Below are 44,171 nucleotides of genomic sequence, written 5' to 3' on the forward strand. Positions count from 1 at the left end.
CCCCCGGCCGACGCACACCAGTGCCTGCACAGCGCGCAGGGTGCCCTGCGCGGCGAGCACCCCGGCCGCGCGGCCCAGCCCATCATCAAGGTCACCGACCTGGCCTGGCTGGAGTTCGCCAAGCCCGACCTGGACCGCGCCGAGACCTTCGCCCACGACTTCGGCTTCACCACCGCCGCCCGCTCCGACGACGCGCTCCACCTGCGCGGCGCCCTGCCGGGTACCCACTGCCTGGTGATCCGCCGCGGCCCCCTCTCCCGCTTCCTCGGCCCCGCGTTCCAGGCCGCCGACGCCGCCGACCTCGACCGCCTGGCCCGCGCCACCGGACACCGAGTCCGCCCTCTCACCGAGTACGGCGGGGGCCTGTCGGTGGACCTGCTCGACCCCTCCGGGCTGCCCGTCCGCGTCGTACACGGCGTCACCGAGCAACCCGCACAACCACTGCAGCGCCCGCTCACGGTGAACGCCGGCCCCGCCGCCGCCCGCGTCAACGCCACCCAGCGCCCGCCCCGCAAAGCCGCCCAGGTAGAACGCCTGGGCCACCTGGTGCTCTCCACCCGCGTCTTCCGCCGGGCCCTGGACTGGTACCTGGAGCACCTGGGCCTGATCGTCAGCGACTTCCTCTACCTGGACGGACAGCGCGACCGCGGCCCCACCATGGCCTTCATCCGCTGCGACCGCGGCAACGACCCCGCCGACCACCACACCCTGGCCATGCACCTGGGCCCCGACACCGGCTACGTGCACTCGGCCTACCAGGTGGCCGACCTCGATGCCCTCGCGGCCGGCGGCGAGTACCTGCGCGAGCGCGGCTACCGCCGCTCCTGGGGCATCGGTCGCCACATCCAGGGCAGTCAGATCTTCGACTACTGGCGCGATCCCGACCGCTTCATGCTGGAGCACTTCACCGACGGCGACCTCTTCGACAACACCCTCGAACCCGGCTGGGCCGCCATGTCTGCCTCCGGCCTGGCCCAATGGGGGCCACCGGCCACCCGGGACTTCCTCGGCACCCGCCCCTCACCCGGCCTGCTGCGCCAGGCGCTGGCCGCCCTTCGCGAGGACAACGAGATCGACCGCGCCCGGCTGCTGGGCCTCATGAAGGCCCTCAACTCGTGACCGCCCACGCCCCCGAGCACGTGCCCGTCGCCGTGATCGGCGCCGGACCCACCGGCCTGACCGCCGCGACTCTCCTGGCCCACCACGGCGTGCCCGCCCTGATCCTGGAACGCCACCAGGCCCCCTACCCGCTCCCCCGTGCCGTCCACCTCGACGACGAGGTCCACCGCATCCTGCAGGCCACCGGCGTCCACACGGCGTTCGGCACGATCAGCCGCCCCGCCCGCGGCATGAGGTTGCTCAACGGCTCCCACAGGGTCCTGGCCGAGTTCCTGCGCGACAATCCGCGCGGCCACAACGGCTTCCCCCAGGCCAACATGTTCGACCAGCCCGAACTCGAACAACTGCTGCGGGACAACCTCGCCCACCACCCCCTGGTGACGCTTCGGGGCAACACCGAGGTGACCGCCGTCACCGCCTCCCCCGACGCCGGCCATCCGGTGGAGATCACGGTCCACGGCACGGACCTGGACCGGGGCTCCTCCCGAACGATCCTGGCCGACGCCGTCCTCGGCTGCGACGGCGCGAACAGCCTGGTCCGCGCGTCCATCGACGCCCGGATGCAGGACCTCGCCGCCGCCCAGCAGTGGCTGGTCGTGGACATCCGCTGCCGCCTGCCCCTGCCCGCCTGGGACGGCGTCCACCAGGTCTGCGACCCGGCCCGTCCCGCCACCTACATGCGCATCGGCGAGGACCGCTACCGCTGGGAATTCCGCCTGCGCCGCGGCGAGCAACCGGAGGAGCTCCGGGACCGCGCGCGCCTACTGCAACTGACAGCCCCCTGGACGACAGGTGTTCCGGACTGGGAACTGCACGTCCTTCGCACCGCCTCGTACACCTTCCGCGCCCAGGTCGCCGACCGCTGGCGGCACGAGCGGATCTTCCTGCTCGGCGACGCCGCCCACCTCACCCCGCCCTTCATCGGCCAGGGCCTGGGCGCGGGCCTGCGCGACGCCCGCAACCTGAGCTGGAAACTCGCCCGGGTCCTCACCGGCCGGGCCTCCGAGGCCCTCCTTGACACCTACCAGGCCGAACGCCGCCCCCACGCACGGCAACTGATCCGGACCGCCGTGGTGATCGGGGCCCTGATGACCGGCGGTGGAACCGGCACCGCACTGGCTCGCAACGCCGCCCTGCCCGCGATCTCCCGTCTGCCCGGCGCCTCCGACCGCGTACTGTCCGCGATCAGCCCAGCCCTGAAGCCGGGACCCCTGGTCGGCTCCCGCCGACGCGGCCACCCACGCCCCGGAACCCTGTGTCCCCAGCCCGAAGTCCACGACGCCGCCGGCAACCTCCGGCCGCTGGACGACCTGCTCGGCGAAGGCTTCGCACTCCTGGCCACAGCCCCACTCGGTCCAGCCGCCCTGGCGGTCGGCCGGGCACTGGACGCCCGCGTCATCCCACTGCGAAGCCCCCGGCACCCCCGGTCGGCCCCCCAGAGCGGCGACCGGCCGACCGCTGCCGGTGAGGCTGCCCTGATCGACTGGATGGGCAGCGCCACGGCCGTCCTGCTCCGCCCCGACCGGGTCGTCCTCGCCACCGCCGCCGCGGCCCCGACCGGTGGGCCGTGCGGAGACGACCTCGCGGCCTCCGCCGTGGCCTGGGCACCCCTGATGACCGGCCCCGGCTCTGCCGGAACCATCCCCGGCGACCTCGTGGGTGAGATGCGTCGCCCGACGTGACTCCGCCACCTCGCGTGGGACCAGCCAAGGTCGGGCCGACTCCCTCGACCAGCTGAGCGCCGTCACCGAGCATCAGAGCACCAGCGGTGATCGAAGGGAGAGTCGGCCTGTGTAGCTTCCTTCGTCCTGCCGAGTCAGGACTCGACGATGTCAGGCTCCTCGAACGTCAGTGGCCCGTACACCGCACGCCGTTGAGGGCGTACCAGGTGGGCTGGGCCGGGGCGCCCGTGTCCGAGGCGTTGAACCCGAACGGAAGAGTGGCTCCGGCCGCGATGGTCCTGTCGTAGCTCACGGGCTGGGCGGTGACGGTGGCGCCGCGCTGGCTGTGCGTGACGTTCCAGCTGGCGGTGACGTGCTCACGGGCCGGGAGCCCGAACGTGATCTTCCAGTCGCCGGCCGCGTTCGCCCCCGTGTTCGTGATCTTCACGTTCTCCGTGTAGCCGCCAGGCCAGGACACCGAGGTGCCGGCGGTCACGGTGCACGAGGCGGCGGGAGCGGGCGCGGTCCCGGAGCTGGAGAGCTTCAGGACCGTGATGGAGTAGGCGGGGAGGGTCAGGCCGTGCGCGCTCAGACCCCGGATCTGCTGGAGCTTCTTGTTCGCCTCGCTGAACTGCTCAGCCGAGGTGACGTTCGCCGCGTTGAACCCGGCGTAGGAGATGCTGACCGGCTCGCTGGTCTGGGAACTGTGGTTGACGAGCATGAGGTTCATGCCGGTCGAGGTCTTGACCGCGTAGGCCGTGACGGCGGAGTTCGAGCTGGTGGTGGCGACCATCTGCGCGCCAGGTGTGGCGAATCCGCCGACCGCCTTGAGGCCGTAGTAGGCGGGGAACGGCGTGTTCGCCGTCGGCTCGCACACTCCGCCGTTGCAGCCGCCGCTGGACAGGATGCCCCCGTCGCCGTATTCGGTGGAGCCGTCGGGCAGCCTGCCGCTGGTCGAGCCCGGGCCATTGTGCTCGTCCCACCAGTCGATGTTCTGGACCTTGTTCTGCAGGAAGGTCATGTAGCTGTCGGCGGCGTACAGGGCTGCCGGGACGGAGTCGTACTCGAAGCTCGAGTCCGTCTCGGTGACCATGATCTGGATCTTCGAGGCGTTGCTGCCCGCGTACTTGCTGATCTCGGCCCGCGTGGCCTTCACGATCGCCGCGATGTTCCGGTACTGCGTGAGCAGTTCAGCTTCGCTCTTCGAGGTCGGGTAGTAGTGCAGGATCACGAAGTCGAGCCTCGGCCCGTCCTTCTTCAGGACCGTGGTGTTCCAGTCCGCCGTGTCGCCGTAGTTGGAGGCCACCAGGCCGTCCGGCCAGCTGTTGTGCAGGTTCAGCACGGCGCCGACCTTGATGCCCGGGTCGGCGGCCTTCATCTGGGTGATGTAGTCCGCGATGTTGTTCGCGTAGGCGGTGGCGCCCTTGGGCTTGACGTTGTGCTCCCACATCGTGCCGTAGGTGCCGTCGCCGGAGACCTCGTTGCCGAGCTCCCAGTACTTCACGCCGTAGTGCTTGGTGACGTTGGCGTACCTCACCCACGCCGCCGCCTCGGCTGCGGTGCCGGAGCCGTAGTTCACCGTGATGATCGGGCTCGCGCCGGTCTTGCGCGCGATGCCCATGAAGTCGTCGAAGCCGTTGGCGGGGTTCGCGTAGCCCAGGCCGTCGACGGTCGTGTTCGTCTGCCAGCGGTAGGCGTCGGCCGTGGAACCACCCGGGTAGCGCAGGGCGTCGACGCCGGCGTCCGCGAGAGCGGCGGTGGCGGCGCCGTCGTTGAGGTGACCGTCGAAGGTCGCCGTGTTCACGCCGTTCGCCATGCTCGGCACGGTACCGAGGTTCTGGGACGCGTTGACGTTGATCGCGACGGTGTTGCTCGCGTCCGCGCCCTGGCTGACGAGGAGGCCGCCGACGGTCAGTGCCAGCACGGTGGGGACGCCAGCGGCCACGACGACGCGGCGACGGGATTTGCGATGCATAGTTCCGAGGAGCCTTCCGTCCGGATGGAGTTCATCGCGCGGGGGACGCGCACCCTCCAGTTGCCGCCGACCGCCGAAAGGTTGCCGCTCTCCTGACACACCTGGCGCGAGGTGCCCGAAAAAGATCTTCGCCGTTCGGAGCAACCTTTCTCGGGGCGGTGGCAACTCAGTGCTGTCCGGACAACCGGTCTGGTCAAAGGCAACAGCTGAAAGAGAGCACCGACATGCCCCCTCGCCCATCCATGTCGCCGGAGGCGTCGCCCGGTCCCAGGCGGCGGCAGACGCATCGCGGCCTGCGGCTGCACCAGCGTCGGAGCTTCTGGGCAGCCGTCAGCCTGGCGGTCGTGGGCGGCTCCGTGGTCGCGATCAACACGGCCTCAGCGGACACCGTGGACACGAACGCCTGGTACGTGCTGGTCAACCACAACACCGGCGAGGTCCTGGACGACCTCGGCTACGCCACGAACGACGGTGCCTCGGTGGTGCAGTGGAGCCGTACCGGCGGGATCAATCAGCAGTGGAAGTTCATCGACGCGGGTGACGGCAACTATCGCCTGGAGAACCGGAACTCCGGCAAGGTGCTGGACGACTACGGCTGGTCGAAGACCGAAGGCTCCCAGTTGGTGCAGTGGCGCGACCTGAACGGCGCCAACCAGCAGTTCCACCTGGAGAAGTCGCCGGACGGCTACGTGCGTCTGATCAACCAATTCAGCGGCAAGGCCGTCGAGGTCCCGCTCGGCTCCAAGGCCGACGGGGGCCACATAGCCCAGTACCACGACTGGAACGGCACCAACCAGCAGTGGCAGCTCGTCCCGGCCGACAGCGTCAGCGGCACTGGGAACCCGGGGAACTCCGGCAGCAGCGCCACGCCCACCACGCCCGCCACGCCGAGCGGTACCCGCCCGACGTCGGCGCCGCCGACCCCCGCGGGCGGCGGCAGCTCGGCGAAGCGTTTCATGGGCAGCAGCACGGTGCTCATCGGCGGCTCGATGTCCGACGCCTCGGCGGCCGCCGCGCCGTTCGACGTGCGGTACGCCTATGTGCACAGCCAGCCCGCGCCCTCGTCGGACTACTACTCGGCAGCGCGCTGCCACGACGGCTGGTCGGGCTGGTGGGGCTGCTGGAACGGCAGCACCACGGCGCCCGGCACCTACGTGACCTGGCGGGACAGCGTGGCGGCCCAGGCGACATACAAGGGCAGCCCGCGTCCGCAGAAGATGCTCTGGACGTGGTACTCGCTGCGCGATCTCGGCGATCTCGCGGGCGAGGGCGACGGTCCGGGCGAGGTCAAGGCCATCAACAGGGTCGACCTGCTCACCCGGTACCTGAACGACTACCGCTTCTTCCTCCAGAAGATCGGCACCTCGCACGACATGATCGACCTCGAGCCCGACTTCTGGGGCTACGTCCGGTCGCTCGGCGACCCGCGCCAGGTCGCCGCGCAGGTCACGGCCGCGGACCCGACGGACTGCGGATCGCAGCAGAACAGCGCCGCCGGACTGGCCCAGTGCCTGATCTCGATGGCGCACAAGTACGCGCCGAACACCGCCGTGGGAATGCACCTGTCCTGCTTCGACTGGCAGCAGAACACCTCGCAGTGCGTCAAGGACTACGCCGCTCTCGGCGCACAGAACGCCGACTTCCTGGCGACCGATGTTTCGGACCGTGACGCGGGATGGTACGCGCAGCCCGCCCACGGCGGCCTCGACAAGTTCTGGACCGACCAGAAGGCCGCCGCCCAACTGGCGTTCTACAAGACGATGGCCGAGTCCGTGGGCAAGCCGGTGGTCCTGTGGCAGATCCCGGTGGGCAACATGGCGCAGAACGACACCCTCAACCACTACAAGGACGACAAGGTGGACTGGTTCTTCGGGCACATGGCCCAGGTGGCGGCCGCGCACATCGCCGGTCTGCTGTTCGGTCCAGGGCAGCAGGAACAGACCTCGGTCGAGACCGACGGCGGAAACCTGATCAGCAAGACGATCGCTTACCACAACTCGGGTGGTGTGGCCCTCAAGTAGCCGGGAGGTGCGGACCCGGCCCCGCCCGCTGTGACGGAGTCGGGTCCGTTCTCCTCGTCAGGCCGAGGATGGCCCGGTCGGTGGCCTCACCGCCGCCGTCGATGGGCCAACGGCCGGGGCGGACGCGACGAACCAGACCACTGCGCGCGCCCCCTCTCCCAATCGACAAGGGATTTCTCCCAGAACACGGCAACCTTTCGGCCCCCGGCGGCAACTGACGGGTAACCGGGGCCGAGACCGAAGCCCGCTGAGCCAGAAGGACACGTCCTTGCCAGATCAGAACCGCTCTCATCGCCGCCGTCCGGCAACCCGCCGCGCGCTCACCGCCGCCGTGGTTCTCGCCGCGGCAGGTGCTGCCGTACCGCTGGTCGCCCAGGCCTCACGCACGCCGAACGCCGGCACGCTGGGTGCTGCGGCGGCCGGCAGCGACCGTTACTTCGGCACGGCCGTCGCGTCGGGCAGGCTCGGCGACTCGACGTACTCCACCATCCTCGACCGGGAATTCAACATGATCACCCCGGAAAACGAGATGAAGTGGGACACCACCGAACCCTCACCGGGATCGTTCAACTTCGCCCCCGCCGACGCAATCGTCAGCCACGCCGCCGCACACGGCCAGCGCATGCGCGGCCACACCCTGGTCTGGCACTCCCAACTCCCCAACTGGGTCAAGTCCATCACCGACCCCACCACTCTGCGCCGCGTGATGGACACCCACATCACCACGGAGATGACCCACTACAAGGGCAGGATCTACGCCTGGGACGTGGTCAACGAGGCCTTCGCGGACGACGGCAGCGGCCGGCACCGCAGCTCGCTGTTCCAGAACGTGCTGGGCGACGGCTTCATCGAGGAGGCCTTCCGCACCGCCCACAACGCCGACCCCGCGGCCAAGCTCTGCTACAACGACTACAACATCGAGAACTGGTCCGACCCCAAAACCCAGGGCGTCTACCGCATGGTCAAGGACTTCAAGGCCCGCGGCGTACCCATCGACTGCGTCGGCTTCCAGAGCCACTTCGGCGCCGGCGGCCCACCGGCCAGCTTCCAAACCACCTTGTCGAACCTCGCCGCGCTCGGCGTGGACGTCCAGATCACCGAACTCGACATCGCCCAGGCGTCCCCCACCACGTACGCCGACACCGTCCGGGACTGCCTGGGCGTGGCCCGCTGCACGGGCATCACCGTGTGGGGCATCCGCGACAGCGACTCCTGGCGCACCGGTGAGAACCCGCTGCTGTTCGACGGCAACGGCAACAAGAAGCCCGCCTACGACGCGGTGCTCAGCGCCTTGGGCAGCAGCAGCGGCAGCGGAGGCACGCCAGGCGGGGACATCACCTCCGGCACCGTCTACACGCTCTCCGACGTGGCCGCCGGACGCGTTCTCGACGAGTACGCGGGACAGAACGGCAACGGCACCCCGCTCCAGGTGTGGGACGCCAGCGGTGCCACCAACCAGCAGTGGCGGGCCACCAAGAACGGCGACGGCTCCTACACCCTCACCAACGTCGCCAGCGGGCGGGTCCTGGACGAGCCGGGCGGCCAGACGGGCAACGGCACCAGGATGGAGGTCTGGGACTCCAACGGAGGCGCCAACCAGCACTGGAAGGCCGCCCGGAACAGCGACGGCTCCTACACCCTGACCAACGTCGCCAGCGGCCGAGCTCTGGAGACCCCCGGCAACCAGACCGCCAACGGCACCACCGTCCAGGTCTGGGACACCGGGGGCGCTGCCAACCAGCACTGGACCTTCAGCCCGTCCGGGTCGTCCACCCCGCCGACGCCCGCGCCGACGGGCAGCACGTGCGCCCTGCCGTCGACGTACCACTGGTCCTCGACAGGTGCGTTGGCCCAACCGGCGAACGGATGGGCCTCGGTGAAGGACTTCACCGACGTCGTCGACAACGGCAGGCACCTCATCTACGCGTCGAACGTGTCGGGATCGTCGTACGGCTCGATGATGTTCAGCCCCTTCACGAACTGGTCGGACATGGCGTCCGCGCGTCAAACCGGGATGAGCCAGGCCGCGGTGGCGCCCACCCTGTTCTACTTCGCCCCCAAGCACCTCTGGGTGCTGGCGTCCCAGTGGGGCGCGTCGCCCTTCATCTACCGCACGTCGAGCGACCCCACCAACCCGAACGGCTGGTCCGCGCCGCAGCCCCTGTTCACCGGCAGCCTCCCCGGCTCCGGCACCGGCCCGATCGACCAGACCCTGATCGCCGACGGCCACAACATGTACCTGTTCTTCGCCGGCGACAACGGCCACATCTACCGGGCGAGCATGCCGATCGAGAACTTCCCGGGCAATTTCGGCACCTCGTACACCACGGTCCTGAGTGACTCCACGAAGAACCTTTTCGAGGCGCCCCAGGTCTACAAGGTCCAGGGCCAGAACCAGTACCTCATGATCGTCGAAGCCCGGGCGGTGAACGAGCAGCGCTACTTCCGCTCGTTCACCGCCACCAGCCTGAGCGGCTCATGGACCCCGCAGGCCGCCACCGAGAGCAACCCCTTCGCGGGCAAGGCCAACAGTGGCGCCACCTGGACCAACGACATCAGCCACGGCGACCTGGTCCGCAACAACCCCGACCAGACCATGACCGTGGACCCCTGCCAGCTGCAGTTCCTCTACCAAGGCAAGGCCCCCTCCGCGAGCGGCCCCTACGACCAGCTGCCGTGGCAGCCCGCAGTCCTGACCCTGCAGCACTGAACCTCCGAGAAAGCGTCGAGGACCCCGGCCGTGCTTCGGCCCGGGGTTCTATCTTTCGGCGGAACCCGGCAACCCTTTCGCCTGCGGCGGCCGGGCGAAACAGGGCGACCCTCATCAGGATTCCTCGCCCGTCTCCACCGCCGCCGGTGGAGGGGCATCGTCGGGCAGCAGGCCTTCGGTGCGCAGTCGGCGCCACAGCTGTGCGGGGATGTCCACCGCGGCCATCGCCGCGGCGTCGCGAGCCTCGGCGGCGCTGCGTGCGCCGACCACCACACCGGCGACGGCCGGGTGCCCGAGCGGGAACTGCAGGGCCGCGGCTCGAAGCGGCACGCCGTCGTCCTCGCACAGCTCCTTCAGCCGCAGGGCGCGTGCCAGGAACTCGGCGGAGACGGGGGCGTAGTCGAAGGTGGCGGCGGGCTTCGGGTCGGCCAGCAGACCGGAGTTGAAGACACCGCCGACCACCACGGAGACGCCGCGCGCGGCGGCCCCGGGAAGCAGCGAGGCGAGCCCGGTCTGGTCGAGCAGCGAGTAGCGTCCGGCCAGCAGTACCACGTCCACGTCGGTCTCCCGGACAAAGCGGTCCAGCATCCGGGTCTGGTTCATGCCCGCGCCGATCGCCCCGACGAGCCCCTCGGCACGCATCCGCTCCAGCTCCGGGTATGCGGAACCGAACGCCTCCTGCTCGTGCCGGTCGGGATCGTGCAGGTAGACGATGTCGATCCGGTCCAGGCCCAGCCGGCCCAGGCTCTCCTCGACGCTTCGGCGCACGCCGGAGGCGCTGAAGTCCCATACCCGTTCGTGCGTGTCCGGGACGTCGAAGCCCTCGGCGAGGTCGCTGCTGACCGGTCCGTCCTTGGGGAGCAGCAGGCGGCCCACCTTCGTGGAGACCGTGAACTGCTCGCGCGGGCGACTGCGCAGCGCGGCTCCCAGACGCCGCTCGGACAGACCCAGTCCGTAGTGGGGCGCGGTGTCGAAGTACCGGACGCCAGAGTCCCAGGCGGCGTCCACCGCGGCCTGGGCCTCCTCCTCGCCGACGACCGTGAAGAGGTTGCCGATCGCGGCGGCGCCGAAGCCGAGCCGGCTCACTGCGACGTCGCTGCGCCCGAGCCTGGTGGTCCGCATGGGTGGGGTGCCTTTCGTGAGTGGGGCCGACCGGCGCGGGGGCTCGGGCCGGTCGGTGAGGCGTCAGGCCGGGACGCGGCCGGGGTGCTCCGGACGGTGGTCGCCCGAGGCCCGGAGCGCGCAGGCGCAGTCCGGCCATGCCGCCGTCCACGGAGAGCGAGATGCCGGTGGTCGGCGTGGTCGCGGTAGTTGAGCCCGATGCAGATGACCTTGCCGGGCCTGGCCACCGGAGCTCCGATCCGCCAACTCCCGGGCGGCGGGAGAAGCTCGGGGAGCGAACGGCCGCCAGCGCCTCGCGCACCCGCCCGGGCCCGTCCGATGCGAGGAAGGCGCCGTCGATCTCCTCGGTGATGCCATCCAGACCGAAGGAGCGTTCCCGTCCGTCGGGGGCCGGATCCAGAACGGCGGGCTGTTCGGCCACAAGGGGCCCCAGGCGCTGGAGTCTCATCGGCAGTTCCTTTTCTCACGAGTTCTCACGAGTTGCGGGGCGGGTGGCCGGGCGGGTCACCGGCGGACGGCGCCCGAGGCGTCGGCGAGGAGCGCCTCAACATCGGCGCGGGAGGCCATGGAGCTGTCGCCGGGCGTGGTCATCGCCAGGGCGCCGTGCGCGGTGCCATAGGCGAGTGCCGTGCTGAGCCCGGCGCCGGTGATCAGACCGTAGATCAGTCCGGCCGCGAATCCGTCGCCCGAGCCGACCCGGTCGAGGACCTGGACGCCGCGCAGGTCCGGTCCGGTGAGGTAGCCGGTCTGCGCCGACCAGGCCGCGGCCGACCAGTCGTTGACGCCCGCCGACCGAACGGTGCGCAGCGTGGTGGCCAGGATCCGGGTCCCGGGGAGCAGCGCGGCGATCTCGGCGAAGGCGTCGGGGGCCTCGGCGGCGGTGATCCGCGGCCCGTCGGCACCCGGTCCGGCCAGTCCGAGCGCGCCGATGACGATGTCGGCGTGCCGGGCCAGGCGCAGGTCGGTCTCCCTCGCCCGGGCCGCCCCGCCGCGGCCTTCCCAGAGGCTCGGTCGGTAGTTGGGGTCGTAGGAGACGGTCGCCCCGCAGCGCCTGGCGGCGGTCATCGCCTCCACCGCCACCTCGGCCGTGGAGTCGGACAGGGCGGCGAAGACGCCGCCGGTGTGCAGCCAGCGCGCTCCGGCGGCGAAGACGGAGTCCCAGTCGATCTGTCCGGGACGCAGCTGGGAGACGGCGGTGTTGGCCCGGTCGCTGACACCGAGGGCGCCACGCAGACCGAAGCCGCGCTCGACGAAGTTCAGGCCATTGCGCACGTGGCGGCCGATGCCGTCGGCCGGCTCCCAGCGGATGAGCGCGGTGTTCACCCCGCCCTGCAGGATCAGGTCCTCGACCAGACGGCCGATCTCGTTGTCGGCCAGCGCGGTAACCACCGCGGTCTCCAGACCGAAGCAGCGGCGCAGGCCCCGGACCACGTTGTACTCGCCGCCGCCCTCCCACACCCGGAAGCCGCGGGCGGTCCGGATGCGCCCCTCCCCCGGATCCAGACGGAGCATCACCTCGCCCAGCGCGACCACTTCTCCGACCGGCCGGGTGGCGACGGTGCGCGCGGTCACGGCCGGCTCCGTGCCATCGCCTGCGCGGCGAGGCGTGCGATGCGCTCGTGGTCGCCGCTGTCGAGCAGTTCGGGCGGCGCGATCCAGCTGCCGCCGACGGCGAGCACCGACGGGTGGGCGAGGTAGTGGGGCATCCGTTCGAGGCCGATCCCGCCGGTGGGGACGAAACGGACCTGCGGGAAGGGCGCGGCCAGCGCCTTGAGCAGGTCCAGCCCGCCGAGCTGTTCGGCCGGGAAGAGCTTGACGACGTTCAGCCCCAGCTTGAGCGCGGCCATCAGCTCACCGGCTGTGGCGCAGCCCGGCAGGTACGGGACCCCGAGGCCCCGGCAGCGGGCGGCGACGTCGGCGTCCAGGCCGGGCGAGACGACGAAGCGGGCCCCGGCCGCCACGGCGCGCTCGGCCTGGGCCGCGTCCATGACGGTGCCGGCGCCGACCACCAGACCGGGGTGGCCGGCCATGGCGCGCAGCGCGTCCTCGGCCGCGGGGGTGCGCAGGGTGACCTCGGCGCAGCCGACGCCCGCCTGTGACAGGGCCTCGGCGAGCGGCTGAACCTGGTCGGCCGAGTGCAGGGTGATCACCGGGATGATGCGCGTGCCGGCCAGCAGGTCGGTCAGGTCCCCGCTCATCGGCCCAGCCATCCGCCGTCGACCGGCAGGACGGTGCCGTGGACGTAGTCCGACGCGGGTGAGGCGAGGAAGACGGTGGTGCCGCCGAGGTCGTCGGCCCGGCCCCAGCGCCCGGCCGGGATGCGGTCGAGGATGGCGGCACTGCGGGCCGGATCGTCCTGCAGCGCCTGGGTGTTGTCGGTGGCGATGTAGCCGGGGGCGATGGCGTTGACGTTCACGCCGTGCGCGGCCCACTCGTTGGCGAGCGCCTTGGTGAGACCCGCGACGCCGTGCTTGGCGGTGGTGTAGCCGGGCACGGTGATGCCGCCCTGGAAGCTGAGCAGCGAGGCCGTGAAAATGATCTTTCCTTGACCGCGCCGGACCATCGCCCCGCCGACCACTTGGGCGAGGGCGAACTGGGCGGTGAGGTTGACCTGGAGCACCAGGTCCCAGTCCGCGGCGGGATGGTCCGCGGCGGGGGCACGGCGGATGGTGCCCGCATTGTTGACCAGGATGTCGACCGGCCGCTCCCGCTCGGTCAGCGCGCGGCCCAGAGCTGCGACGGCCGCCGGGTCGGCGAAGTCGGCCCGGATCGCCTCGAAGGCGCGTCCGGCGGCGGTGACGTCCTTCTCGACCTCGCTGCCGCTCTCCTCCAGGTTGGCGCTGATGCCGATCACGTCGGCTCCGGCCTCGGCCAGGGCCCGGGCCATCGCCCGGCCGATGCCGCGCCGGGCGCCGGTGACCACCGCGTGCTTGCCGGTGAGGTCGAAGGGGTTCACCGCGCACCTCCGGTTGCCGCGTCGGAGCAGTCCAGCAGGGTCTTCATGACGTCGCCGCCGGCTTCCAGCGCCTCGAAGGCCGTGGCCGCCTCGGCCAGCGGCACGACCGAGGAGATGAGCGCCTTGGCCGGAACGGTGCCGCCGGCCACCAGGGCCACGGCCCGCTCGAAGTCGCCGCGGTCGTAGAGGCGTGCGCCGACCAGGGTGATCTCGCGCCAGAAGAAGCGGTGCAGGTTCACCTCCCGGGGCGCGGGGTGGATGGCCACCTGGCAGAGCCGCCCACGCACCGCGAGTACGTCGACCGCGGTGGTGACGCCGGCCGCCGCGCCGGAGACCTCGAACGCGACGTCCGCTCCGGCGCCCTCGGTCCAGTCGGACACCAGCGCGGGGATGTCGTCCTGGGCGGGATCCCAGGCGGCCAGGCCGAGTTCACCGGCCATCCGCCTCCTGCTCGCCGACAGTTCGACCACTCGCACCTCGGCCCCCGCGGACCGGGCGACGAGCGCGATCAGGATGCCGACCGGGCCGCCGCCGACGACCACCACGCGCTCCCCTGCGGCCACCTGGGCACGCGCGACGTCGTGGACGGCGACGGCAGTCGGTTCGACCAGCGCGGCCTCGTCCAGCGGGAGGCCGGACGGCAGGGGGACCAGCGTCCCGGCCGGGACGACCCAGCGCTGCTGCATGGCGCCCGGCGCGTCGATGCCGATGAAGTCCAGGTTCTGGCAAACGTGCTGATGGCCGCGACGGCACGCCGGGCAGGTGCCGTCCCAGCGCAGTGGCATCACCGTGACCGGCTCGCCCGGCTGCCAGCCCTCGACGCCGGGACCGACCCGCAGGATGCGGCCGGACATCTCGTGGCCGAGCACAGCGGGCGTCTTGACCCTCGCGTCCATGTCGCCGTGGAAGATGTGCAGGTCGGTTCCACAGATCCCGACATAGGCGGGTTCGATCTCGACCTCGCCCGGGCCGGGCGGGGCAGTGTCGGCCGGCCCGACTGTCAGGGTCCGGGCCGCGGCGTAGGAGACCGCGATAGTACTCATGGGGACTCAAGGTCCTCTCTGTGTGCGTGCGGTGCTGGGCGGATGCCGTGGTGGCGAGGCCGGAGCAAGGCATGCGGGCATGCCGCAGCTCGCCGGTGTGCGGTGAGCCGGTTCGGTTCAAGGCCGGGGCGCCCCGCGCAGGGCAGGGCGGAGCTACCTCACTGGTGCTCCGGCGGCCACCCGGATCAGATGAACGTGGGGCTGAGGATGTGCAGGCGGGCTGAGGACGTGCCCTAGGGCTGGCCCGCGCCGAAGACGCGGCGCTGGATCTCGCGCCGATACTCCTCGAGGGTCTGGTCCAGGTGAACGCGGGTCGCCTCCGCGGCGGCCTCCGGGTCGCCGTCGCGGATGGCACCGTAGATGGCGGCGTGCTCGGCGACCGCGTCCCTGGCGTGGTCGCCGACCGCCCCGTGCATGCCGATGGTGTTGGCCTGCCGCTGCAGCCGCCGGGCCTCGCGGACGGAGGCGACCAGGAAGGGGTTGTGCGAGGCCTCGGCGATGCCGAGGTGGAAGGCGTCGTCGCCCTGGTCGAAGAGCGGGTCCCGGCCGGTCTCGTGCCCCTCGCGGCACAGCTCCATGGCGTCCTTGATCGCCTTCAGTTGCGCCGGGGTCGCGCGGGCCGCGGCGAGGCGACTGGCGGCCGTCTCCTGCACCCGGCGGAACTCGAAGAGCATGAAGATCTGGTCGAGGTCGGTCGGCATGAAGAACCCGCCCCAGCGCGAGGCGCCGAGCATGCCCTCGTCGTCCGCGACGTAGAGGCCGCGGCCCTTCTGGGCACGGACCCGGCCGATGGCCGAGAGGATCTTCACCGCCTCGCGGACGACAGTCCGACTGGTCCCGAGCGACGAGGCCAGCTCGTTCTCGGTGGGCATCCGGTCCCCCGGCTGCAGCTGGCGCTCGGCGATGAGCTTGAGGATCTGCTCCGAGACGACCTCGTATCCGGGCCGGTAGGGAGCGCCGTTCGCCACCGTCTCCCCGGGTCGCGGATCCGATGTCGTCTCTGCTGGCGCGCCGTCCACCGGATGCTCCTCCTCTGTCTGGGCCACCTTCAGCATGACCGCATTCCCTTCGCCGCGGAAGAGCGTACCCTCTCCCCGGCCACTGACCATATATAAGTACGACTCATTTCACCAGGGGGCTTCGCCGATGGCTTCCTACCTCGCCTGATGCCGTCAGGCGAGGACACAAGCTCGCAACCTTCCGGAAATAGGCCCGCTCATCCTCTTGACGCACGGCTCGCGTTCCGGGTCTCATGTCACATCACGGTGACCCGCTGGCCTGGCGGTCGGTCGGAACCGCCCCCGCGGCAGCACCAGCGGGCGCACGTTAAGTCATACACATTCTGTTTGCCCACGGCCCGCCACCCCGGTCGGAGACGTGCGCAGCTATGACGCAGTGGAGTCCCCTATGAGACGCATAGCCCTTGCCGCCGCGGTCACCGCTCTTACGCTCGGCGCCCTCACCGCCTGCGGCGGGGGCACCGCGACGACGGCGGGCGGCTCGGCCAGCTTCTCCCCCGCGGCACAGGGTGACGGCCCGATCACCGTGTGGGTCGACGCGACCCGGCTCGCCGCGGCAAAGCTGTACCAGCAGCAGAACCCCCAGGTGAAGATGAAGATCGTCACCTACGACGGGGACGCCAACGGCTCCAACTACCTGCAGACCAAGGTCAGCCTGTTCAACCGCACCGGCAACGGCTGGCCGGACGTGGTCTTCAGCTCGCAGAACAACGAGACCACCTGGGCGGTCCAGTCCGGCTTCACCGCCCCGCTCAACAAGGGCCTGATTCCGCAGTCCACCCTGGACGGCTGGGCGACCGGCGCCAACGCGCCGTGCACCGTCGACGGGACGCTCTACTGTCTGCGCAACGACCTCTCGCAGACGGTGCTCTGGTACAACGCGACGCTGATGAAGCAGTGGGGCTACCAGGTCCCGACAACCTGGGAGCAGTACCAGGCGCTCGGCCTGAAGGTCGCCACCGAGCACCCCGGCTACCTGGTCGGCTCCGCCGGCGACACCTTCACGCCGGAGATCTACCTGTGGGCGAGCAAGTGCGGCGCCAACCAGGTGACCGGGCCCAAGGCGGTCACGGTGAACACCTCCGGACCCGGCTGCACCAAGATGGCGACGCTGCTGGACAGCCTGGTCAAGGCCAAAACCATGGCCACCAGCAGCGTGTTCAGCACGGACTTCAACAAGAACGACGCCCGCAAGGTCCTGATGCTGCCCGGCCCGTCCTGGTTCGGCGGCGCGCTGTTCCAGGGCGGCTTCAAGACCCCCAAGGGCCAGATCGCGGCCGCGCCGATGCCGCAGTGGACCGGTGACAACACCCCCTCGGTCGGCAACGTCGGCGGCGGGACCTGGCTACTCTCCGCGCACAGCAAGAACCTGAAGGCCGCCACCGCCTTCCTGACCTGGGCGACGACCTCCGACGACTACCAGGGCAAGCTGGCCCCCGGCTACCCGGCCTACGCCGCCGCGGCCAAGACCTGGCTGGCGGCTCAGAGCAGTTCCGGGTACTACGCGAGCGACGTCTCGCCGACCCTGCAGGCCGCCGCGAACCAGGTCTGGCCGGGCTGGGGCTACGGCCAGTTCAGCCAGGAGGCGATCTGGGCCCAGACGGTCACCCCCGGTATGACGGCGGGCAAGAGCATCACCTCGCTGCTCCCGGCCTGGCAGACCCAGATCGCGAACTACGCGCAGTCCGACGGATACAAGGTCAGCCAGTGAGCATCTCCGCGCGCAACCGGGCCGGGTCGGAGCGCACCACGCGGCGCGCCCTCTGGCCCGGCCGGGCCGGGCACGGCTTCGTCGCCCTGTACGTGGTGCTGCTGATCGCCTTCGGGGTCGTGCCGACCATCTACGCGATCTACTTCGCCTTCACCACCGCCGGCGACACCTTCGCCGGGTTCTCGAACTTCACCGACGCGGGCGGCGACTTCCGCTTCCTGCCGGCCGTCGGGCACGTGGCGCTCTACCTGGTCTGCTGGCTGGTCTCCCTGGTTGTCTTCGTCGTCGGCCTGGCACTGCTGCTGCACCGGCTCGCGTCCCGGGGCGTCAGCAAGACCCTGCGGTTCCTGTTCTACATCCCCGGGGCACTGGCCGGGGCGGCGAGCGTCATGGTGTGGCTGTTCGTCCTGGACCCGACGGTCAGTCCGGTGGCCTTCCTGCTCAAGGCACTGGGCTTCACCACCTTCGACCAGGTGGTCGCCCCCGGAGGGCTGCCGATCCTGTTCACCCTCATCGCGTTCTGGACCGGCGCAGGCGGCTGGATCCTGGTGATGTACGGGGCGCTCAACAACATCTCGCCGGACATCCTGGAGGCCGCGCGGATCGACGGCGCCGGCCCCTGGCAGATCGCCCGGCGGATCCAGATCCCCATGCTGCGCAAGTGGATCGTCTACATGTGTATCCTCGCCTTCGCCGGCGGCACGCAGCTGTTCGTCGAACCGGAGCTGCTCTCGCAGGCGAGCAACGGAGTGGCCGGGCGGGACTACTCGCTCAACCAGCTCTCCTACGACTTCGCCTTCCAGAACAACAACGTCAACACCGCCGCAGCCGTCTCGGTCGAACTGCTCCTGCTCGGACTGGTCGCCGCCGCGGTGTTCGTCGCCCGATCGGGGTTCTTCGATGCCGACTGACTTCCGCAGCCCCGAACCGTCCGCCTCCGCCCCCGCCACGGCACCGGTCGTGACCCGCCTCGCGCGATCCCGCCGGGCGCGGCCCGGCCTGAAGAACCCGCTGCCCGCCTTCGTGCTGCTGCTCTTCGCGGTCTTCTTCGTCCTGCCGGTCGTCTGGCTGCTGCTGGCCGCCACCAAGACCGACGACCAGCTGGTGCACGCCAACCCGCTCTCCTTCGGCTCCTGGCACGCCCTGCGCGCCAACTGGGACGCGCTGACGGGCTACCAGGGCGACACCGTCATGCTGTGGCTGCGCAACTCGGCCCTCTACACCTTCCTGGCACTGGTGATGACCCTCGTCGTGGTCATCCCCGCCGGCTACGCGCTGGCCCTGACCGAGTTCCGGGGTCGGCACACGCTGCTGGTGGCGACGCTGGTGGTCATGCTGATGCCCAGCGCGACGCTGGTGGTGCCGCTGTTCCTGGAGATGAACGCGGTGCACCTGATCGGCTCGATGTGGTCGGTCATCTTGCCCTACTCGTTCTACCCCTTCGGGGTCTACCTGGCCTACATCTACTTCAGTACGGCCATCCCCCGGTGCCTGCTGGAAGCCGCGCGGCTCGACGGCTGCTCAGAGTTCGGCGCATTCCGCCGCGTCGCGCTGCCCCTGGCCACCCCCGTGGTGGCGCTCGTCGGCTTCTTCAGCCTCGTCGCCAACTGGACCAACTACTTCCTGCCATACGTGCTACTGCCGCAGGACGACCAGTTCCCCGTCCAGGTGGGGCTCGGCACCCTGCTGGACGCCGTGCCGCAGTTCAACCCCACGGTGGGCACGCTCTCCGTCGAGCGGCCTGAGCTGGCCCTCGCCACTCTGCTGGCCATCACGCCCGTGCTCGTGGTGTTCCTCTTCTCGCAGCGCTTCCTGGTCGCGGGCATGCTCGCCGGCGCGACCAAGGACTAAGAGCCTGCGTCCCCCACGACACCTGCCACCGCGCCACCACGCCCGCCCGCGCCTCCGCCGGGCGCGGGCGCCGTACTGCCCGAAACGGAGAACCGTCCCATGGACCCCGACATCACGGCCTCGATGCCGCTGCTCGAACCGCCCGGCTGGGCGACGGCACAGCGACAGCTGTTCGACCTGCTCGACCAGGTCTGGCGGTGCTTCGCCCGCGACTTCACCGGGCCGGACGGACGACTGAAGTACGAGGGCCGGCTGACCACGCGTGACGGCGTGGACGACTTCTACGAGACCTTCTTCAACTGGCCGCAGCTCTACCTCCTCGGCGGCGCCGACGACCTGCTGGCCGAGTCGGAGCGGCACTGGGAGGGGACAACCCGGCAGCTCACCGAGCTGGGCATGCTCAAGGACGAGTACGAGCGCGGCTACGACTGGTTCCACCAGAGCGAGAGCCTGCTGCTGTTCTACTTCCTGTGCATGGCCGCCCCGGAGCGCTGGACCGAGCGGGCGCTGCGGTTCGCCGAGCTCTACGTCGACCCGGCCAAGGGCAACTACGACCCCGAGCACCGCATCATCACCCGCGCGCACAACGGCAGCGACCCGGAGCGCACCGGCCTGTCCGACGGCGAGTACTACCCCTGGCTGCCGCAGGAAGCGGCGATGTACGGGTTCCCTCTGAACTGGATCCTGGCCGACGGAGAGACGCCGCCGCTGGAGAGCGATCCGCGGCTCGGCGAGGAGATGCGCCGCCGGATGGGGCAGGGCGACACGGCAGTGAACCTCGCCGCCAGCGGTCTCGTGCTCAACGCGCTGATCCTCTCGGGCGACGCCCGCTACCGGGACTGGATCGCCGAGTATGTCGGCGCTTGGCGCGAGCGCGCGGAGGCGGCCGGCGGGGTGCTGCCGGACAATGTCGCCCCGGACGGCACGGTCGGCGGGCTGCACGAGGGCCGACCCTACGGCGGCCACTACGGCTGGTCATGGCCGCACGGCTGGCACAGCGTCGGCCACGCGGCCACGGTCGCGGCCCTGGCCGCCGCCGAGGCGACCGGTGACGACTCCTACCTGGACCTCGTCCGGCCCACGATGGACGAGATGTTCGCCCACGGCAAGACGATGCCGTTCACCGAGGCCGACTCCAGTCTGCGCTCCAAGTGGATCGCGCAGCTGCGCGAGGACGTGAACACGCCCACCTTCCACGTCCCGTTCCGCCGAGGCGACGAGGGCTGGTTCGACTACAACCCGATGACCCTGCCGGTGCCCGTCGCCCTGTGGCACCACAGCGCCGGGGACGCCGACCGCGAGCGGATCGAGCGGCTGCGGGAGGCCAGCGGCATCGACTGGCGCACGCTGCGGCCCTTCCGCAGCAAGGAGGAGGCGCACCACGAGGAGGCCTGGTTCGCCTTCCTCTCCGGCGACGACCCGGACTACCCCGAGCGCATCCTCGCGACCGCCCAGGCGCAGGTGCGGCACCGGTTGCAGCGGATGGAGCGCTACCGCGGTCTGGAGGTCGACGAGGCCGACATCCACCTGTGGCAGCTGTCCAACCCGGTGGTCACCGAGGCGCTGGTGCAGCTGACCTGGGGCGGTCCGCAGGTGCTCTACAACGGCGGCCTGCAGCAGGCGCGGGTGCGCTACTACGACGCCGACGCCCGCCGCCCCGGCCTGCCGCCGTCCGTCGCCGCCCTGGTCTCCAGCATCGACCCGCAGGCGACGGTGGTGGACCTGGTGAACCTCCACCCCACCGAGGACCGCACACTGATCGTCCAGGCCGGCGCCTTCGCGGAGCACACCATCCGCAGCGTCCGCCACACCCACAACCGCGACGACGCCTGGGTCGGCGACCTCTACGACTACGGACACACGGAGCCGGTCGAGGAGACCTCCGCGGCCCACGCCGTGGACGGGCCCTGGCTGCGGGTACACCTGCCGCACTCGACCCGGATCCGGCTCACCCTCGAACTCGAACTGCGCACCCGGCCCGCGTCCTACCGGACCCCCTTCGACGAGCCGTCGGACCAGGCGCATGACGGCGGTGTCCAGTGAACGCCGCCGCCGCGCCGGCGGTCCTCGACTGCCACGTCCATCTCTGGGACCCGCTCCGCCTTGCCTACCCCTGGCTGGCGGGGGTACCCGAGCTCAACCGCCCGTTCACCGCCGACGAGTTCGCGGAGCTCCGCCCGGCTAACGTCGACGTCCTCTTCATGGAGGCAGGCCGGGAGGAGCGCCACGCCGCGGACGAGATCACGTGGGTGCGCGAGCAGGCCGAACGCCACCCGTGGATCCGCGGCGCCGTCGCCCACATCCCGCTCGAACGCCCCGCCGAGGCACTCGACGCGATCCGGCGCTACGCGGCCGACCCCTTCGTGGTCGGGGTGCGCCGCAACGTGCAGGACGAGGCGCCCGGCTTCACCGAGGACGCGGCGCTGCGCGCGAGCCTGCGGCTGCTCGGCGAGGCGGGGCTCCCCTTCGACGCCTGTGTCCGCCACCACCAACTGCCCGAGCTGGCACGGCTGGCCGCCGCCTGCCCGCAGACCACCTTCGTCCTCGACCACCTGGGCAAGCCGAAGGAGGAAGCCGTCACCACCTGGTCGCAGGCGCTGCGCGGGGTGGCGGAGCAGCCGAACACCGTCTGCAAGCTCTCCGGCCTGGCCACCGAACTGGCTCCCGACGCACCGCCCGGGCTCGCCCTTGCGCTGCTGCGCGAGGCGCTGGAGGTGTTCGGCCCCGACCGCTGCCTCTTCGGCAGCGACTGGCCGCTGCTGCAGCTCGCCACCGACTACCAGGCCTGGCTCGACCTGGTCCAGGCAGCGCTCGCCGACCACTCGCCCACCGCCGCTGACGCGGTGCTGCGCGGCAACGCGGAGCGCGTCCACCGACTGGCCCCCTCCCGAAAGGGCGCCCGATGAAGCGCATCGCCCAGACCACCCGGCTGGTCCCGGAGCGCCGCGAGGAGTACCTCGCCCTGCACAGCGCCGTCTGGCCGGCCGTCGAGGCCGCCCTGCACGTCGCGCAGATCCGCAACTACAGCATCTTCCTGCACGGCGACACCCTGTTCGCCTACTACGAGTACCACGGCGAGGACTGGGACGCGGACCTCGCCACGATCAAGGCCGACCCGGAGACGCAGCGGTGGTGGACCTTCACCGACCCCTGCCAGGAGCCGTGGCCGGACGCCCCGCCCGGCAGCCGCTGGACGGACCTGCCGGAGATCTGGCACCTCGGCGAGCCGCCGCGGTCCTGAGTCACCCGGCAGGGCCCCACGAAACCCCGTCGACCGCGCCAGCCGCCGACGGTGCCCCACCACACCACCCTGTACGGCCCACGCACCGCCACCAGAGGACCATCCTCGAGCGAAAGGGCACCAGACAGTGACATCGCAGCTCCCAGGACGGGGAAGCCAGCGCCGACCCGCCCGCATCACGGCGACGGCCACGATCGCGCTCGCCGCCGCACTCGCCGTGCCGACAGCGGCCCACGCCGCCGTCTCCACCACGATCTACGTCTCCCCCACCGGCTCCGGCACGGCGTGCAGCGCGACCGCGCCCTGCTCGCTGACCCAGGCGAAGACCTCCGTCGAGGCCGTCAACGGAAACATGAGCGGCGACATCGTCGTCCAACTCGCCGGCGGCACCTACCGTCTGACCGCGCCGCTCAGCCTCGGCAGCGCCGATTCCGGCACCAACGGCCACACCGTGTACTGGCAGGCCGCCCCGGGCCAGACGCCGGTGATCTCCGGCGGCCGGCAGGTCACCGGCTGGACCCTGCACGACTCGACCAACAACATCTACGCCGCGTCGGTCCCCACCGGGGTCGACTCACGGCAGTTGTACGTCGACGGCTCGCTCGCACCGCGCGCCGCGCTCACCATCGCCCGCAGCGACGTCGCCTTCACCAGCACCGGCATGACGATCCAGAACGCGAACCTGAACTGGATCGCCAACCTGCCGGAGCAGAACCGGATCGAGCTGGAGGCCCAGAACTCCTTCACCGACCGCTTCGCCCCCGTTCAGAGCATCAGCGGCTCGAACGTCACCATGCAGGAACCGGCCTGGCAGAACAACGCCTGGGGCTACGACACTCTGGAGCACCCCTTCGCCGGGGGTGGCCTGCAGTTGGAGAACTCATACTCGTTCCTGAACACGGCCGGGCAGTGGTTCCTCGACCCGACCGCCGGCGAGCTGTACTACAAGGCGCCGTCCGGCTGGAACCCCTCCGCGCACGACGTGGAACTGCCCAAGCTGACCTCGCTCGTGGACATCAGCGGCAGCTACAGCAACCCCGTCCAGAACCTCGCCTTCCAGGGCATCAGCTTCGAGGACACCACCTGGCTGGCCCCCAGCAGCGACATCGGCTACGCCGACCAGCAGACCGGTACGTTCCTCAACCAGACCTACTCCAACGAGCCCTCGAACTTCCTGTCGGCCTGCAACACCGGCTGCCAGGCCTTCGAGTCCACGCGCAACAGCTGGGGTGAGGCGCCCGCCGCGGTCCAGGTCTCCGCCGCAAGCGGGATCAGCTTCAGCGGCGACACCTTCAGCGACCTCGGCCAGGTCGGCCTGGGCATCGGCCAGGACAGCGACGCCGTCGCCTCCGGCACCGGCCTCGGCGCCTCGAACATCACCGCCAACGGCAACACGTTCACCAACGACTCCGGAAGCGGCGTGGTAGTCGGCGGGGTCCAGCCGAACGCGCACCACCCGTCCAACTCCGCGATGACCGACCAGAACATCACGATCAGCAACAACACCGTGAGCGGCGTGGCGCAGGACTACAAGGACATGCCCGGCATCCTGTCCACGTACGTGACGCACGCCATCATCACGCACAACGAGGTCTCGAACCTCGCCTACGACGGCATCGACATCGGCTGGGGCTGGGGCATCAACGACCCGGGCGGCAGCCAGGACTACGTCAACCGCGGCACGTACAACTACCAGCAGATCTACACCACCCCGACCACCCTGAAGAACACCGTCGTGACCTACAACAAGGTCCACGGCACCAAGAAGGTCTTCCACGACGGCGGCAGCATCTACAACCTGTCCGCCGACCCCGGCGCCGTGATCGACTACAACTACGTCTACGACAACAACCACACCATCGGCCTCTACATGGACGAGGGGTCCCGCTACGTCACGTTGCAGAACAACGTCCTTCAGGACAACGGAACGTGGGCCTTCACCAACGCCAGCGCCAGTAACAACACGGACAACAACTCGTTCGTCGGCAACTGGTACAACAGCGGCGGCGCCAGCGTCGCGACCGGTTCTCCGCACAACAACGTGCTCAGCGGAAACGTCCAGGTCAGTGGTACGAATTGGCCCGCAGGCGCTCAGCAGGTGATTTCGCAAGCCGGCGTGAACTACGGCACGACAACAGACGACAACACGACGGCGGGAACCAACCACTTCGCCTACTCCGGCTCGTGGGGCTTGGCGACCGGCGTGTCCGACCTCTACGGCGGGACTGCGCACTACAGCCTCACGGCCAATTCCACCGCGACGTTCACCTTCACCGGTACGCAGATCGCCATCCAGGGCGTGAAGGATGTCGATCAGGGTATCGTCGGGTTCTCCATCGACGGCGGACCGGTGACGTCCGTCGACGACTACAGCCCCACGCGCCTGCCGCAGACCACGCTGTGGAGCACTACCGGGCTTGCTCTCGGAACGCACACCGTCACGGCCACCGTCACCGGTACGAAGAACTCGGCCAGCTCGAACGACATCGTCGCCCTGGACGATGCCGTGGCGAGCACGATCATCGATGATGCGACCACCAGCGGCACGGACTCTTTCGCGTACGGCTCGAACTGGGGCCTGGCCACCGGGGTGTCCGACCTCTACGGCGGTACCGCGCACTACAACCTCACGGCCGGCTCCACCGCAACCTTCACGTTCGCCGGCACCGGCGCTACGATCCACGGCGTCAAAGACGTGGACCAGGGCATCTCGACGTACTCGGTGGACGGCGGTCCTGCTCAGTCCGTGGACGCCTACAGCAGCGCGCGCCTGCCCGGCATCCCACTGTTCACCGTCTCCGGCCTCCCGCAAGGCACGCACACGATCACGATCGGCGTGACCGGAACGAAGAACCCAGCGAGCGCCAATGACATCGTCGCGCTCGACTACGCGACCGTCCCGTAGCCAAACGGGTCACGGCCCGACGCAGCGTGGTCGCGGGCGACCGACCCGCCATATCAGCCAGCGGTGAAACCTCGGCCGAGCCGTGGAACCTGCTGGAGGGACGCTTGCATCGTGGCCGACGGCACCCGCCGTCGGCCACGTACACGTGTCCGACAGCCGCGCCGAGCGCGGCACGAAGCTCGGATCCAGCCTGGAAGCTGACGCTGGAATCCAGATCTGGCATGCGCGGCTGCCCGGACGGAGGCGTGGCGCGTGGTGACCGACAGCAAACAGGACGCACCCACGGCCGTGGTCCAGGTGGACCCGGACGGCGTGGTGACCAGCTGGGGCAGGGGTGGGCGGCGGCTGGGCTGGACGGCGCAGGAGACCGTCGGACGCCGTGCACCGACCTGCTGGCGAACCCCGTCCCGGGTTCTCGCGAGGCTGCGAGGGGCGCATCGGCCTGCGCCACCGGGACGGCTCGACCGTGGACGCAGTGGTGTCGGCCCACCCGCTGCAGGGCGGCGACGGCCGTTTCCAGGGCCGGGTCATGGCCGTGCAGCGCTGGGACCGCCGCCCTGTGATCGCCGACCGGGTCTTCGAGCAGCGCCGCTTCGCCCTCGGCGTCTACGACCCCGACCTGCGCTTTCTCTGGGTGAACGAGTCCGCCTGCCGCGTGATGGCGCACTCCGAGCAGCAGCTGCTTGGCGAGAAGTACCGCGAAGCGTCTCCCGAGCTCGACGACGCCGCGTACACCAACCAGCTCTCCAAGGTCGCCCGGACGGGTGAGCCCGCACGTCTGATCACGGTTTCTTCCGCCCGCTCGGCAGCAACTACGCCAACGCCCGGGCCACCAACATGTGGCCCGTCCGGGACGAGCAGGGCACGATCCGCGTGGTGGCCAACTGGGGCTTCGACATGAGCGCCGAGTTCGACCAACTGCCGTGGCAGCCCGCGATCCTGAACCCGCAGCGCTGACCGGTTCGGGCACCTGCCAACCGTCACCGCCCCCGAGAACCTACGGCCGTGCGTCGGCCCGGGCCCTCTACAGCAAACGCGGCAACCTTTTCGGCCCCGGCGGCAACGGGGAGGTGGAACAACGACTCGACCGGACCGACCGAACGGATGGGCATGAGGGGAACGAAGCGCGCCTCGCAGTCGCGGCGCAGGCGTCGACACGATCTGACCAGAGCATTCCAGCGGCGCTCCTGGGCATCGGGGTCCTGACGTGCCTGATCCTGGCCTTCCTGCCCGGCGGGGGTCCGGCCGATGCGGGGCGTGCCGTTGCGGCGGCCCAGGCGGGCGCCGCGCCCGGCGCCGGAGCAGCGGCGGCCTCGTCCGGTTCTGCGCGGGCCGTGACTGCGTCGGCGCGGCCGTCCCACGCCGGCACCGCGTCGGCGTCCAGCGGCGCCGCTCCCACGGGATCCGCCGTGTCGCCGTTGGCCGGGCGGATCAACCCCCACGTCACCTACCACGGCGTCGCGACCGCCTACGCCGCGGCGGACGGCAACGGGGCGTGCCTGTTCGGGCCGACCAGCGACCTGACGGTCGCGGCGATGAACTACACGGACTACGAGTCGTCCAAGGCGTGCGGGGCCTACGTGCTCGTGCACGCCGCCAACGGCGCGTCCCTGACGGTGCGGATCGTCAACGAGTGCCCCCTGCCGTGCGCGCCGGGCCACCTCGACCTGAGTCAGCAGGCGTTCGCGCGGCTCGCCGACCTCAGGGTCGGCCGTCTGACCATCACCTGGACGCTGCTCAGCCCCGCCTCGATCGGCTCCCTCTCTCGCTGCGCTACCAGACCGGCTCCAGCCGCTGGTGGTGCGGCATCCAGGTGATCGGCCACCGCAATCCCGTCGCGCTGCTGGAAGTCCGCGCCGCGGGCGGCTGGCTCCGGCTTGCGCGCACCGACTACGACTACTTCCTCTCCCCGCACGGCGGCGGGTGCGGCGGGCCGATCAGGATCACCGACATCTACGGTCAGCAGCTGACCGTCAACGGGATCGCGCTACGGTCGAACGTCGCCCAGGTGACCAGTGTCCGGTCCGCCCGGCATTGACCGGGCAGCCAGCCAGCCGCCCGGACCCGTTGACGACCGCTGCTACCCTCATGGGTCGTTGTTAACGCGCTCATGCAAGAAAGGGCGACCGAGGGAGATGCTCCCCGATGACGCGTCCGAAGAGTTCCACGACTTCTTCGAACGCCACTACGCCGAACTGGCGCGCTTCGCCCACCTCCTGATCGGGGAGGCGGACGCGGCCGACGACCTGGCCGCCGACGCCCTGGTCACGATCTGGCAGCGCTGGGACCGGTTCCGCAGGGCCGACCACCCGCGGGCCTACGCGCGCGGCGTGCTGGCCAACATGGCCCGTGAACGGCTCCGGAGCACGGTCCGGGAGCGCCGCCGGATCACCCTGTTCTGGTCCCGCGTCCCGGAGCGGACGGACGGCCCCGATGTGGCCGCCGTGCTCGACGTGCGCACGGCGCTGACCAGGCTGCCGTTCCGCAGGCGGGCGTGCGTGGTGCTGCGCCATGCCTTCGACCTGTCGGAGAAGGACACCGCGATGGCCCTGGGCATATCGGTCGGTACAGTCAAGAGCCAGACCTCGAAGGGGCTGGCCGAGCTGGAACGCATACTCGGCGTACGATCCGCCGAGGCACTGGTGGCAGGGAGGAGGAATCCGTGAGCGAGGAGATCAAGCGGCAGCTGCGCGAATCCGCCCAGGGCTACCAGCCTGACCGCGCCAGGATGCTGGCCCGCGCGGAGCGCGCTCTCGCGGGCCCAGCAGTCCGTCATCGGACCCGCACGTTCACCAGGTCGGGCCGACGGACCGTCCTCGCCGCGGTGGCCACGGCAGGTCTGCTGGCGACCGGCGGCTTCGCCGTCGCCGACATCGTCCGCGGACCGGCTCCCACGACCACCGTCACGACACCGGGCGGAACGCCGTCGGCCGCTCCACGTCCGACACCGTCGGTCACCGTCACCTCCACCGGCCCCTCGCCGACCCCCACGGCGGCCGGATCGCACCCGACCCAGCCGACCGGCGCACGGCCCCAGGCCGGGCCCTTGTGGTCGGCAGGTTCCGTGGACGCGCACAGCAGCGTCTACTGGGCGCAGGGCGACCTCCAGCTGAAGACCGCTCAGCCGCTCACCTCGCTCGTCGTGGAGCTGCGCGTCGCGCAGACCGGCGACGTAAAGACCACAGGCAGTTGGAGCACCCTGCCGAGCAGCGACTTCACCGTCGCCGTGCGGGAGGTCGGCAACGCGCTGGTCTACCGCTGGGTACTCAAGCCCGGCCTGACCGTGCCGGTCGGACAGTTCCTGTTCGCCGCGCAGTTCAACCACACCACCGGGACCCGCGACGCAGCCGGCGACAGCTACCGCGTCGACGCGCGGACCCAGGCCGGTTCTCCAGTGTCGGTGTGGGGAGGCTTCGCCCCGGCGGGGTAGTACCTCCCGCAACCCGAGGATCCGGTGCGCCTGCCGCCGTGGCGTGGAAGCCCCCGGTCGTGGTCTGCCACGAGCGGGCGGAGGCCCACGTCTGCTTGGACAGCACGCTTACACCGATGCTGAGATCGTCCTGCTCGATGTCCTGGACACCGAGCTCCCGGCCGTGGCGTACGGCGCGTTCGCCGGACTGCTGGGCCGTGGTCGTCCTACCGGGCGCCGACCGGCCGGGAACAGGGCCGCCGAGGGCCGGGGCAGGGATCCGGGGAGGAGACGGCCACGGCCGTCTCGGCCGGCCCTGCGCCCAGCAGACCCGGAGCGCAGGGAGGAGCGCGAGGTCGTGGGCGCGGCCGAAGGCGCGGACCCGCTGGTCCTCGCCCGCGCAGGAGACCCGACCCACTTGTGCCCCCTCAGCCTCAGCCACGCCACCCGCTTCGTCGTCGACCACTCTCCCTGCCCGATCCTGCTCGTCCGGCCCGAGCCGGCGCCCGACGTGACCGCTCTGCCGCCGCCCCCGTCGCCGTTAGGGGCCGGGCGCGACGTCCTACCGGACCGTTGCCGCCCGCAGTGCAGCGTCACACCACGGTGAAGGTCCACCGCAGGTTGGTGCTGCCGTTCCCGGACCACTGCTTCGTCGGAGAGCCGGAGGAGACGTTGCCGCCGCCGTCCAGGACGAGTCCGGTGGTGCGGTTGGCGATGCTGTACCTGCCGTCACCTTGGTGGGTGATCCGCCACTGCTGGTTGTTGCCGCCGTTCCAAGGCGCCTCCATGGCCGCGGCACCGTTGCTCGTGGCGCCCCACCCGTCGACGACCATGCCGTTGGTGCGGTTCACCAGCTTGTAGTAGCCGTTGCCGAGTTCGACAGCCTGCCATTGCAGGTTGGTGCTGCCGTTCCAGGTCCATTGCTTGAGGTTGGACCCGGAGGCGACGTTCCCGCCGCTGTCCAGTACCAACCCGTCGGTGACGTTGGCGATCCGGAACCAGGTGGCCGGGTTGAACTGCACTTTCAGCGAGGCGACCGCGTCATTGTTGCCGGTCGTCCGCAGGTCGGCGTTGTCCCCGGTGAAGGTCCAGACGGTGCCGGTGAAGTTGTCCCCGGAGTAGCCGATGATCTGGTGGCCGGGAGCCAGCCGCAGCGAGGACAGGCTCAGGCTGGGCAGGCCGGCGAGTCCCAGCTGGTCGGCGGTGTAGTCGCCGAGGGCGAGCACGGCGCTGGATCCCGAGTAGTCGACGTCCTGGTAGAGCACGGCGCCGGCGAGGGGCTGCAGGGAGGGGATCTGTCCGGAGAAGGTCAGCTTCAGCACGTACGCCAGGGCGGAGAACGGCGCGGAGACGGTCGGCAGGGTCACGTGCAGCCCGGCGGAGTCCTGCGTCGGTGTCGGCAGACCGATGTAGGTGCCGGCGGTGGAGTTGAGCAGTTGCACGGAGGTGAGTGAGCCGAGGTTGATCCGGGAGGAGCTGAGCGTCGACACTGTCAACGAGCTGCCCGGCCAGCCCAGGACGGTCGCGTACAGGACGGTGTTGTCCTTGCTCCGGGTGAAGCGGATGTCCTGGGCGGTGCCGGCCTGCGGGCCGGTGAACGCACCGCCGCCCATCTTCGTCGGGCCTTCCCCGTAGGCGGTCCAGGCTCGTGTCGCGTAGACGGACTCCCCGAAGCGGCCCAGGTAGTCGCCGATCCCGAGCAGGATGTCCTTCTGGGCCTGGGGGATGGTGCCGTCGGCCATCGGGGCGATGTTGAGCAGCATGTTGCCGTTCTTGCTGACCCGGTCGATGAGCGAGTGCAGCATCTGCTGCGTGGTGTAGTACCCGATGCCGGTGGTGTAGCACCAGCTGGAGCTGGAGATGCTGTCGTCGGTGAGCCAGTAGGGCGCGGTGATGTCGGCCGGCCCGCCCCGTTCGAAGTCGAAGACCTCGCCGTGGCTGTCGAAGCCGTCCTTGTAGGTCGCCACGACCTCGCGGCCCCAGGAGTCGGCCTGGTTGTAGTAGTAGGACAGGAAGTTCAGCCGCTGCGTCTCGTCGACTTTGCTCAGGTCGAAGTCCTCCCACAGGATGTCGGGCTGGGCGAGGTCGACGACCTCCTTCAGCTTGTCGTACCACAGCTGGTTCTCCGCTGTGCTGCCCAGCTGACCGTAGAGCTTCTGCAGGCTCGGGTCCGACTGCGGTGGCACGTGGTCGTAGTAGCCGTTGAAGTTGTAGGCGTGGTGCATGGCCACCAGCAGCTTCAGTCCCTTGGCCCGGATGGCGTCCCTGAACAGCTGAAGCAGGTTGAGCTGGGGGCCCTTGGCGGCCGAGTTCCACTCGTTGACCGTGCTGTTCCACATGGAGAAGCCGTCGTGGTGCTCGCTGACCGGGCCGGCGAACCGGGCTCCGGCGTCGACGAAGAGCTGCGCCCACTCATCGGGGTCGAAGTTCCCTCCGGCCGACTTGAGCTTCGGCGCGAACTTCGTGAAGTTGCCGCTCAGATCGTTCGCACCGTTGATGAAGTTCTGGTACGGCCACACCGACGGGTTGCCGTACGTGGCGATGTGGTGCTGGTTGGCGTTGCTCCCGCTGATGTACATGTTGCGCGGGTACCACTCGCTGTCGTAGGCCGGGACGCTGAAGACACCCCAGTGGTGGTAAATGCCGAACTTGGCGTCCTGGAACCACTCCGGGGCCGCCGGGTGCTGGTCCACCGAGGTCCAGGACGGCGTGTACGAGGATGGTGCGGCTTGGGCATCCCCGGCACTGAGCGTGCTGCTCGCGACCGCGGCCACGACGACACCTGTGGCACTCAGCAGGAACTGCCGTCTGTCCAACATAGAGAACCTCCATCAGCTGCCTGACTGGCGTTCGGCTCGCCAGGCGGCTGGACGGCCTGGCGACGGCGAGGCTCGGAACATTGCGAGCACGGGGTGGGGTGCACGCGTCCGCCGATGCGGCAGGGGCCATTCCTGGTGTCGCCGTATCGAACGTTACGCACGAATCTCGGGCACATGACTTCCTCGCGTCAACAGGCGTGAAGGGATGAAAAGCACTTCCAGCCGGGGCTATTTGACCGGTATATGCGCTATTCAGGCAGTACATCCATGGCGAGACATAGAATGTCTTCGGGCGCCTACGGGCCGTCAGATCCCTTGACAGGTGCACAAAGGGTCGGGCACCGTCTCCCAACGAGAGCCCGACACCCCTCCCCCTCCCCGCCGTTCGTGGAGTGGTGCGCACCGGGATGTTAGCGCTAACAGAGAACGTGCCCTACGCAGAGCAGGGAGACGGCATGAAGGCAGGCGCACTCGGCGGCCGACGCAAATTCGGCAGTCTCGGCGCCGGGATGGTGATCATCCTCGGCGCGTTGGCCGGCACCGCCACCTCGACCGGTGCGGCGCACGCCGCATCGCAGGGTCCGTGTGACATTTACGCTGCCGGCGGCACGCCGTGCGTGGCGGCGCACTCGACGACGCGTGCGCTGTACGCGTCGTACGACGGTCCGCTGTACCAGGTCCGGCGTTCCTCCGACGGCGCGACCACGAACATCGGTCTGCTCTCCGCGGGAGGGGTCGCCGACGCCGCCGCGCAGGACTCGTTCTGCGCCGGCACGAGCTGTGTGATCACGGTCATCTACGACCAGTCCGGGCGAGGCAACAACCTGACTCCGGCGCCCGCCGGCGGGTATGTGACCACCCCCGACAGCCCCGCCGACGCGACCGCGGCGCCGATCACCATCGGCGGACGGAAGGCCTACGGCGTCTACACCTCGACCGGTATCGGGTACCGCGACGACAGCACCAACGGCGTCGCCACCGACGACAGCCCCGAGGGTGAGTACGACATCGTGGACGGCACGCACTACGACAACGGGTGCTGCTTCGACTACGGCAACGCCGAGACCACCAACCACAACGACGGCAACGGCACCATGGAGGCGATCTACTTCGGCAACGCCAAGTACTGGGACACCGGCGCCGGCAACGGCCCCTGGATCATGGCCGACCTGGAGAACGGCCTGTTCTCCGGCTCCAACATCAACAGCCAGAATCCCGGCGACCCGACGGTCGACTACCGGTTCACCACCGCCATGGTCAAGGGCGAGTCGAACCAGTGGGCCATCCGCGGCGGCGACGCCCAGTCGGGAGGCCTGTCCACCTTCTACAGCGGACCGCGCCCGGCGGGCTACAACCCGATGCACAAGGAAGGCGCGATCCTCCTGGGCATCGGCGGCGACAACAGCGACGGCGGCGCCGGCACCTTCTACGAGGGCGCGATGACGGCGGGCTACCCCTCCGACGCCACCGAGAACACGGTGCAGACCAACATCAACGCCGCCGGATACGGACCCGGCGGTGGCGGCACCGGCACCGGGGCGCTGCACGCGGACGGCGCGGGCCAGTGCCTGGACGACCCGCACGGCAGCACCACCGGTGGCACGCAGATGCAGATCTGGGGCTGCAACGGTCAGGCCAACCAGACCTGGACCCACACGTCCTCGAACCAGTCGACCGTCACCAACAACGGTACGACCGACTGTCTGGATGCCAGCGGTCAGGGCACCAGCCCCGGCACCAAAGTGATCATCTGGCCCTGCGACGGCGCGAGTAACCAGCAGTGGCAGTTCAACTCCAACGGCTCGATCACCGGGGTGCAGTCGGGGCTCTGCCTGGACGTGACCGGAGGGGCCACCACCGCTGGCACTCTGGTCGAGCTTTGGAACTGCACCGGCGCCGGCAACCAACGGTGGAACCTCGGGTGACCGAGTAGACGCGTCCCCGCGGCGGAACCAGACCCGTGCGACGTGCGGTTGGCCGAGTTGTCGGCCAACCGCACAGCGCTGCTGTGCCTGCAGCTCTGCATGCAGCGGCTGCTCAGCCCCGCCAGGCCGGCGTGCCGATGGCGGTCTTCGACGCGGCCTGGACCCTGATGGAGCACAACAACCTGTGGGCGGCGCTGCACGGCGAGACGCGACGCCGCGCCGGCCGCCGAGACCAACCTGGTCTGGCTCACCTTCCACAACGACCCGGGCCGGGTCCGGCACCCCTTGCCGGAAGAACACCGGGCCTCCCTGGTCGCCGACCTGCGCGACGTCGCCTCGCGCTACCCGGCCGACCGCCGGCCGGCCGCCATGATCAGCGACCTGCCCCGGTCGAACATCGAGTGCGCCCGATGACCGCGCCGACCCCCAGCCCACCCGCCAACGCGAAGCCCGGGGACCGCCTGAATCGGCGCGACATCCACCCGCCCGTGCACCACGCCTGACGACACGACCGATATATCCATCCTCGCTCTGGCTTTGTTCATGAGTTGCGGTTCTGGCCCAGGTTGTGTGGTGTGCATACTCTCTGTGACTGTTGCCCTCGCCCTGGGTCACGCCAGATCGTCCGAAAACTGACGGTGTTGACCGTGTTCGGGGTCATGGTTCTGGTTGTGCGCGAGGTACTGCTCCGGCTGGAAGAGCTGCTCTTCCTGTCGGATCCGGGAATCAGGGTGGAGTCTGTGCAGGACGACGGTCTGCTGATCCGAGTCGGTGTCAGATGCAGTACAGCTGGCGCTCGGTGCCCAAGCTGCGGAAGCTGGTCCGGGCGCGTGCATGGCTCCTACCTGCGGTTTCCCGCCGACCTCCCCGTGGCGGGACGCCGGGTGGTGCTGCAACTTCGTGTCCGACGCTTCACCTGCGAAGACGTCTCCTGCGGGCGGCGGACATTCGTCGAGCAGGTCGCCGGCCTGACCCGGCGAAACAGCCAACGGACCGAACGAATGCGGTCGGTGCTGGCCGAGGTCGGCCTCGCTCTGGCCGGTCGCGCCGGTGCCCGGCTTTCCGACGTCATCGGGGCGAGGGTCAGTCGGAACACGGTCCTGCGGCTGGTGGACGCCCTTCCGGAACCCCAGCCACAGGACCCGCGTGTAGTCGGCGTCGACGAGTACGCGATGCGCAAGGGCCGCGTCTACGGAACCGTGCTGGTTGACGTCGAGACGCGCAGGCCGGTGGACCTCCTGCCGGATCGCGAGGCAGGCACCATCGCGGCTTGGCTGGCTGAGCACCCGGGGATTGAGGTCGTCTGCCGCGATCGCGCCCCCTTCTTCGCCGAGGGCGCCAGCATCGGGGCGCCCACCGCGGTCCAGGTCGCCGACCGGTTTCACCTCTGGCGCGTGCGCCGTGAGGCGCTGATTGATCGAGTGGAGGTGGGAGACCTTCGCCGCTGTCCTGTCGCAGCAGGGCGGTGAAGCTGGGGGCAGCCTGACCCGGGAGGTGCCGGGGAGGGCGGCAAGCAGCCCCGACAAAGCCGGGACGTGTCAGCACTGCCAGATGGTGCGGGTCCGGCGAGCGAGACGGAGAGGTATACGAGAGGAACCGGTGTTTGAAGCCTCCTAAGGTGACATCAGCTCGAACCTGGCGGATCTGGGCTGGTTGCGGTGCGTGCTCGCCAATTTGCAGGCGGCGGGCAACTTCCGGGTCGTGCATGCCAGATGATCCGGAAGGCCACGGTGAATGTCTGCGGCGTAGCCGTGGCGATGCCGCGGGGGTATAGCTGGGTGCCTACTCCGACGATCGATCATCAGTGAACACGGGAACCTCTCCGGTCCCGCCCGGTGTCCGCGCGGCCAGCGCGGACGGCGGGCTGGGTCCACCGTCGGCCGACCGGGCCGGGGAGGGGCGGAGCCGCCGTAGTACTCCGAGCCGGGGAAAGCCCGGTGCATGGGGAAGGGCGGCAGCGAGATCGCAAGGGAGGGACTGCAATGTCCGAAGACACCGGGGTGGATGCCCTGGTCGCGTGGCCCTCGGTGCTGGTTGCTGAGGCACGGGTACGGAAGATGCAGACCAAGCTGCACCGTTGGGCGAAAGCCGACTATGGCTTCCGGTTCGACGATGTGTTCAACTTCGTCTGCGACCCGGCCATCTTGGTGATGGCGTTCGTGCGGGTCGCGGGCAACACCGGAGCCCGGACGGCTGGCGTGGACGGCGTTCGCGCCGCCGACGTCGTCGCCTCCGGGGTGACAGCGCACCTGAACCACGTCCGCGCCGAGCTTCGGGCCGGGGTCTTTCGGCCTCTGCCGGTGCGCGAGCGGATGATTCCCAAGGCCGGCGGCAAACTGCGCCGGCTCGGGATCCCGACCGTCACGGACCGGGTGGTGCAGGCGGCGCTGAAGCTGGTCCTGGAGCCCATCTTCGAGGCGGACTTCCGTCCGTACTCTTACGGGTTCCGGCCCAACCGGCGTGCGCACGACGCGATTGCCGAGATCCACCTGTTCGGCTCCCAGGGATACCGCTGGGTGTTGGACGCGGACATCGAGGCGTGCTTCGACCGTATCGACCACGGGGCCCTGATGGGCCGCGTCCGGATGCGGGTGAAGGACAAGCGCGTGCTGACACTGGTGAAGGCGTTCCTCAAGGCCGGGATCATGACCGAGCTCGGCGAGCGGAACGAGACCACCTCCGGAACACCGCAGGGCGGGATCCTCTCGCCCCTGCTGGCCAACATCGCGCTGTCCGTGCTCGACGACTTCGCCGCCGAGCAGTGGACCAATGCGATGGGAAGTCGGCGGGATCGCGAGCGGCGACGGCGGCGGGGTCTGCCGACCTGGCGACTGGTCCGCTACGCGGACGACTTCGTCGTCATGGTCCACGGCTCCCGCGAGCACGTCGAGGAGCTTCGTGAGCAGGTGAGTCAGGTCCTGGCCCCGATGGGCCTGGTCCAGTCACCGGCGAAGACCCGGATCGTCCACCTCGCGGACGGGTTCGACTTCCTCGGCTTCCGCATCGTCTGGATGCGGAAACGGGGAACGGACAAGTGGCACGTCTACACGTTCATCGCCGACAAGCCGGTCGCGTCGCTGAAACGGAAGATCAAGTCGCTGACCCAGAGGTTGTCGCATCTCGATTACAAGATCGCGCTGATCCGGATCAACCAGATCCTGCGCGGCTGGGCCAACTACTTCAAGCACGCGGTCGCCAAGCACACCCTGCAGACCCTGCACACCTTCGTCTGGTGGCGCATCGTCCGCTGGGTCATGCACCGGCACCGCATGACGTGGACGGCCATCCGTCGATGGCTCCGCGGCCCGCAAGGGAAGTGGAAGCCGATCTCGATGGACGGGATCCAGCTGTTCGACCTTGGCAGAGTGCCGATCACTCGGTATCGCTACCGGGGCAGCGACGGAATCCCGAGCCCTTGGCCGGACGCCCTGGAAGGCCCGCTTCCAACGGCATGATCTCGTGGAGAGCCCGGTGCGGTGAGAGCCGCACGCCGGGTTCGGAGGGCGGGTCGGGGAAACCCACCGGGAGCAATCCCGGCAGGGCGCCCCGGCCCGACCCAACAACCTCGGCGAGGCAGCAGAGCGATGCGTCTCCCGCCACCGCCCGTGTCTCCGCGTGATCTTCACCGATTCAGTGCCGGAGAAGGCTCCGACTCCGGCATCAGCCGAATGCGGGTCGCCGTGGCCGACCGGGCACCGGTTCGCCGACCGTACCCGCACCAAGCACGCCACCGTCCACGCGCTGCTGGCCGCCGGCCACAGCCGGCGCTCCATCCAGCGACAGCTCGGCATGACCTACCGCACCGTCCAACGGCTGGCCGACGCCGCGACGCCGGAAGAGCTATTCCAGGGGCAGTGGCAGAACCGCAGGACCAAGCTCGACGACTTCAGGCCCTACCTGCACGAGCGATGGGCCGAGGGCTGCACGAACGCCTGGACCCTCTGGGAAGAGATCAAGACGCACGGCTACACCGGCGGATACGGAGCGATCCGCGCCTACCTCCGGCCGTTCCGCACATCCCCGACCGCACCTGCAGCCCGCCCGCCGTCCCCGCGCACGGTCACCGGCTGGATCCTGACTCACCCCGACATCCTGCCGGAAGGCGAGCAGTTGAAGCTCAAAGCCGTCCTCGCCGGCTGCCCCGAACTGCGGGCCCTCACCGGGCACGTCAGCACGTTCGGGAAGATGCTCACCCAACTGCAGGGCGACCAGCTCCCGCAATGGATCAAAGCAGTCCGCGCCGATGACCTGCCAAGCCTCCGTACCTTCGTCAACGGCCTCGAACGCGATCTCGCCGCCGTCACCGCGGGCCTGACACTGCCGTGGAGTTCTGGAGTCGTCGAAGGCCACGTCAACCGGATCAAAATGATCAAGCGCCAGATGTACGGCCGGGCCGGCTTAGGCCTCTTGCGGAAGCGAGTCCTGCTGGCCTCCTGACGGGAACGGTCACGACCCCTGCCGGAGTCGCTCCGCAGCCTGAGCAGGGGTGTCGTAATAGCCGGGCCGCGCCAAGAGGACCGAGCTGAAGTAGTAGCCCTGCTCTTCCTCGGGCTCGTCGTCAGCTGCGAACGGGCGCCAGAAGCTCAGCAGCAGGTCAGAGGCAACGAAAGACGCCGGGTCGTCGGGGTCTGCCTCGATCGTGGTGTGCTCGCCCATGCGCTGCACCAGCTCCTGGGCCGGGAGCGCGAACACGTCCAGGCCCCGGAAGATGACGCGGTCTGTCTGAGTCGACGGTCTCCCGAGCTCAATCGCTTCCAGCATGTCTCGCGTGCAGTGGATGCTGATCATCAGCCCGCTGGGACGGAAAACATGCTGCCCAGGCCGGTCTGATTCCGAGACCGCAGAGAGGTCGCGGAGCGAGTCCAGCGCGGCGTTGGCGGCTTGGCGAGTCATGCCGATCTGCAACGGCCCAACGCCGTTCGGCGGGGCGAGGTCGAAGTCCATGCGGGCATGATCCCAAACAGGTCTGTCAACGAGTTACGTAGCGCCATCCAGCTGATTCATTACAGATCGTGACGGCTCCACAGAAGTTGGACCAGAACCGCGACTCGTGAGCAGAGCCATCGCTCAGAGGCTCCAGCTCCGGTGGGCACCGCCCATGGATGGCAAGCCTGTCGATTCCCCTCCTCGAACGACATGGGGTCCGTAGAAAGACGCACTTGCGCCACCGCCGGTGAAGCGGTGGCGCAGCCGAGGTGCTGTTGTGACGCCCTGATTCTCAGGTCCAGGGCTGGTCCACCAGCCAGCTGGTGTCCTGGGCCCAGAACGCCGTGGCATCCCAGGCGTTGGAACCTCCGTCACCGGCGAGGTAGACGGTGTAGTCGTAGTGGCGGAGGTACTTCGTGGGGTAGTTGACGGACCTGAAGGAGTGGCCGACCCCGCTGTTGCCCGCGGTGGGGCAGAAGGTGGCGTCCTGCGCGAACGTGCTGCTGCCGTCGTCCGCGCTCAAGTAGAGCTCGAAGTTCGAGTGCCGCAGGAAGCGTCCGGGGTCGTTGGCAGACTCGAAGGTCAGGCAGGAGGTGTCGGCCAGACCGGCTCGCACGATCCAGGTGGCGTCGGCCTTGGTGGTGGCCGGGCTGGAGGAGTTGACGGCGGAGATGACGGCCTTGTTGTCGGCGTCGTCGTGGCGGATGTAGTCGGTGGTGCAGCAGGTGGTGGTCGCCTGGAGGGAGATCCGGGAGCCGGGGGTCAGAGCGCCGGTGCTGGTCGAGCCGCTGCCGTAGCCGACCGCGGTGATGTTGGCCTGGACCGCGTTCTCGGTGGCGTCGGAGGGGTAGCCGGAGGTCATGACGCCTTCGTAGAAGGTGCCCGCGGAGCCCTTACTGTTGTCGCCGCCGATGCCGAGGATGATCGCGCCCTCCTTGTGCATCGGGTTGTAGCCAGAGACGTTGGGGCGTACGCCGTTGTAGAAGGTGGACAGACCTCCCGACTGGGCGTTGCCGCCACGGATGGCCCACTGGTTCGGGCCGCCCTTGACCATGGCGGTCAGGAACCGGTCGTTGACTGTGGGGTCCCCCGCGTTGAGGCGCTGGTTCGCCCCGGAGAACAAGCCGTTTTCCAGGTCGGCCATGATCCAGGGGCCGTTGCCGCTGCCGGAACCCCAGTAGTTGCTGTCGCCGAAGTAGATGGCCTCCATGTGGCCGTTGCCGGTGTCGTGGTTGCTGGTCTCGGCGTTGCCGTAGTCGAAGCAGCAGCCGCCGTTGAAGTGGGTGCCGTCGAAGATCGCGTACTCGCCCTCGGGCTGGTCTCCGGTGGCGATGCCGGAGGTGTTGTCGTCGCGGTAGCCGGTGCCGGGAGCGACGTAGACGCCGTACGCCTCGTGCCCGCCGACGGTGACCGGGGCTTCGAAGGCGTTGGCAAGGTTGTCCGGTCCACCGGCCGCTCCGCCCGCAGGGGCGTCGGTGAGGTTGTTGCCCTTGCCGGACTGGTCGTAGATGACGGTGATGACGCAGCTGGTCCCGGCACAGAAAGAGTCCTGCGCGGCGGCGTTCGCGTAGCCGCCGGCACTCAGCAGCCCGATGTCCTTCGTCGCCCCGTCCGAGGCACGTCGCACCTGGTACAGCGCCCCATTGTAAGTGCTGTACAGCGCCCGGGTGGTGCTGTGGGCGGCCACGCACGGCGTGCCGCCCGCGGCGTAGATGTCACAGGGGCCCTGGGTGGCAGCCTGGGAGGTCGTCGCCGTGCCGGTGAGCACGCCGGCGGCGAGCACGGCGGTCGTCCCCGCCGCCAGCAGCGCTCGCCGGGCGCGGCGGATCCAAGGTCGTAGGGTCATGAACGTCGAACTCCTTCACGGGTGGGGTGAGGTGTGAACATCGAGGCATTCCTCAGTGTCCGGCTGTGCGGGCGGGCGGGTCGCGTTGACGCCCTTGGAGCCGCTGCGATCCGGCCGGATGGGGGGCCACCGGACTCGGGCGGGCTGCTCGTCAGCTCCAGCGGGTGGTGGGCAGCCAGCTGGTGTCCTCGGCCCACAGCGAGGACGTGTCCCAGGCGTTGGTGCCGCCGTTGCTTGCGATGTAGGCGGTGAAGTCGTAGTGGCGGATGTACTTGGCGGGGTAGTTGAAGGACTGGAGGGAGTAGCCGGTGCCGCTGTTTCCCGGCTGCGGGCAGAAGGTGGCGTCGGCGGCGAACTGGGCGGACCCGTCGTTGGGCTCGAGGTAGAGCTCGAAGGCGAAGTGCCTGAGGTAACTGCCGGAGGCGTTGGCCGACTCCAGGGAGATGCAGTTGCTGTCGGCCAGGCCGGGCTTGACGATCCAGGTGGCGTCGGCCTTTACGGTGGCCGAACTCGAGGAGTTGATCGGGGAGATGACGACCTTGGAGTCGGCTTCGTCGTGGCGCAGGTAGTCCGAGGTGCAGCACGCGGTGGTGGCCTGCAGGGAGACCCGGGAGCCGGGCGTCAGTGAGCCGGTGCTGTAGCCGGCCGCGGCGATGTCGGCCTGGACCGCGGTGTCGGTGGCCTCGGAGGGATAGCCCTGAACCATGACGCCTTCGTAGAAGGTGCCCGCGCTGGCGTTGTGGTTGGTCTGGCAGCAGTCGCCGCCGCTACCCAGGATGATGGCGCCTTGCTTGTGCATGGGGTCGTACCCGCTGGGCAGCGAGCCGCTGTAGAGCGTGGCAAGGCTCTCGGACTGCGCGTCGGCGCCCTTGAGCGCCATCTGTGTGGTCCCGTTGTTCTTCAGCATCGCCGTGACGAAGTGGCTGGTCTCGGAGACCTGGTGGGGATTCCACGCCGTGCCGCCGCCGGAGAACAGGCCGTTCTCCAGGTCCGCCTGGACCCATGGCCCGGTTCCGCTGCAGCCGCCGAACCAGCACTCCGTGCTGAAGTTGATCGCGTCCATCGCGCCGTTGCCGTCAGCCTTGTGGTTCGTCTCGGTGTTGCCGTAGTCGAAGCAGCAGCCGTTGTCGGCGTGTGTGCCGCTGGTGACCATGTACTCGCCCTCCGGCGAGCTGCCGGTCGGCACGCCTCCCGTGGGGTTGTAGGCGAAGTCGCTGTTGCCGGGGTTGATGTACAGGGCATAGGCCTTGTGGCCGTCGACCGTCACCGCCTCGGTGGTCGCGGTGGCCGCGGTGTCTGCTCCGCCCGTTCCGCCGGGGCCCTGGTAGACCAGGGTGTTGCCGTGGCCTGTCTGGTCGTAGACGCGAGTGATGGTGCACGTGCTGCCGGCGCAGAACGAGTCCTGCGCCGCGGCGTCGGCGACTCCTCCGGCTGAGAGCACCGCAATGTCCTGCACGGCGCTGTCCGAGGCTCGCTGCACCTGGTAGAGCGGGCCGTTGTAAGAGCCGGACAGCGCCCGGGTGGTGCTATGCGCGGCCACGCAGGGGGTGCCGCCAGCGGCGTAGATGTCACAGGGGCCCTGGGTGGCGGCCTGGGACGTGGTGGCGGCGCCGGTGAGCACATCGGCGGCGAGCACGGCGGTCGTCCCCGCCGCCAGCAGCGCTCGCCAGGCGCGGCGCAGCCGTGATCGTACGGTCATGAACGAACTCCTTCGCGGGTGGGAAGGAAGGGCCCGGTTGTTAGCGCTAACAATTGCGGCCAGGAAGGAGCGGTGTGTACATGCATTTTTGGGGGGCCGCAATGGCCATCACTATGGCTACACGCGGGAAGGCCGTCAAGGCATCGCGCAGGGGCACTTTGTTAGCGTGCACAATCTCTGGTTCATTGCCCGTTGTCCGGCTCCTCTGCTGCGCCGCAAGCGTCCGCCGACGGCGAGGTGAGGCAGCTCGTCCCACGGCGGCCACTGGCCACTCAGCACATCGCCGATGCGGGCTCATTGATGGGATGGATCGAGCCGCGACGAGTCAGACTGGGCTCGCGACTGGATCACCAGTTCGCTTTGTTCGGGGAATTACCGCATCGGCTCCGGAGACGCATTCACGGCCGGGCTGATCTACGGGCTGCTGACCGGGGACGGCGAGGGGCACAGCGCGGCGGGCCGCGCCAGGCCCGCGGAGAACCTTGCTGCCGCGGACCTGCAACGCGCCCTGGCCTACGGCACCGCCCACAGCGCCCTGGCCATGACCACACCCGGTGACGCCTCCACGGCCTCGCTAGTGCTCTGACCGGGAAGGTTCGCCGGGTCGGAGTTCGTGGCGGTTGGATGTGCGGGGACGTCCGATCCGACCGTTGGGGGTGTGGTGGCTGAGCCTGTCCGTGTGCGCAGGTTGACCGACCAGGAGGGGCAGAAGCTGCAGCAGATCGTGCGCCGGGGCAGCACCAGTTCGGTGCGGTACCGGCGCGGATGATGCTGCTGGCCTCGGCCGGCGGGAACCGGGTCCCGGTGATCGCCCAACTGGTCCAGGCCGACGAGGACACCGTTCGCGACGTGATCCACAAGTTCAACGAGATCGGCCTAGCCTGCCTGGACCCTCAGTGGGCGGGAGGCCGTCCCCGCCTGCTCAGTCCTGACGACGAGGACTTCGTCGTCGCGACGGCCACCACCCGCCCGACCAAGCTCGGCCAGCCCTTCACTCGCTGGTCCATCCGCAAACTCGCCGCCTACCTGCGGAAAGTCCACGGCCGCGTGATCCGAATCGGCCGCGAGGCGTTACGGTGCCTGCTCACTCGCCGCGGCGTCACCTTCCAGCGCACCAAGACGTGGAAGGAATCCCCGGACCTCGACCGCGACGCCAAGCTGGACCGCATCGAGCACGTCCTGGACCGCTTCCCCGATCGGGTGTTCGCGTTCGACGAGTTCGGGCCGCTCGGCATCCGCCCCACCGCAGGCTCCGGCTGGGCTCGAGCCGGTCACCCCGAGCGGCACCCCGCGACCTACCACCGCACCCACGGGATCCGTTACTTCCACGGCTGCTACTCGATCGGCGACGACACCCTCTGGGGCGTCAACCGCCGCAAGAAGGGCGCCGCGAACACCCTGGCCGCGCTCCGGTCGATCCGCGCGGCCCGCCCGGACGGCGCCCCGATCTACGTCATCTTGGACAACCTGTCCGCCCACAAGGGCGAGACGATCCGGCGCTGGGCGAGGAAGAACCGCGTCGAGCTGTGCTTCACCCCGACGTACGCGTCATGGGCCAACCCGATCGAGGCCCACTTCGGGCCACTGCGGCAGTTCACGATCGCCAACTCCAACCACCGCAACCACACCGTCCAGACCAGGGACCTGCACGCCTACTTGCGCTGGCGCAACAAGAACGCCCGCCACCCCGACGTCCTCGCCGCCCAGCGACGCGAACGCGCCCGCGTCCGCAGCGAGAAGGGCGTCCGATGGGGCGGGCGGCCCCATCGGACGCTGGCCTGACGCGTTGCTCACCCAGACACTCGTAATCGGTTGGGCTCGCCGACCATGACTGGCACCATGACCGCATGAAGCTGGCCGAATCGCTCAGTGACTGGACCGACTACGACATCGCCATGTTCGAGTTCGGACGTGCTTTGGGCATCTTCCCTGAAGGAACGACGTTTGGCAGCGTCAGGGGAATGTTCTTCATGGAGACCCCCCTCTCCAGCGCGCTGGGCGAAGCGATGGACGCACTCGTGAAGATCGGGGTCCTGGCCTACCGCGAGGCGGAGTACCGCTGGGTCGGGACCGTCGACATTCCGGCCGTTCGCAGGGCCACCAGCGGCGATCAATGAACGGCTAGCCCGCTCAGCTGGAGACCCCCAGGACGTTACCCAATGCCTCCTGACTTGCCACTGCGACCCGGCGAACCTTTCCGGTCAGAGCACTAG

The 44,171-nt window shown here is 69.6% G+C and carries 31 protein-coding genes and 3 pseudogenes; 23 read left to right on the forward strand and 11 right to left on the reverse strand.

Going from position 1 to position 44,171, the window contains the following annotated elements:
• Nucleotides 1-1,119 (forward strand): VOC family protein (locus DN069_RS18405; protein ID WP_243639402.1); only part of this gene is annotated, 1,119 nt, incomplete at its 5' end.
• Nucleotides 1,116-2,801, forward strand: a complete 1,686-nt coding sequence (gene mhpA / locus DN069_RS18410) for a bifunctional 3-(3-hydroxy-phenyl)propionate/3-hydroxycinnamic acid hydroxylase MhpA (RefSeq protein ID WP_111502121.1) — start codon at nt 1,116-1,118, stop codon at nt 2,799-2,801. The genes DN069_RS18405 and mhpA, both read left to right, overlap by 4 nt.
• A gap of 166 nt (nt 2,802-2,967) precedes the next feature.
• Here mhpA and DN069_RS18415 read toward each other — a convergent pair whose 3' ends face one another.
• Nucleotides 2,968-4,755, reverse strand: a complete 1,788-nt coding sequence (locus DN069_RS18415) for a cellulose binding domain-containing protein (protein ID WP_133259960.1) — start codon at nt 4,753-4,755, stop codon at nt 2,968-2,970.
• Between the two features lie 344 nt (nt 4,756-5,099).
• Here DN069_RS18415 and DN069_RS18420 point away from each other — a divergent pair, with 344 nt between their 5' ends.
• Both DN069_RS18420 and DN069_RS18425 read left to right on the forward strand, forming a co-directional pair.
• Entirely contained in the window at nt 5,100-6,776 is a 1,677-nt protein-coding gene (locus DN069_RS18420; protein ID WP_341538485.1) for an RICIN domain-containing protein, read from the forward strand.
• A gap of 268 nt (nt 6,777-7,044) precedes the next feature.
• Nucleotides 7,045-9,486 (forward strand): non-reducing end alpha-L-arabinofuranosidase family hydrolase, encoded by a 2,442-nt coding sequence (locus tag DN069_RS18425; RefSeq protein ID WP_341538486.1) that lies wholly within the window; start codon nt 7,045-7,047, stop codon nt 9,484-9,486.
• A 114-nt stretch (nt 9,487-9,600) separates the two neighbouring features.
• Here the strand turns inward: DN069_RS18425 and DN069_RS18430 are convergent, their stop codons facing one another.
• The 6 genes from DN069_RS18430 to DN069_RS18455 form a co-directional block, all read right to left on the reverse strand.
• Entirely contained in the window at nt 9,601-10,608 is a 1,008-nt protein-coding gene (locus DN069_RS18430; protein ID WP_111502127.1) for an aldo/keto reductase, read from the reverse strand.
• 504 nt (nt 10,609-11,112) lie between these two features.
• Nucleotides 11,113-12,180: a sugar kinase gene (locus tag DN069_RS18435; RefSeq protein WP_279387909.1), complete on the reverse strand. Its 1,068-nt coding sequence runs from the start codon at nt 12,178-12,180 to the stop codon at nt 11,113-11,115.
• Complete coding sequence (locus DN069_RS18440) at nt 12,177-12,806, reverse strand: bifunctional 4-hydroxy-2-oxoglutarate aldolase/2-dehydro-3-deoxy-phosphogluconate aldolase (RefSeq protein ID WP_111502129.1); 630 nt, start codon at nt 12,804-12,806, stop codon at nt 12,177-12,179. The genes DN069_RS18435 and DN069_RS18440 overlap by 4 nt, the downstream gene beginning before the upstream one ends.
• Complete coding sequence (locus tag DN069_RS18445; protein ID WP_111502131.1) at nt 12,803-13,564, reverse strand: SDR family oxidoreductase; 762 nt, start codon at nt 13,562-13,564, stop codon at nt 12,803-12,805. Before DN069_RS18445 ends, DN069_RS18440 begins: the two co-directional genes overlap by 4 nt.
• Nucleotides 13,561-14,607: a zinc-dependent alcohol dehydrogenase gene (locus DN069_RS18450; RefSeq protein WP_111502133.1), complete on the reverse strand. Its 1,047-nt coding sequence runs from the start codon at nt 14,605-14,607 to the stop codon at nt 13,561-13,563. Before DN069_RS18450 ends, DN069_RS18445 begins: the two co-directional genes overlap by 4 nt.
• Nucleotides 14,608-14,840: 233 nt before the next feature.
• A complete protein-coding gene (locus DN069_RS18455; protein WP_111502135.1) occupies nt 14,841-15,662 on the reverse strand; it encodes a FadR/GntR family transcriptional regulator in 822 nt (273 codons plus the stop codon).
• A 352-nt stretch (nt 15,663-16,014) separates the two neighbouring features.
• On the opposite strand from DN069_RS18455, the gene DN069_RS18460 reads away from it, so the two are divergent.
• From DN069_RS18460 to DN069_RS18510, 12 genes are all read left to right on the forward strand, one after another.
• Nucleotides 16,015-17,337, forward strand: coding sequence for an ABC transporter substrate-binding protein (locus DN069_RS18460; RefSeq protein WP_111502137.1), 1,323 nt, complete (start codon nt 16,015-16,017; stop codon nt 17,335-17,337).
• Entirely contained in the window at nt 17,334-18,248 is a 915-nt protein-coding gene (locus tag DN069_RS18465) for a carbohydrate ABC transporter permease (protein WP_111502139.1), read from the forward strand. The genes DN069_RS18460 and DN069_RS18465 overlap by 4 nt, the downstream gene beginning before the upstream one ends.
• Nucleotides 18,238-19,188, forward strand: coding sequence for a carbohydrate ABC transporter permease (locus DN069_RS18470; RefSeq protein WP_111502141.1), 951 nt, complete (start codon nt 18,238-18,240; stop codon nt 19,186-19,188). Before DN069_RS18465 ends, DN069_RS18470 begins: the two co-directional genes overlap by 11 nt.
• Before the next feature lie 99 nt (nt 19,189-19,287).
• Nucleotides 19,288-21,231 carry a DUF8034 domain-containing protein gene (locus DN069_RS18475; protein ID WP_111502143.1) on the forward strand — a complete coding sequence of 648 codons (1,944 nt, stop codon included), beginning with the start codon at nt 19,288-19,290 and terminating at the stop codon, nt 21,229-21,231.
• A complete protein-coding gene (locus DN069_RS18480) occupies nt 21,228-22,094 on the forward strand; it encodes an amidohydrolase family protein (protein ID WP_111502145.1) in 867 nt (288 codons plus the stop codon). The genes DN069_RS18475 and DN069_RS18480 overlap by 4 nt, the downstream gene beginning before the upstream one ends.
• Nucleotides 22,091-22,429 (forward strand): L-rhamnose mutarotase, encoded by a 339-nt coding sequence (locus DN069_RS18485; RefSeq protein ID WP_111502147.1) that lies wholly within the window; start codon nt 22,091-22,093, stop codon nt 22,427-22,429. Before DN069_RS18480 ends, DN069_RS18485 begins: the two co-directional genes overlap by 4 nt.
• 127 nt (nt 22,430-22,556) lie before the next feature.
• Complete coding sequence (locus DN069_RS18490) at nt 22,557-25,334, forward strand: right-handed parallel beta-helix repeat-containing protein (RefSeq protein WP_207892191.1); 2,778 nt, start codon at nt 22,557-22,559, stop codon at nt 25,332-25,334.
• Between the two features lie 466 nt (nt 25,335-25,800).
• Nucleotides 25,801-26,235: a PAS domain-containing protein gene (locus tag DN069_RS41655; protein ID WP_243639403.1), complete on the forward strand. Its 435-nt coding sequence runs from the start codon at nt 25,801-25,803 to the stop codon at nt 26,233-26,235.
• Between the two features lie 508 nt (nt 26,236-26,743).
• Nucleotides 26,744-27,151, forward strand: a complete 408-nt coding sequence (locus tag DN069_RS42410; RefSeq protein WP_279387910.1) for an expansin EXLX1 family cellulose-binding protein — start codon at nt 26,744-26,746, stop codon at nt 27,149-27,151.
• On the forward strand, nt 27,148-27,372 hold the full coding sequence (locus tag DN069_RS42415) for a hypothetical protein (protein ID WP_279387911.1): 225 nt from the start codon (nt 27,148-27,150) through the stop codon (nt 27,370-27,372). Before DN069_RS42410 ends, DN069_RS42415 begins: the two co-directional genes overlap by 4 nt.
• A gap of 97 nt (nt 27,373-27,469) precedes the next feature.
• The gene (locus tag DN069_RS18505) at nt 27,470-28,000 is read left to right on the forward strand and encodes a SigE family RNA polymerase sigma factor (protein ID WP_111502149.1); all 531 of its coding nucleotides are present in this window, start codon (nt 27,470-27,472) and stop codon (nt 27,998-28,000) included.
• Nucleotides 27,997-28,764, forward strand: coding sequence for a hypothetical protein (locus DN069_RS18510; protein WP_111502151.1), 768 nt, complete (start codon nt 27,997-27,999; stop codon nt 28,762-28,764). Before DN069_RS18505 ends, DN069_RS18510 begins: the two co-directional genes overlap by 4 nt.
• 572 nt (nt 28,765-29,336) lie before the next feature.
• Here DN069_RS18510 and DN069_RS18515 read toward each other — a convergent pair.
• The gene (locus tag DN069_RS18515) at nt 29,337-31,562 is read right to left on the reverse strand and encodes an alpha-L-fucosidase (protein ID WP_111502153.1); all 2,226 of its coding nucleotides are present in this window, start codon (nt 31,560-31,562) and stop codon (nt 29,337-29,339) included.
• 455 nt (nt 31,563-32,017) lie between these two features.
• Here DN069_RS18515 and DN069_RS18520 point away from each other — a divergent pair, with 455 nt between their 5' ends.
• The 5 genes and pseudogenes from DN069_RS18520 (at nt 32,018) to DN069_RS18540 (ending at nt 37,924) form a co-directional block, all read left to right on the forward strand.
• Nucleotides 32,018-33,487: an arabinofuranosidase catalytic domain-containing protein gene (locus tag DN069_RS18520; protein ID WP_111502155.1), complete on the forward strand. Its 1,470-nt coding sequence runs from the start codon at nt 32,018-32,020 to the stop codon at nt 33,485-33,487.
• Nucleotides 33,488-33,685: 198 nt separating this feature from the next.
• A pseudogene (locus DN069_RS18525) lies at nt 33,686-33,901 on the forward strand (MmyB family transcriptional regulator); the annotation flags it as partial.
• 257 nt (nt 33,902-34,158) lie between these two features.
• A pseudogene (locus DN069_RS18530) lies at nt 34,159-34,896 on the forward strand (ISL3 family transposase); the annotation flags it as partial.
• Nucleotides 34,897-35,424: 528 nt separating this feature from the next.
• On the forward strand, nt 35,425-36,942 hold the full coding sequence (gene ltrA, locus DN069_RS18535; RefSeq protein ID WP_341538488.1) for a group II intron reverse transcriptase/maturase: 1,518 nt from the start codon (nt 35,425-35,427) through the stop codon (nt 36,940-36,942).
• 160 nt (nt 36,943-37,102) lie between these two features.
• On the forward strand, nt 37,103-37,924 hold the full coding sequence (locus tag DN069_RS18540) for a transposase (RefSeq protein WP_111502159.1): 822 nt from the start codon (nt 37,103-37,105) through the stop codon (nt 37,922-37,924).
• 9 nt (nt 37,925-37,933) lie between these two features.
• On the opposite strand, the gene DN069_RS18545 is transcribed toward DN069_RS18540, so the two are convergent.
• The 3 genes from DN069_RS18545 to DN069_RS18555 form a co-directional block, all read right to left on the reverse strand.
• Nucleotides 37,934-38,431, reverse strand: a complete 498-nt coding sequence (locus DN069_RS18545) for a hypothetical protein (RefSeq protein WP_111502161.1) — start codon at nt 38,429-38,431, stop codon at nt 37,934-37,936.
• Between the two features lie 274 nt (nt 38,432-38,705).
• Nucleotides 38,706-40,259, reverse strand: a complete 1,554-nt coding sequence (locus DN069_RS18550; protein WP_111502163.1) for an alpha-L-arabinofuranosidase B — start codon at nt 40,257-40,259, stop codon at nt 38,706-38,708.
• Between the two features lie 151 nt (nt 40,260-40,410).
• Nucleotides 40,411-41,958, reverse strand: a complete 1,548-nt coding sequence (locus DN069_RS18555; protein ID WP_165845539.1) for an alpha-L-arabinofuranosidase B — start codon at nt 41,956-41,958, stop codon at nt 40,411-40,413.
• Between the two features lie 661 nt (nt 41,959-42,619).
• Here DN069_RS18555 and DN069_RS18565 point away from each other — a divergent pair.
• Both DN069_RS18565 and DN069_RS18570 read left to right on the forward strand, forming a co-directional pair.
• Nucleotides 42,620-43,740 (forward strand): annotated as a pseudogene (locus DN069_RS18565) (IS630 family transposase).
• A gap of 65 nt (nt 43,741-43,805) precedes the next feature.
• Complete coding sequence (locus DN069_RS18570; protein WP_111502165.1) at nt 43,806-44,075, forward strand: hypothetical protein; 270 nt, start codon at nt 43,806-43,808, stop codon at nt 44,073-44,075.
• The last annotated feature ends 96 nt before the right edge of the window (nt 44,076-44,171 follow it).

The organism is Streptacidiphilus pinicola (genome assembly GCF_003258295.1).
Lineage (GTDB): Bacteria > Actinomycetota > Actinomycetes > Streptomycetales > Streptomycetaceae > Streptacidiphilus > Streptacidiphilus pinicola.

Bases quoted from the DNA above. Each gene is read 5' to 3' on its own strand.
- DN069_RS18545 (WP_111502161.1), bottom strand. From the start codon at position 38,431: ATGGACTTCGACCTCGCCCCGCCGAACGGCGTTGGGCCGTTGCAGATC.
- DN069_RS18520 (WP_111502155.1), top strand. From the start codon at position 32,018: ATGAAGGCAGGCGCACTCGGCGGCCGACGCAAATTCGGCAGTCTCGGC.
- DN069_RS18450 (WP_111502133.1), bottom strand. From the start codon at position 14,607: ATGAGTACTATCGCGGTCTCCTACGCCGCGGCCCGGACCCTGACAGTC.
- DN069_RS18570 (WP_111502165.1), top strand. From the start codon at position 43,806: ATGAAGCTGGCCGAATCGCTCAGTGACTGGACCGACTACGACATCGCC.
- DN069_RS18550 (WP_111502163.1), bottom strand. From the start codon at position 40,259: ATGACCCTACGACCTTGGATCCGCCGCGCCCGGCGAGCGCTGCTGGCG.
- DN069_RS18430 (WP_111502127.1), bottom strand. From the start codon at position 10,608: ATGCGGACCACCAGGCTCGGGCGCAGCGACGTCGCAGTGAGCCGGCTC.
- DN069_RS18460 (WP_111502137.1), top strand. From the start codon at position 16,015: ATGAGACGCATAGCCCTTGCCGCCGCGGTCACCGCTCTTACGCTCGGC.
- DN069_RS18555 (WP_165845539.1), bottom strand. From the start codon at position 41,958: ATGACCGTACGATCACGGCTGCGCCGCGCCTGGCGAGCGCTGCTGGCG.
- DN069_RS18440 (WP_111502129.1), bottom strand. From the start codon at position 12,806: ATGAGCGGGGACCTGACCGACCTGCTGGCCGGCACGCGCATCATCCCG.
- DN069_RS18485 (WP_111502147.1), top strand. From the start codon at position 22,091: ATGAAGCGCATCGCCCAGACCACCCGGCTGGTCCCGGAGCGCCGCGAG.
- DN069_RS18475 (WP_111502143.1), top strand. From the start codon at position 19,288: ATGGACCCCGACATCACGGCCTCGATGCCGCTGCTCGAACCGCCCGGC.
- DN069_RS18415 (WP_133259960.1), bottom strand. From the start codon at position 4,755: ATGCATCGCAAATCCCGTCGCCGCGTCGTCGTGGCCGCTGGCGTCCCC.
- DN069_RS18515 (WP_111502153.1), bottom strand. From the start codon at position 31,562: ATGTTGGACAGACGGCAGTTCCTGCTGAGTGCCACAGGTGTCGTCGTG.
- DN069_RS18505 (WP_111502149.1), top strand. From the start codon at position 27,470: ATGCTCCCCGATGACGCGTCCGAAGAGTTCCACGACTTCTTCGAACGC.
- DN069_RS18455 (WP_111502135.1), bottom strand. From the start codon at position 15,662: ATGCTGAAGGTGGCCCAGACAGAGGAGGAGCATCCGGTGGACGGCGCG.
- DN069_RS18470 (WP_111502141.1), top strand. From the start codon at position 18,238: ATGCCGACTGACTTCCGCAGCCCCGAACCGTCCGCCTCCGCCCCCGCC.